Source organism: Pseudocitrobacter sp. CD920760 (genome assembly GCF_057782505.1).
On the sequence record NZ_CM173490.1, the window covers coordinates 1,842,920 to 1,900,590 of the forward strand.

Annotated in this window: 48 protein-coding genes and 1 pseudogene (1 of these 49 cut by a window edge); 30 read left to right on the top strand and 19 right to left on the bottom strand. The window is 53.6% G+C overall.

Going from position 1 to position 57,671, the window contains the following annotated elements; translation table 11 throughout:
- Together kdsB and AC1MKH_RS08385 are read left to right on the top strand one after the other, a co-directional pair.
- A protein-coding gene (gene kdsB, locus AC1MKH_RS08380) for a 3-deoxy-manno-octulosonate cytidylyltransferase (RefSeq protein ID WP_113857358.1) crosses the window boundary here: on the top strand, positions 1-393 show its 3' portion. It extends 354 nt beyond the left edge of the window; 393 of the gene's 747 nt are visible here — the last part of the coding sequence; its start codon lies off the left edge, out of view; its stop codon occupies positions 391-393.
- A 140-nt stretch (positions 394-533) separates the two neighbouring features.
- Complete coding sequence (locus tag AC1MKH_RS08385; RefSeq protein ID WP_276217959.1) at positions 534-1,427, top strand: YcbJ family phosphotransferase; 894 nt, start codon at positions 534-536, stop codon at positions 1,425-1,427.
- On the opposite strand, the gene elyC is transcribed toward AC1MKH_RS08385, so the two are convergent.
- A complete protein-coding gene (gene elyC, locus AC1MKH_RS08390; protein ID WP_276217956.1) occupies positions 1,404-2,183 on the bottom strand; it encodes an envelope biogenesis factor ElyC in 780 nt (259 codons plus the stop codon). The two genes, AC1MKH_RS08385 and elyC, sit on opposite strands and share 24 nt — an antisense overlap.
- Before the next feature lie 122 nt (positions 2,184-2,305).
- Here elyC and cmoM point away from each other — a divergent pair.
- The 7 genes and pseudogenes from cmoM (at position 2,306) to AC1MKH_RS08425 (ending at position 12,942) form a co-directional block, all read left to right on the top strand.
- Positions 2,306-3,092: pseudogene (gene cmoM, locus AC1MKH_RS08395) on the top strand (tRNA uridine 5-oxyacetic acid(34) methyltransferase CmoM).
- Positions 3,089-4,411: a chromosome partition protein MukF gene (gene mukF, locus AC1MKH_RS08400; RefSeq protein ID WP_276217953.1), complete on the top strand. Its 1,323-nt coding sequence runs from the start codon at positions 3,089-3,091 to the stop codon at positions 4,409-4,411. Before cmoM ends, mukF begins: the two are co-directional and overlap by 4 nt.
- Positions 4,392-5,096 carry a chromosome partition protein MukE gene (gene mukE / locus AC1MKH_RS08405; RefSeq protein ID WP_015965083.1) on the top strand — a complete coding sequence of 235 codons (705 nt, stop codon included), beginning with the start codon at positions 4,392-4,394 and terminating at the stop codon, positions 5,094-5,096. Before mukF ends, mukE begins: the two co-directional genes overlap by 20 nt.
- Complete coding sequence (gene mukB, locus AC1MKH_RS08410; RefSeq protein ID WP_276217950.1) at positions 5,096-9,544, top strand: chromosome partition protein MukB; 4,449 nt, start codon at positions 5,096-5,098, stop codon at positions 9,542-9,544. The genes mukE and mukB overlap by 1 nt, the downstream gene beginning before the upstream one ends.
- Positions 9,545-9,745: 201 nt before the next feature.
- Complete coding sequence (ldtD, locus tag AC1MKH_RS08415) at positions 9,746-11,545, top strand: L,D-transpeptidase (RefSeq protein ID WP_276217948.1); 1,800 nt, start codon at positions 9,746-9,748, stop codon at positions 11,543-11,545.
- 182 nt (positions 11,546-11,727) lie between these two features.
- The gene (gene mepK / locus AC1MKH_RS08420; protein WP_015965080.1) at positions 11,728-12,279 is read left to right on the top strand and encodes a peptidoglycan L,D-endopeptidase MepK; all 552 of its coding nucleotides are present in this window, start codon (positions 11,728-11,730) and stop codon (positions 12,277-12,279) included.
- Between the two features lie 15 nt (positions 12,280-12,294).
- The gene (locus AC1MKH_RS08425; protein WP_231827821.1) at positions 12,295-12,942 is read left to right on the top strand and encodes an MBL fold metallo-hydrolase; all 648 of its coding nucleotides are present in this window, start codon (positions 12,295-12,297) and stop codon (positions 12,940-12,942) included.
- A 49-nt stretch (positions 12,943-12,991) separates the two neighbouring features.
- On the opposite strand, the gene AC1MKH_RS08430 is transcribed toward AC1MKH_RS08425, so the two are convergent.
- The 4 genes from AC1MKH_RS08430 to pncB form a co-directional block, all read right to left on the bottom strand.
- The gene (locus AC1MKH_RS08430; protein ID WP_276217945.1) at positions 12,992-14,182 is read right to left on the bottom strand and encodes an amino acid aminotransferase; all 1,191 of its coding nucleotides are present in this window, start codon (positions 14,180-14,182) and stop codon (positions 12,992-12,994) included.
- 186 nt (positions 14,183-14,368) lie between these two features.
- Positions 14,369-15,451, bottom strand: a complete 1,083-nt coding sequence (locus tag AC1MKH_RS08435) for a porin (RefSeq protein ID WP_276217943.1) — start codon at positions 15,449-15,451, stop codon at positions 14,369-14,371.
- A 598-nt stretch (positions 15,452-16,049) separates the two neighbouring features.
- Positions 16,050-17,450, bottom strand: a complete 1,401-nt coding sequence (asnS, locus tag AC1MKH_RS08440) for an asparagine--tRNA ligase (protein WP_149461526.1) — start codon at positions 17,448-17,450, stop codon at positions 16,050-16,052.
- Between the two features lie 165 nt (positions 17,451-17,615).
- Positions 17,616-18,818 carry a nicotinate phosphoribosyltransferase gene (gene pncB / locus AC1MKH_RS08445; protein ID WP_231827820.1) on the bottom strand — a complete coding sequence of 401 codons (1,203 nt, stop codon included), beginning with the start codon at positions 18,816-18,818 and terminating at the stop codon, positions 17,616-17,618.
- A gap of 265 nt (positions 18,819-19,083) precedes the next feature.
- On the opposite strand from pncB, the gene pepN reads away from it, so the two are divergent.
- Positions 19,084-21,696, top strand: coding sequence for an aminopeptidase N (pepN, locus tag AC1MKH_RS08450; RefSeq protein ID WP_276217940.1), 2,613 nt, complete (start codon positions 19,084-19,086; stop codon positions 21,694-21,696).
- Between the two features lie 88 nt (positions 21,697-21,784).
- On the opposite strand, the gene ssuE is transcribed toward pepN, so the two are convergent.
- A complete protein-coding gene (gene ssuE / locus AC1MKH_RS08455; RefSeq protein ID WP_276217937.1) occupies positions 21,785-22,354 on the bottom strand; it encodes an NADPH-dependent FMN reductase in 570 nt (189 codons plus the stop codon).
- 349 nt (positions 22,355-22,703) lie between these two features.
- On the opposite strand from ssuE, the gene AC1MKH_RS08460 reads away from it, so the two are divergent.
- From AC1MKH_RS08460 to zapC, 9 genes are all read left to right on the top strand, one after another.
- Positions 22,704-23,255, top strand: a complete 552-nt coding sequence (locus tag AC1MKH_RS08460; RefSeq protein WP_276217935.1) for a fimbrial protein — start codon at positions 22,704-22,706, stop codon at positions 23,253-23,255.
- 73 nt (positions 23,256-23,328) lie between these two features.
- Positions 23,329-24,006, top strand: coding sequence for a fimbrial biogenesis chaperone (locus AC1MKH_RS08465; RefSeq protein WP_276217934.1), 678 nt, complete (start codon positions 23,329-23,331; stop codon positions 24,004-24,006).
- A 24-nt stretch (positions 24,007-24,030) separates the two neighbouring features.
- Complete coding sequence (locus tag AC1MKH_RS08470) at positions 24,031-26,625, top strand: fimbrial biogenesis usher protein (RefSeq protein WP_276217932.1); 2,595 nt, start codon at positions 24,031-24,033, stop codon at positions 26,623-26,625.
- Positions 26,616-27,689, top strand: a complete 1,074-nt coding sequence (locus tag AC1MKH_RS08475; RefSeq protein WP_276217930.1) for a fimbrial protein — start codon at positions 26,616-26,618, stop codon at positions 27,687-27,689. Before AC1MKH_RS08470 ends, AC1MKH_RS08475 begins: the two co-directional genes overlap by 10 nt.
- A gap of 42 nt (positions 27,690-27,731) precedes the next feature.
- On the top strand, positions 27,732-28,244 hold the full coding sequence (locus tag AC1MKH_RS08480; protein WP_327621807.1) for a fimbrial protein: 513 nt from the start codon (positions 27,732-27,734) through the stop codon (positions 28,242-28,244).
- Positions 28,245-28,254: 10 nt separating this feature from the next.
- Positions 28,255-28,764, top strand: coding sequence for a fimbrial protein (locus AC1MKH_RS08485; RefSeq protein WP_276217928.1), 510 nt, complete (start codon positions 28,255-28,257; stop codon positions 28,762-28,764).
- On the top strand, positions 28,730-29,443 hold the full coding sequence (locus AC1MKH_RS08490; protein ID WP_276217926.1) for a fimbria/pilus periplasmic chaperone: 714 nt from the start codon (positions 28,730-28,732) through the stop codon (positions 29,441-29,443). Before AC1MKH_RS08485 ends, AC1MKH_RS08490 begins: the two co-directional genes overlap by 35 nt.
- A 110-nt stretch (positions 29,444-29,553) precedes the next feature.
- Complete coding sequence (gene pyrD / locus AC1MKH_RS08495; RefSeq protein WP_276217925.1) at positions 29,554-30,564, top strand: quinone-dependent dihydroorotate dehydrogenase; 1,011 nt, start codon at positions 29,554-29,556, stop codon at positions 30,562-30,564.
- 165 nt (positions 30,565-30,729) lie between these two features.
- Positions 30,730-31,272, top strand: a complete 543-nt coding sequence (gene zapC / locus AC1MKH_RS08500; RefSeq protein ID WP_276217923.1) for a cell division protein ZapC — start codon at positions 30,730-30,732, stop codon at positions 31,270-31,272.
- On the opposite strand, the gene AC1MKH_RS08505 is transcribed toward zapC, so the two are convergent.
- Complete coding sequence (locus tag AC1MKH_RS08505; RefSeq protein ID WP_276217921.1) at positions 31,269-32,378, bottom strand: YcbX family protein; 1,110 nt, start codon at positions 32,376-32,378, stop codon at positions 31,269-31,271. The genes zapC and AC1MKH_RS08505 overlap by 4 nt on opposite strands.
- A 98-nt stretch (positions 32,379-32,476) precedes the next feature.
- On the opposite strand from AC1MKH_RS08505, the gene rlmKL reads away from it, so the two are divergent.
- From rlmKL to rmf, 6 genes are all read left to right on the top strand, one after another.
- Entirely contained in the window at positions 32,477-34,582 is a 2,106-nt protein-coding gene (rlmKL, locus tag AC1MKH_RS08510; RefSeq protein ID WP_276217919.1) for a bifunctional 23S rRNA (guanine(2069)-N(7))-methyltransferase RlmK/23S rRNA (guanine(2445)-N(2))-methyltransferase RlmL, read from the top strand.
- Positions 34,583-34,594: 12 nt separating this feature from the next.
- Complete coding sequence (locus tag AC1MKH_RS08515) at positions 34,595-36,502, top strand: ABC transporter ATP-binding protein (RefSeq protein ID WP_231827809.1); 1,908 nt, start codon at positions 34,595-34,597, stop codon at positions 36,500-36,502.
- 15 nt (positions 36,503-36,517) lie between these two features.
- Complete coding sequence (gene pqiA / locus AC1MKH_RS08520) at positions 36,518-37,771, top strand: membrane integrity-associated transporter subunit PqiA (RefSeq protein ID WP_276217916.1); 1,254 nt, start codon at positions 36,518-36,520, stop codon at positions 37,769-37,771.
- A gap of 4 nt (positions 37,772-37,775) precedes the next feature.
- Positions 37,776-39,416: an intermembrane transport protein PqiB gene (gene pqiB / locus AC1MKH_RS08525; protein WP_276217913.1), complete on the top strand. Its 1,641-nt coding sequence runs from the start codon at positions 37,776-37,778 to the stop codon at positions 39,414-39,416.
- Positions 39,413-39,976 (top strand): membrane integrity-associated transporter subunit PqiC, encoded by a 564-nt coding sequence (gene pqiC, locus AC1MKH_RS08530; protein WP_276217910.1) that lies wholly within the window; start codon positions 39,413-39,415, stop codon positions 39,974-39,976. Before pqiB ends, pqiC begins: the two co-directional genes overlap by 4 nt.
- A gap of 256 nt (positions 39,977-40,232) precedes the next feature.
- Entirely contained in the window at positions 40,233-40,400 is a 168-nt protein-coding gene (gene rmf, locus AC1MKH_RS08535) for a ribosome modulation factor (protein WP_015965056.1), read from the top strand.
- Between the two features lie 57 nt (positions 40,401-40,457).
- Here rmf and fabA read toward each other — a convergent pair whose 3' ends face one another.
- Complete coding sequence (fabA, locus tag AC1MKH_RS08540) at positions 40,458-40,976, bottom strand: bifunctional 3-hydroxydecanoyl-ACP dehydratase/trans-2-decenoyl-ACP isomerase (RefSeq protein ID WP_010429339.1); 519 nt, start codon at positions 40,974-40,976, stop codon at positions 40,458-40,460.
- A 69-nt stretch (positions 40,977-41,045) separates the two neighbouring features.
- Positions 41,046-42,809, bottom strand: coding sequence for a Lon protease family protein (locus AC1MKH_RS08545; RefSeq protein ID WP_276217906.1), 1,764 nt, complete (start codon positions 42,807-42,809; stop codon positions 41,046-41,048).
- A 183-nt stretch (positions 42,810-42,992) separates the two neighbouring features.
- Here AC1MKH_RS08545 and matP point away from each other — a divergent pair, with 183 nt between their 5' ends.
- On the top strand, positions 42,993-43,445 hold the full coding sequence (matP, locus tag AC1MKH_RS08550; RefSeq protein ID WP_015965054.1) for a macrodomain Ter protein MatP: 453 nt from the start codon (positions 42,993-42,995) through the stop codon (positions 43,443-43,445).
- A gap of 67 nt (positions 43,446-43,512) precedes the next feature.
- Here matP and ompA read toward each other — a convergent pair whose 3' ends face one another.
- Both ompA and sulA read right to left on the bottom strand, forming a co-directional pair.
- Positions 43,513-44,562, bottom strand: coding sequence for a porin OmpA (gene ompA / locus AC1MKH_RS08555; RefSeq protein ID WP_276217902.1), 1,050 nt, complete (start codon positions 44,560-44,562; stop codon positions 43,513-43,515).
- Between the two features lie 351 nt (positions 44,563-44,913).
- A complete protein-coding gene (gene sulA / locus AC1MKH_RS08560) occupies positions 44,914-45,423 on the bottom strand; it encodes an SOS-induced cell division inhibitor SulA (protein WP_276217900.1) in 510 nt (169 codons plus the stop codon).
- Between the two features lie 208 nt (positions 45,424-45,631).
- Here sulA and AC1MKH_RS08565 point away from each other — a divergent pair, with 208 nt between their 5' ends.
- On the top strand, positions 45,632-46,255 hold the full coding sequence (locus tag AC1MKH_RS08565; RefSeq protein ID WP_276217897.1) for a TfoX/Sxy family DNA transformation protein: 624 nt from the start codon (positions 45,632-45,634) through the stop codon (positions 46,253-46,255).
- On the opposite strand, the gene yccS is transcribed toward AC1MKH_RS08565, so the two are convergent.
- Both yccS and AC1MKH_RS08575 read right to left on the bottom strand, forming a co-directional pair.
- Positions 46,252-48,378: a YccS family putative transporter gene (yccS, locus tag AC1MKH_RS08570; RefSeq protein ID WP_327621796.1), complete on the bottom strand. Its 2,127-nt coding sequence runs from the start codon at positions 48,376-48,378 to the stop codon at positions 46,252-46,254. The genes AC1MKH_RS08565 and yccS overlap by 4 nt on opposite strands.
- An 18-nt stretch (positions 48,379-48,396) precedes the next feature.
- On the bottom strand, positions 48,397-48,843 hold the full coding sequence (locus AC1MKH_RS08575; RefSeq protein ID WP_276217893.1) for a YccF domain-containing protein: 447 nt from the start codon (positions 48,841-48,843) through the stop codon (positions 48,397-48,399).
- A gap of 120 nt (positions 48,844-48,963) precedes the next feature.
- On the opposite strand from AC1MKH_RS08575, the gene helD reads away from it, so the two are divergent.
- Positions 48,964-51,018, top strand: a complete 2,055-nt coding sequence (gene helD, locus AC1MKH_RS08580; protein ID WP_276217891.1) for a DNA helicase IV — start codon at positions 48,964-48,966, stop codon at positions 51,016-51,018.
- A gap of 34 nt (positions 51,019-51,052) precedes the next feature.
- Here the strand turns inward: helD and mgsA are convergent, their stop codons facing one another.
- Positions 51,053-51,511 (bottom strand): methylglyoxal synthase, encoded by a 459-nt coding sequence (gene mgsA, locus AC1MKH_RS08585; protein ID WP_253896788.1) that lies wholly within the window; start codon positions 51,509-51,511, stop codon positions 51,053-51,055.
- A 168-nt stretch (positions 51,512-51,679) separates the two neighbouring features.
- Between mgsA and AC1MKH_RS08590 the strand changes: the two genes are divergently transcribed.
- The gene (locus tag AC1MKH_RS08590; RefSeq protein ID WP_015965046.1) at positions 51,680-52,093 is read left to right on the top strand and encodes a CoA-binding protein; all 414 of its coding nucleotides are present in this window, start codon (positions 51,680-51,682) and stop codon (positions 52,091-52,093) included.
- A 59-nt stretch (positions 52,094-52,152) separates the two neighbouring features.
- On the opposite strand, the gene AC1MKH_RS08595 is transcribed toward AC1MKH_RS08590, so the two are convergent.
- Positions 52,153-53,130 carry an NAD(P)H-dependent flavin oxidoreductase gene (locus AC1MKH_RS08595; protein ID WP_276217888.1) on the bottom strand — a complete coding sequence of 326 codons (978 nt, stop codon included), beginning with the start codon at positions 53,128-53,130 and terminating at the stop codon, positions 52,153-52,155.
- A gap of 137 nt (positions 53,131-53,267) precedes the next feature.
- Between AC1MKH_RS08595 and AC1MKH_RS08600 the strand changes: the two genes are divergently transcribed.
- Positions 53,268-54,161 carry a LysR family transcriptional regulator gene (locus tag AC1MKH_RS08600; RefSeq protein WP_276217886.1) on the top strand — a complete coding sequence of 298 codons (894 nt, stop codon included), beginning with the start codon at positions 53,268-53,270 and terminating at the stop codon, positions 54,159-54,161.
- A gap of 66 nt (positions 54,162-54,227) precedes the next feature.
- Here AC1MKH_RS08600 and hspQ read toward each other — a convergent pair whose 3' ends face one another.
- Genes hspQ through AC1MKH_RS08620 form a run of 4 tightly spaced genes read right to left on the bottom strand, consistent with a single transcriptional unit; the run spans position 54,228 to position 57,427 of the window.
- Positions 54,228-54,545, bottom strand: a complete 318-nt coding sequence (hspQ, locus tag AC1MKH_RS08605) for a heat shock protein HspQ (protein WP_108474540.1) — start codon at positions 54,543-54,545, stop codon at positions 54,228-54,230.
- A 60-nt stretch (positions 54,546-54,605) separates the two neighbouring features.
- Positions 54,606-55,796 carry a 23S rRNA (cytosine(1962)-C(5))-methyltransferase RlmI gene (rlmI, locus tag AC1MKH_RS08610; protein WP_276217882.1) on the bottom strand — a complete coding sequence of 397 codons (1,191 nt, stop codon included), beginning with the start codon at positions 55,794-55,796 and terminating at the stop codon, positions 54,606-54,608.
- Between the two features lie 49 nt (positions 55,797-55,845).
- Complete coding sequence (locus AC1MKH_RS08615; RefSeq protein WP_327621795.1) at positions 55,846-57,135, bottom strand: tyrosine-type recombinase/integrase; 1,290 nt, start codon at positions 57,133-57,135, stop codon at positions 55,846-55,848.
- 55 nt (positions 57,136-57,190) lie between these two features.
- Positions 57,191-57,427, bottom strand: coding sequence for an excisionase family protein (locus AC1MKH_RS08620; protein WP_276217877.1), 237 nt, complete (start codon positions 57,425-57,427; stop codon positions 57,191-57,193).
- Positions 57,428-57,671 lie beyond the last annotated feature (244 nt).

Here is a 57,671-nt window from a genome sequence, read left to right on the forward strand (position 1 = left end):
AGCAAAGCCGGAATGGCCACGCTTGCAGTGCCTATCGACAATGCGGAAGAAGCGTTTAACCCGAATGCGGTAAAAGTGGTGATGGATAAAGAGGGTTATGCGCTCTATTTCTCCCGCGCCACCATTCCGTGGGATCGCGACCGCTTTGCCAAAAGCCGTGAGACGGTGGGAGATTCCCTGCTGCGCCACATTGGTATTTACGGCTATCGCGCCGGATTCATTCGCCGCTACGTTGGCTGGGCACCGAGCCCGCTTGAGCAGATTGAAATGCTCGAGCAGCTGCGCGTGCTGTGGTACGGCGAAAAAATTCACGTTGCCGTTGCCGAGGAAGTGCCAGGTACGGGCGTCGATACGCCAGAAGATCTGGAACGCGTTCGCGCCGAAATGAAGTAATCCTCTCGCCCCTGCATCCGTGGGGGCCGTTTACCGCTGCGTATTCTGCTGTTTTCTGTAACAGTTTTGATCTTATTCGGTGACATCTGCCTTGCATATGCTCATTATAAAAGCAGTAGCTTTTATGGGGGCAACCTGAAATGGAACAACTGCGCGCCGAACTAAGCCACCTTCTGGGGGAAAAACTCAGTCGGGTGGAATGTATCAATGAGAAGGCTGATACCGCGCTGTGGTCACTGTATGACGCCCACGGCAATCCGCTACCTTTACTCGCCCGAAGCTTCACTACGCCCGGCCTTGCCCGTCAGCTGGCATGGAAAATCTCGATGCTTGCCCGCAGCGGCACGGTGCGAATACCTGTCGTTTACGGCGTCATGACCCACGAAGAACATCCCGGCCCGGATGTCCTGCTGCTGGAACGCCTGCGCGGCGTACCGGTCGAAGCACCTGCGCGTACTCCGGAACGCTGGGAACAGCTTAAAGACCAGATTGTTGAAGGCTTGCTGGCCTGGCATCGTCAGGATAGCGGCGGATTGGTCGGGTTTGTCGACAGCACTCAGGAAAACCTGTGGCCGCACTGGTATCGCCAGCGTGTCGAAGTGCTGTGGGGAACGCTCAATCTTTATCAAAATACCGGCTTAACGATGCAGGATAAGCGTATTCTGTTTCGTACCCGCGAGTGCTTGCCCGCGCTGTTCGAGGGTTTTAACGACAACTGCGTGCTGATTCACGGTAACTTTACGCTACGCAGCATGTTGAAAGATGCGCGTAGTGACCAGCTGCTGGCGATGGTGGGGCCAGGGGCCATGCTGTGGGCGCCACGGGAGTTTGAACTGTTTCGCCTGACCGAAAGCGGCCATGCGGAAGGCCTGCTGTGGCGCTATCTTCAGCGTGCGCCGGTGGCGGAATCGTTCCTCTGGCGACGCTGGCTATACCTGCTGTGGGATGAAGTCGCCCGGCTGGTGAATACCGGGCGTTTTAACCGCGAGAATTTTGATCTGGCAGCAAAATCACTCTTGCCCTGGATCTCCTGAAATGCCTTTCAGCCACTGCCAGACTCGCCCGAGCGTCTCATAGCCAACGCGATCGCTGTGCATCAGCCAGACCGGGGACGGGATCGCTTTCTCCCACGGGTTCAGCGGCGATTCGATCGCCAACTGGTTGGCGGGGGCTGGCAGCGGATTCAGCCCTGCATGCTGGAAGAAGATCATCGCGCGCGGCAGATGCGACGCAGAGGTTACCAGCAGGAACGGTGCATCGCCGATCGCTGCTTTCACTGCGGCGGCTTCTTCCTCGGTATCTTTCGGTGTGTCGAGGACGATAATCTCGCTTCGCGGAACGCCGAGGCTTTTCGCCACCCGCGCGCCGGCTTCACCGGTGCTGACCGGGTTGGTCAACGCGCGTGCGCCGGTAAAGATCATTTTTGATCCCGGATTCGCCTGCCACAGTCGAATCCCTTCATTCAGGCGCGGCAGGCTGTTGTTAATGAGATTTGAGCTGGGCGCCCACGCCGGATTCCAGGTGTATCCGCCGCCCAGAACCACGATATATTCAGCGTGTTGCTCGCCGCGCCAGGTGGGATATTTACCCTCAATAGGTTTCAGTAACCCATCGGCAACAGGCTGTAGGCTTAACAGCAGGATCAGGAGCCAGCCAAGGGTGATCGCCGTTTTGCCCGTCTTCTGAAAACGCGTAAACCAAACCAGGAATAATCCTAGCCCCGTCAGTAAAAGCAGCAGCGGCAGCGGCAACATCATCCCGCCAATATACTTTTTCAGCATAAAAAGCATCTGAATGGGTCCTTTTTTAACCATCTAAGTGGATCAACGCAGGGATATTACACCAGATAGCTTCATTATCGCCGCGGGTGTGACAAAATAGCCGCCTTGTTGTTGGCGAGTGAGGTCGTCCTGTGCAGGATCGCAATTTTGATGACATCGCGGAAAAATTTTCGCGCAATATCTATGGCACAACGAAAGGGCAGTTGCGTCAGGCCATTTTGTGGCAGGATCTCGACCGGCTGCTGGAAACCTTTGACTCTCGCCCACTGCGCGTCCTGGACGCCGGTGGCGGAGAAGGGCAGACGGCGATTAAAATGGCCGAGCGCGGCCACGAGGTGATTCTGTGCGATCTTTCCGCAGAAATGATCGCCCGCGCAAAACAGGCTGCCAGCGACAAAGGTGTGAGCGACAACATGCATTTTATACAATGCGCGGTCCAGGATGTGGCTCACCATTTGGAAACCCCGGTTGATCTGATATTGTTTCATGCTGTGCTGGAGTGGGTGGCGGAACCGAAAGACGCGCTGAATGCGTTATGGTCCGTCCTGCGTCCGGGCGGCGCATTATCGTTAATGTTCTACAATGCAAACGGCTTGTTGATGCATAACATGGTGGCCGGTAATTTTGACTATGTCATGATCGGTATGCCGAAAAAGAAAAAGCGGACGTTATCGCCGAACTATCCGCGCGATCCGCAACAGGTCTATGGCTGGCTGGAAGAGGCTGGCTGGCAGGTCACCGGGAAAACCGGCGTGCGAGTGTTTCATGACTATCTGCGCGAAAAACATCGGCAGCATGACTGCTATGAGATGTTACTGGAATTAGAGACGCGCTATTGCCGTCAGGAGCCTTACATTAGCCTGGGGCGCTATATTCATGTCACCGCGCTGAAGCCGCAGAAGCAAGGATAAACTATGAGTGAATTTTCCCAGACAGTCCCCGAACTGGTTGCCTGGGCCAGAAAAAATGATTTTGCCATCTCGCTTCCGGTCGACAGGCTCTCATTTTTACTGGCTGTTGCAACGCTGAACGGCGAGCGACTGGAGGGTGAAATGACGGAAGGCGAGCTGGTGGACGCGTTTCGTCATGTGAGTGATGCGTTTGAGCAAACCAGTGAAACCATCAGTACGCGTGCCAACAACGCGATTAACGATTTGGTTCGCCAACGTCTGCTGAACCGCTTTACCAGCGAAGTGACCGAAGGCAATTCTATTTATCGCCTGACGCCGCTTGGGATCGGTATTACCGATTACTATATCCGCCAGCGCGAATTCTCGACCCTGCGCCTCTCAATGCAGCTGTCGATCGTGGCCGGCGAACTGAAACGCGCCGCCGATGCGGCAGCGGAAGGTGGCGATGAATTCCACTGGCACCGTAATGTCTATGCGCCGCTGAAATACTCGGTGGCCGAGATTTTCGACAGCATCGACCTGACGCAGCGCATTATGGATGAGCAGCAGCAGTCGGTAAAAGATGATATCGCCCAGTTGCTGAATAAAGACTGGCGTGCGGCGATCTCCAGCTGCGAAATGCTGCTGTCTGAAACGTCTGGCACACTGCGTGAATTACAGGATACCCTGGACGCGGCAGGCGATAAGCTACAGGCTAACCTGTTGCGTATTCAGGATGCGACGCTCAGCCTTGATAATCTGCACTTTGTCGACCACCTGGTGTTCGATTTGCAGAATAAACTCGACCGCATCGTGAGCTGGGGCCAGCAGGCGATTGACCTGTGGATTGGCTACGATCGTCACGTGCATAAATTTATCCGTACCGCCATCGATATGGATAAAAACCGCGTCTTTGCCCAGCGTTTACGTCAGTCGGTACAGAATTACTTCGATGCGCCATGGGCGCTCACCTACGCCAGCGCCGATCGTCTGCTGGATATGCGTGACGAAGAGATGACGCTGCGCGATGAAGAGGTGATGGGTGAACTTCCGCCTGATTTAGAGTACGAAGAGTTTAACGAAATCCGTGAACAGCTGGCGGCGCTGATTGAAGAGCAGCTCGCTATCTATAAAACCAAAGCGCTCCCGCTGGATCTGGGGCTGGTGGTAAAAGAGTATCTGCTCCAGTACCCGCGCGCACGACACTTCGACGTGGCGCGTATTGTAGTCGATCAGGCGGTTCGTTTAGGTTTTGCACAAGCAGATTTCACCGGGTTGCCAGCAAAATGGCAGCCAATTAATGATTACGGAGCCAAGGTACAGGCGCATGTCATCGACAAATATTGAACAAGTGATGCCAGTTAAACTGGCGCAGGCCCTGGCCAATCCTATTTTTCCGGCGCTGGATAGCGCGTTGCGTGCGGGTCGGCATATCGGTCTGGATGAGCTGGATAATCACGCCTTTTTGATGGATTTCCAGGAATATCTGGAAGAGTTTTACGCGCGTTATAACGTTGAGCTGATTCGTGCGCCGGAAGGGTTTTTCTACCTGCGCCCGCGTTCCACCACGCTGATTCCGCGCTCGGTATTGTCCGAGCTGGATATGATGGTCGGAAAGATCCTCTGCTACCTCTATCTGAGCCCGGAGCGCCTGGCAAACGAGGGGATTTTCACCCAGCAGGAGCTCTACGACGAGCTACTGGCGCTGGCGGATGAAGCCAAGCTGCTGAAGCTGGTGAACAACCGTTCTACCGGTTCTGATCTTGACCGTCAGAAGCTACAGGAAAAAGTCCGTTCATCCCTGAACCGTCTGCGCCGTCTGGGTATGGTGTGGTTCATGGGCCATGACAGCAGTAAATTCCGCATCACCGAATCCGTGTTCCGCTTCGGCGCTGACGTGCGTTCGGGCGACGATGCGCGTGAAGCGCAACTGCGTATGATCCGCGACGGCGAAGCGATGGCGATTGAAAACCATCTGCAACTCAATGATGAGAATGAAGACAATCAGCCGGATAGCGGGGAGGAAGAGTAATGATCGATCGCGGTAAATTTCGTTCGCTAACGCTGATTAACTGGAACGGGTTCTTTGCCCGTACCTTTGACCTTGATGAATTAGTCACCACCCTGTCGGGCGGTAACGGGGCAGGGAAATCCACCACCATGGCGGCCTTCGTCACGGCGCTGATCCCTGATTTAACCCTGCTGCACTTCCGTAACACCACCGAAGCGGGCGCGACCAGCGGCTCGCGCGATAAAGGTCTGCACGGTAAGCTGAAAGCGGGTGTCTGTTACTCGGTGCTGGACGTCATGAACTCGCGCCATCAGCGCGTGGTCGTGGGTGTACGTTTGCAACAGGTCGCCGGGCGCGACCGTAAAGTTGACATCAAACCGTTCGCCATTCAGGGGCTGCCAACCTCTATGCAGCCGACGTCGTTGCTTACCGAAACGCTCAACGAGCGTCAGGCGCGCGTACTGACCCTGCAAGAGCTGAAAGACAAGCTCGAAGCTATTGAAGGCGTGCAGTTCAAGCAGTTTAACTCAATCACCGATTACCACTCGCTGATGTTCGATCTGGGCATCGTGGCGCGTCGTCTGCGTTCTGCGTCTGACCGTAGCAAGTTCTATCGCCTGATTGAAGCCTCGCTGTACGGCGGGATCTCCAGCGCCATCACCCGTTCTCTGCGTGACTACCTGCTGCCAGAAAACAGCGGCGTGCGCAAAGCATTCCAGGACATGGAAGCCGCGCTGCGCGAAAACCGCATGACGCTGGAAGCGATTCGCGTCACTCAGTCAGACCGCGACCTGTTCAAGCATTTGATTTCCGAAGCGACAGATTATGTGGCGGCGGACTACATGCGTCACGCCAACGAACGTCGTATCCACCTCGATAAAGCGCTGGAGTATCGTCGCGAACTGTTTACCTCTCGTCAGCAGCTGGCAGCGGAGCAGTACAAGCACGTCGATATGGCCCGTGAGCTGCAGGAGCATAACGGCGCGGAAGGCGATCTTGAAGCCGATCACCAGGCTGCAAGCGATCACCTGAATCTGGTGCAGACCGCGTTGCGTCAGCAGGAAAAAATTGAGCGCTACGAAGCGGATCTGGAAGAGTTACAGGTCCGCCTTGAAGAGCAGAACGAAGTGGTTGCCGAGGCGGCAGAGCAGCAGGAAGAGAACGAAGCCCGCGCCGAAGCCGCTGAACTGGAAGTGGATGAGCTGAAAAGCCAGCTCGCCGACTACCAGCAGGCGCTGGACGTACAGCAAACTCGCGCCATTCAGTACAACCAGGCGCAACAGGCTCTGGCCCGCGCGAAAGAGCTGTGCCATCTGCCCGATCTGACGCCTGACAGCGCCGATGAATGGCTGGAAACGTTCCAGGCCAAAGAGCAGGAAGCCACTGAAAAACTGCTTTCCCTCGAACAGAAGATGAGCGTGGCGCAAACCGCCCACAGCCAGTTCGAGCAGGCCTATCAGATTGTGGTTGCCATTAACGGCCCGGTCGCCCGCGATGAAGCGTGGAACGTGGCGCGTGAATTACTGCGTGACGGCGTCAATCAGCGTCATCTCGCCGAGCAGGCGCAGTCTCTGCGTGGCCGACTGAACGAGCTGGAACAGCGTCTGCGTGAGCAGCAGGAAGCCGAACGTTTACTGGCGGAATTCTGCAAACGTCAGGGCAAACACTACGATATTGAAGACCTGGAAACGCTGCATCAGGAACTGGAAGCACGTATCTCCGCGCTCTCCGACAGCGTTTCAAGCGCCAGCGAACAGCGTATGTCGCTGCGCCAGGAACTGGAAACGCTGCAATCGCGCATCTCTGCGCTGATGCACCGCGCGCCAGTATGGCTGGCAGCGCAGAACAGCCTGAACCAGCTGTGCGAACAGAGTGGCGAACAGTTTGAGTCCAGCTCGGATGTCACTGAATATCTACAACAGTTGCTTGAGCGCGAGCGTGAAGCGATTGTTGAGCGTGATGAAGTTGGCGCGCGTAAACGTGAAATCGATGAAGAGATTGAACGTTTAAGCCAGCCGGGCGGCTCGGAAGATCAGCGCCTTAACGCGCTGGCCGAGCGTTTTGGCGGCGTGCTGCTGTCTGAAATTTATGACGATGTCAGCCTGGATGATGCGCCGTACTTCTCTGCGTTGTATGGCCCATCTCGTCACGCGATCGTGGTCCCGGATCTTTCGCAGATCGCTGAACAGCTGGAAGGTCTGGAAGATTGCCCGGAAGATCTCTATCTGATCGAGGGTGACCCGCAGTCGTTCGATGACAGCGTCTTCAGCGTCGATGAGCTGGAAAAAGCGGTGGTGGTGAAAATCGCCGATCGCCAGTGGCGTTATTCTCGCTTCCCAAGCCTGCCGCTGTTTGGCCGCGCGGCGCGCGAAAACCGCATCGAGACCCTGCACGCCGAGCGCGAAGTGCTCTCCGAGCGTTTTGCCACGCTCTCCTTTGACGTGCAGAAAACCCAGCGTCTGCATCAGGCGTTCAGCCGCTTTATCGGCAGCCATCTGTCGGTGGCGTTTGACGATGACCCGGAAGCCGAGATTCGCAAACTGAATACCCGTCGCGGTGAGCTGGAACGTGCGTTGAATACGCACGAAAGCGACAACCAGCAGCAGCGTACCCAGTTTGAACAGGCGAAAGAGGGCGTAGCCCAGCTCAACCGCCTGCTGCCGCGTCTGAGTCTGCTGGCCGATGAAACGCTGGCAGACCGCGTCGATGAAATTCAGGAACGTCTGGATGAAGCGCAGGAAGCCGCGCGCTTTATTCAGCAGCACGGTAACCAACTGGCGAAACTGGAGCCGGTGGTGTCGGTTCTGCAAAGTGACCCGGAACAGTTTGAACAGCTGAAAGAAGATTATGCCTGGTCGCAGCAGGTGCAGCGCGAAGCCCGTCAGCAGGCGTTTGCCCTGACGGAAGTGGTGCAGCGTCGTGCACACTTCAGCTACTCTGATTCTGCTGAGATGCTCAGCGGCAACAGCGATCTCAATGAAAAACTGCGTCAGCGTCTGGAGCAGGCAGAAGGTGAACGTACGCGTGCCCGTGAAGCGATGCGTACCCATGCCGCGCAGCTGAGTCAGTACAGCCAGGTCCTGGCGTCGCTGAAAAGTTCTTACGACACCAAGAAAGAGCTGCTTAACGATCTCTACAAAGAGTTGCAGGATATTGGTGTACGCGCCGACAGCGGGGCGGAAGAACGTGCGCGTATTCGCCGCGATGAACTGCACGCGCAGTTAAGCAACAACCGCGCGCGTCGTAATCAGCTGGAAAAAGCGCTGACCTTCTGCGAAGCAGAAATGGATAACCTGACCCGTAAGCTGCGTAAGCTGGAACGTGATTACCTGGAAATGCGCGAGCAGGTGGTGAGCGCGAAAGCCGGCTGGTGCGCGGTGATGCGTCTGGTGAAAGACAATGGCGTAGAACGTCGTCTGCACCGCCGCGAGCTGGCGTATCTTTCTGCCGATGACCTGCGTTCGATGTCGGATAAAGCGTTGGGTGCGCTGCGTCTGGCGGTGGCTGACAACGAACACCTGCGCGATGTGCTGCGCATGTCGGAAGATCCGAAACGTCCGGAACGTAAAATTCAGTTCTTCGTGGCGGTGTACCAGCATCTGCGCGAACGTATCCGTCAGGATATTATTCGTACCGATGATCCGGTCGAAGCTATCGAACAGATGGAAATCGAACTGAGTCGTCTGACCGAAGAGCTGACCGGGCGTGAACAGAAACTGGCGATTAGCTCCCGCAGCGTGGCGAACATTATTCGCAAAACCATTCAACGCGAACAGAACCGTATTCGCCAGTTGAACCAGGGGCTGCAAAGCGTGTCGTTTGGTCAGGTTAACAGCGTGCGTCTGAACGTTAACGTTCGTGAAACGCACTCGACGCTGCTGAATGTGCTTTCCGAGCAGCATGAACAGCATCAGGATCTGTTTAACAGCAACCGTCTGACCTTCTCAGAAGCGCTGGCGAAGCTCTATTCCCGCCTCAATCCGCAAATCGATATGGGGCAGCGCACGCCGCAAACCATCGGTGAAGAACTGCTGGATTATCGTAGCTATCTGGAGATGGAAGTCGAAGTTAACCGTGGTTCCGATGGCTGGCTGCGTGCGGAATCCGGCGCGCTCTCTACCGGTGAAGCGATCGGTACCGGGATGTCGATTCTGGTGATGGTGGTACAGAGCTGGGAAGATGAAGCGCGTCGTCTGCGCGGAAAAGACCTCTCGCCGTGCCGTCTGCTGTTCCTCGATGAAGCGGCCCGTCTGGATGCCCGTTCCATCGCCACGCTGTTCGAGCTGTGCGAGCGTCTGGAGATGCAGCTGATTATCGCCGCGCCAGAAAATATCAGCCCGGAAAAAGGCACCACCTATAAACTGGTGCGTAAAGTGGTTGGTACCCATGAGCACGTTCACGTGGTCGGTCTGCGCGGTTTTGCCGCACAGCTGCCAGAGACGCTGCCGGGAACGGCCGACGCTTCATGATGTAAAAAGTCGTAAAGGACAAACCCGGTTCGCGAAAGCAACCGGGTTTTGTCTTATTAATCGTTTAGGTATCTGCTTTTGCTGGCGGAAGAGGTATCATCTTTAGACTTCTTTACATTTGGTCAGGCAGAATTTTTTTGTCTTTATATACTGAGAGTAAGCCCGTTTTACGAGCATTAATGCAATAACAGGGGGCAAGGGATGTTGCTTAATAAAAAGAATGGTCGTCGATTGTCGGTCGTGAGTATGTGTCTGGCAATGACGTTTGCTCCACTGTTTAACGCGCTGGCCGATGAGCCAGAAGTCGTGCCTTCAGACAGTTCCGCCACGGTTGCGGAAACGGCGCCTGCGCTGGCGGTACCGGGAAGCCAGGCATCCGCGATGGCGAATCTGTTGGGAACGCAGCCGCTCCCGGATGGGGCTGCGGCGAAGAGCCGTGCCGATATTCAGTCATGGCTGCCGGCAGGCTATACGCCGGTTTATCTGAATCCGCTGGTCATGCTTTATGCCGCTCACGATATGAAACCGATGTGGGAAAATCGTGATGCCGTACGCGCGTTCCAGCAGCAACTGGCCGAAGTCGCTATCGCCGGTTTTCAGCCGCAGTTTACCAAATGGGTTGAGCTGTTAACCGACCCGAACGTCAGCGGGATGGCGCGGGATGTCGTGCTGTCTGATGCGTTGATGGGCTATCTGCACTTTATCAGCGGTATCCCGGTTCAGGGTAATCGCTGGCTCTACAGCGCGAAACCGTACACCCTGGCGACGCCGCCGCTGTCGGTGATTAACCAGTGGCAACTGGCGCTCTCCGAGGGCACGTTACCGCAGTTTATCGCCGGGCTGGCCCCGCAGCATCCGCAGTATGAAACTATGCACCAGACGCTGCTGTCGCTGCTCTCCGATACCAAACCCTGGCCAACACTCAAGGCTGGCGCGTCGCTGCGTCCGGGGCAATGGAGTAGCGATGTGCCTGCGCTACGTGAAATTTTACAGCGCCATGGCATGCTTGATGGCGGGCCCAATATAACGTTGCCAGGCGATGAGCCCGCAGTCAGCCCATCAGCGAATACCCGGAAAACGGTGAAGCCCGGGCCTCAGGCGTATGACCGTACATTGTCCGATGCCGTCAAACGCTTCCAGACTTCCCAGGGGCTGGGCAGCGATGGCGTCATTGGCGGTGCCACGCGCGATGCGCTCAATCTTTCCAACGCCGAACGTGCAGGTGTGGTAGCGCTGAATATTCAGCGTTTGCGTCTGCTGCCAGGGAAACTCTCCACGGGCATTATGGTCAATATCCCGGCGTATTCGCTGGTCTATTATCAGGACGGAAATCAGGTGCTGGCGTCCCGCGTTATCGTGGGCCGCCCGGATCGTAAAACGCCGATGATGAGCAGCGCGCTGAATAACGTGGTGGTCAATCCGCCGTGGAACGTGCCGCCAACGCTGGCACGCAACGATATTCTGCCGAAACTGCGCAATGACCCTGGCTATCTTGAGCGTCATAACTACACGGTAATGCGCGGCTGGAGCAGCAGCGAAACCATTGACCCATGGCGCGTAGACTGGTCAACGATTACGCCGTCGAACCTGCCGTTCCGCTTCCAGCAGGCTCCGGGACCGCGCAATTCGCTCGGGCGGTATAAGTTTAATATGCCGAGTTCGGACGCCATCTATTTGCACGATACGCCGAACCATAATTTATTCCAGAAAGATGCCCGCGCGTTAAGTTCTGGTTGTGTGCGTGTGAATAAAGCATCTGAACTTGCCGGTATGTTATTGGGTGATGCCGGATGGAATGATACGAGAATTTCCGATGCGCTGAAGCAGGGGAATACCCGTTATGTGAATATCCGACAGAATATCCCGGTCAATCTTTATTACCTCACCGCCTTTGTGGATGCTGATGGAAAGACACAATATCGCACAGATATTTACAATTATGATGTAACAGCGCGATCTGGCGCACAAATTCTGCCAAAAGCGGAACAATTAATCAGATAAATGAAGTAGTTCAGGTAATTTAGTGGTCCTATCTATGTCGCAACCTTCGCCCCGGAAAGCCCTGGTGGCGCGGGTTGCGCTGGGATGGTCGCCTTGACGTTGGCAGAAATGCCCGGTAAGGTGCCCTACGTGCGCCAGAAGTGCATAAATTTCGATCACATTTACTTGTAGACCTGATTATCATGGACAAATTTGACGCTAATCGCCGCAAACTGCTGGCGCTGGGTGGGGCTGCGCTGGGCGCTGCTGCCATCTTGCCGACGCCCGCACTTGCTACCCTCTCGACCCCACGTCCGCGGATCCTGACGCTGAACAATCTTCATACGGGTGAGTTGATAAAAGCCGAGTTTTTCGACGGCAGAGGCTATATTCAGGATGAATTAGCAAAACTCAATCATTTCTTCCGTGATTTTCGCGCGAATAAAATAACTTCTATCGACCCCTCATTATTCGACCAGCTTTATCGGTTGCAGGGCTTATTAGGCTCTAACCGTCCGGTACAGCTAATCTCTGGCTATCGTGCCATTGACACGAATAATGAATTACGTGCCCATAGCCGTGGTGTAGCGAAAAACAGCTACCACACGAAAGGACGGGCGATGGATTTCCATATTGAAGGTGTTTCGTTAAGCAATATTCGCAAAGCCGCGTTATCTATGCGCGCAGGTGGTGTAGGATACTACCCACGTAGCAACTTTGTGCATATTGATACCGGGCCGGTGCGGCACTGGTAACGAAACAGGAGCCTTATGAACTATCGTATTATTCCGGTCACCGCGTTCGCGCAGAACTGTTCATTGATTTGGTGCGAGCAAACGAAACTTGCTGCGCTGGTCGATCCAGGCGGCGACGCAGAGAAAATCAAAGAACAGGTTGAGGCCGCTGGCGTTACTCTGGTTCAGATTTTACTCACTCACGGGCATCTTGATCACGTAGGCGCGGCGGCGGAGCTGGCTGCGCATTACGGTATTCCCGTGATTGGGCCGGAAAAAGAAGATGAGTTCTGGCTGCAGGGATTACCGCAACAGAGCCGGATGTTTGGCCTCGAAGAGTGCCAGCCACTGACGCCAGACCGTTGGCTGAATGAAGGCGAAACGGTGAGCGTGGGTAACGTGAAGTTGCAGGTTCTTCATTGTCCGGGCCACACGCCGGGCCACATCGTCTTTTTCGATGATGCCTCGCGCTTGCTGATTTCCGGGGATGTTATCTTTAAGGGCGGGGTGGGGCGCAGCGATTTTCCACGCGGTGACCACGGCCAACTGATCGACGCGATTAAACGCAAGCTGTTGCCGCTGGGCGATGACGTGACGTTTATTCCAGGTCATGGGCCGCTGTCAACGCTCGGCTATGAGCGGCTGCACAACCCGTTCCTGCAGGATGAAATGCCTGTCTGGTAAGAGCAAAAAAGGCCGCGAAAGCGGCCTTTTTTATGTCGTCTGACCCGTCTTACAGCACAGCGACAATGGCTTCGCACAGCGGCGCCATGTTGTCCGGCGTCATACCGGCGACGTTGATACGGCCAGACGCCACCGCATACACGCCAAACTCTTCACGCAGACGCAGCACCTGATCTTTGGTCAGGCCGCTGAACGAGAACATCCCGTTTTGTTTAGTGATAAAGGTGAAGTCGCGATTCGCGCCTTTCTCCTGCAGCGTGTTCACGAACAGCAGACGCATGCGCTGAATGCGTTGACGCATGTCGGTCAGTTCCTGTTCCCAGATAGCGCGCAGAGCGTCATTGCTGAGAATGGTGGCGACAACGGACGCACCGTGAGCTGGCGGGTTGGAATAGTTAGCACGAATGACCGACTTCATCTGGCTGAAGGCGCGATCGGCGTTGTCCGCATCGCGGGTGACCAGGGTGCAGGCGCCAACACGTTCGTTATACAGACCGAAGTTTTTAGAGTAAGAGCTGGCAACAATCAGCTCATCATGCAGCGCGGCGAACGCGCGCAGACCTTCTGCATCTTCTTCCAGACCACGGGCGAAGCCCTGGTAGGCGAAATCGAACAGCGGCAGCCAGCCTTTCTCAGCGGAGATCTTCGCCAGCTGTTGCCACTGCTCCAGCGTCGGATCGATACCGGTCGGGTTATGACAGCAGCCGTGGAACAGCACCACATCGCCGGCCTGTGCATTGTTCAGGCTGGCAACAAGGCCATCAAAATTGAGCGCATGGTTCTGTGCGTCATAGTAGTCATATTCGCAAACTTCGAGACCCGCAGCGTTGAAGACGCCTTTATGGTTCGGCCAGCTCGGGTTGCTAACCCAGATGCGTTTCGCACTGGTGTTTTTGGCGAGGAAATCTGCCGCGACGCGCAGTGCGCCAGTACCGCCAGGCGTTTGCGCCGTGCGGGCGCGTTTAGCGTTGACGATTTCACTTCCTTTACCGAACAGCAGCTCCTGCGTGCAACGACCAAACTCCGGGATACCATCAATACCGAGGTAATTTTTGGTCGTTTCATTTTCCAGCAGATAAAGCTCCGCTTTTTTAACGCTGGTCAGAACCGGGGTTTTACCGGTCTCATCTTTGTAAACTCCAATCCCGAGGTTGATTTTGCTCGGGCGGTCGTCGGCACGAAACAGATCGGCCAGGCCCAGAATTGGGTCGGCAGGGGCGGCTGTAATGTTCTCAAACATGACGGGGTTCCATTTATGAGTGACTTGGAGAAATCCGCTATCAGGTTAACGGCAGATTTACAAAATGCCAACCGTTTGCAATGAAAAGCGCGAGCCTTTTCAAAAGTCGCGATTTTTAACTGGCTGAAATATAAAAAACAGGGCCGAAGCCCTGTTTCCTGTGCATATAACAAAGTGGCGTACTGATTAGAACTGGTACACGATACCCACGGCTGCCTGGTCGTCGGTGGACAGGCCAGTGGCTGCGGTGTAGTCGTTTTCGTCCAGCAGGTTGAATTTATACGCTGCATAGACGTTCATGTTTTTGTTGAAGTAGTACCAGGTACCCACTTCGATATATTTCAGCAGGTCAGCAGTGCCGCCGTCGAAGCCAGGGCGGGAAGCCAGGTTTTTACCTTTAGACTGGACGTAGCCAACGGAGGGACGCAGGCCGAAGTCGAACTGGTACTGAACCACTGCTTCAATGTTCTGGGTTTTGTTGGCAAAGCCAGCGTCTTCCGGGGTCATGTTGTAGGTCTGAGAGTACATGACCGCAGCATAGACGTTGTTGGCATCGTACTTAGCAGAGGTCGCCCACGCTTCAGCTTTGTCGCCGCTGGCGCTGAAGGCCTGATTTTTCTGATCGGTAGTACGGTTGGAGTTCGCATAGCCTGCGGAAATCGCGAAGCCTTCACCAAAGGCATAAGTTGCAGAGGTACTGACGCCGTCGCCATTCTGCTTCTGAATGTTACGTTCTTCGTTTTTACCCTGATACTGAACCGCGAAGCTCAGACCATCGACCAGGCCGAAGAAGTCAGAGTTACGGTAGGTGGCTACGCCATTGGTACGCGCAGTCATGAAGTTATCAGTGTAGTTCCAGCCGTCGCCGCCCCACTCAACCAGCATATCGGTTGCGGATTCAACGTCGTAGATAGCGCCGTAGTTACGACCGTAGTCGAAAGAGCCGAATTCACCGGCTTTCAGGCCTGCGAAGGCCAGACGGGTTTTGCTGGTTTGAGAACCTTCAACATTGGACGCATCCATGTTGTATTCCCACTGACCATAACCGGTCAGCTGTTCGTTAATTTGAGTTTCCCCTTTCACACCAATACGGGCATAGGTGGTATCAGAGTTGCTGGTGTCACCATTGGTGGTCCACACATGCTCACCGACCATTTTGCCGTAAAAGTCCAGTTTGTTGCCGTTTTTGTTGTAGATTTCTGCAGCGTTAGCTGCACCGGCTACCAGCAGGGCAGGGATCACCACTGCCAGGATATTGCGCTTCATCATTATTTATTACCCTCATTAGGTTTTTTTTATATCGACACTCGCCACTGCCGCCAATAACTTCTGTCAATAAAAATTTACAGAAACATTGATGATAGTTTGGTGTCTTTTTGTGTCTGAGAGGCATATTTCCATTCAAACCACCGTTTCGCTAGCCTGAAAGTGCTACAAATATCCTAATTAAGTAACAAGAGGAAATTATGTGTAACAAAAAGTTAAAAATAAGGAACTTTGTGAGACAACTCAAAGTTCTGTTGGGGTTAGGGAAGTATTAAGTGAAATAGTGGATATCTATATGAATTTCTTATCTTTAATCTCTAATGTGGTTGTTTGTTGAGCATGTTGATGTAAATATGAGCTGCCAGAAATGTTAAATTTAAGTATCGAGGTGACGGTGGTTTCGCTTAAAAATAATGCTATCGGCTCAGGTATTTCTAAAATCCATAAGCAATTGCACATTTTTTGTGCATAAACGTTAACGGAAATGGGATGTAACAAACTACGCGATGCAGGGGGTTGATCCTTAAGGTAATTGACGAAGATTTACGTTAAGGGCACAAAAAAGGCCAGCATATGCTGGCCTTGTTGAGAGTGCGGAGATTTAGAAGCTGGCGTTACGCGGCGTTCTTGGGAATGCAATCACGTCACGGACGTTTTGTACGCCAGTTACATAGGCAATCAGACGTTCGAAGCCCAGACCGAAACCGGAGTGCGGTACGGTGCCGTAACGACGCAGATCGCGGTACCACCAGTAATCTTCTTTGTTCAGACCCATCTCTGCCATGCGGGCATCCAGCACGTCCAGACGCTCTTCACGCTGTGAACCACCGATGATTTCGCCGATACCCGGGGCCAGCACGTCCATTGCCGCAACGGTTTTACCGTCGTCGTTGAGACGCATGTAGAATGCCTTGATCTCTTTCGGATAGTTTTTCACCACCACCGGCGCTTTGAAGTGTTTCTCAGCAAGATAGCGTTCATGTTCGGAAGAGAGGTCAACGCCCCAGTAAACCGGGTTTTCGAAGGTCTGGCCGCAGTTTTCGAGGATGGTGACCGCGTCGGTGTAATCCACCTGCGCGAAATCCGCCTCGATAAAGCGTTGCAGACGTTCAATGGCTTCTTTATCCACGCGTTCAGCGAAGAATTTCATGTCGTCCATACGTTCTTCAAGGACCGCTTTGAAGACATATTTCAACATGGCTTCCGCCAGCGCGGCGTTATCTTCCAGATCAGCAAAAGCGACTTCCGGCTCCAGCATCCAGAACTCGGCCAGGTGGCGGCTGGTGTTGGAGTTTTCAGCGCGGAAGGTCGGGCCGAAGGTGTAGATTTTTGACAGCGCGCAGGCGTAGGTTTCGCCGTTCAGCTGGCCGGAAACGGTCAGGAAAGACTCTTTACCGAAGAAGTCTTTATCGAAATCGACTTTCCCCTGGTCGTTACGCGGCAGGTTTTCCATATCCAGCGTGGAGACGCGGAACATTTCGCCAGCACCTTCGGTATCGGATGCGGTAATCAGCGGGGTGGACACCCAGAAGAAACCCTGCTCATCGAAGAAGCGGTGCAGCGCCTGTGCCAGCGTATGGCGAACACGTGCCACCGCGCCAATCAGGTTGGTGCGCGGACGCAGGTGCGCCACTTCACGCAGGTATTCGATGCTGTGACGTTTAGCCGCCATCGGGTAGGTATCAGGATCTTCCACCCAACCGGTCACTTCCACGCTTGTCGCCTGGATTTCGAAGCTCTGGCCCTGGCCCTGAGACGCCACGACTTTACCGGTGACGACCACGGAGCAACCGGTGGTCAGACGCAGGATTTCCTGATTGTAATTGGGCAGAGAATTATTAATAACGGCCTGTACAGGATCAAAGCAGGAACCGTCATAGACGGCGAGGAAGGAAAAGCCAGCTTTTGAATCTCGGCGAGTACGTACCCATCCGCGCACGGTGACTTCGCTGTCAACGGCGGCACGGCCCTGGAGTACGTCGGCTACAGGCACAACGCTCATAATAGTCTCTCTGTTAAGTTGTCCAATAAAGAATAAGTTGCTCCCTAAAAAGGGAGATATCTATGTTACCTGTCATCCGCCATCAGACAAGCAGATTTCGCACTGTGAAGGGGAGAATTCAGAAATTAATAAAGAAGAAGGGAGCCGAATGGCTCCCTTTGGTGATTAACTCGCCTTTTTGACCTGTGGCAGGTCGAAGGCTTTACGCAATGCGCGAACGAACGCCTTGTCGTGACAGATGGTTTTCCCTGGGCTGTCAGAGAGTTTCGCCACCGGCTTACCGTTACATTCCACCAGTTTAATAACAATATTCAGTGGTTTTACCTGGGGGATGTCGCAGGTAAGACGGGTACCAATACCGAAGCTCAGGTTCACGCGCGAAGAGAAGTGACGATAGAGGTCGACCGCTTTGGGCAAATCGAGATTATCGGAGAACACCAGCACTTTGCTGTGCGGGTCGATTCCCAGTTTCTCATAGTGGGCAATCGCTTTTTCGCCCCATTCAACCGGGTCACCCGAATCGTGGCGTAGCCCCTGATAACGGGTCGCAAATTCCGGCCCGAAATCGCGCAGGAAGGCGTCCATGGTGATGCAGTCGGTGAGCGCGATCCCCAGTTGGTCTGGATACTCGGCAAGCCAGGCCGCCAGTGCCGCACGCTGGCTCGTCGCCAGGTCGGGGCTGATTTGCTGATGCGCCTGGAACCACTCGTGCGCCTGTGTACCCATTGGGGTAAGGTCGAGACGACGCGCGAGATCGTAGTTGCTGGTACCGGTGAACCACGGCTCCTGCTGGAGACGTTTGACGATCGCTTCCTGCACCTCTCGGGAGAAACGACGACGGGTACCGAAATCCATCAGACGGAACGCGGACATATCAAGGTCTGCGGTCATGCGCGTGAAATCAGTGAGTTTATGCTCAAGCATTTCAAGCGCCTGCGGTACACCTTCTTCCGGGGAACGGTAGCGATGAACCAGCTCGCTTATCACCGCCAGTAGCGGCACTTCCCACATAATGACTTCACGCCACGGGCCATCGAGCCGAATGTTCAGCTTGCCGTTATCGTTGGTGACGGTCACCTGTTGCGGGTCGTAGCGAAAATCGCGCAGCCAGGTCAGGTAATCTTCTTTAAAGAAGGGCAGCCCGGAAAGCCAGTGATATTCCTCATCACTGAGCCTCAGCGAGCGCATAGCGTCTACCTGTTCCCGAATGGCATCAGCATAAATGCCCAGCAGATCGTCACCACGGCAGCGGAATTCCGCCGCGACGTTTACGTCGTAGTAGTGGTGAAACACCGCCTGCTGCATGTGCAGTTTGTAGGCATCCGTATCAAGCAACGAATGCAGAACAGGAGTCACGAATTGAGTCATGGTGCGCAATAGCATCCTCTCACAGGAGCGTTTAGTAAAATAAACAACAGGGAGATTAGCAGGAGTATACCTTGTTTATTCATTTATTGAACCCCGATCACATCATAAGGCCTGCTAAGGGGCTAGGGCATTTCGTGCCAATGTGTTATCCAAATGTAGCAATTTTTGGTATTTGTCTGGAAAAGATGAAGATTCTGCGTAGCGCGATTTAAACAACAGGAATAGACTGGATACGACATTTTACAAACGACGCTAAAGGTTTTTTATGACACAACAGCCCCAAGCCAAGTACCGCCACGACTACCGTGCGCCGGACTACCTGATCAGTGATATCGACCTGGCCTTTGACCTGGATGCCGCAAAAACCGTCGTGACGGCCCAAAGCCAGGTTTCCCGTCATGCAGCGTCCGATGTGCCGCTACGTCTGGATGGCGAAGATTTAACGCTTATTTCCGTACACGTGAACGGCGAGCAGTGGACGAACTATAAAGAAGAAGAGAAGCAGCTGGTTATCAGCGGTTTGCCAGAGCGTTTTACGCTGCTAATTGTGAACGAAATCAGCCCAGCGTCGAACACCGCGCTGGAAGGGCTTTACCAGTCTGGCGAAGCGCTGTGTACGCAATGCGAGGCGGAAGGTTTCCGTCACATCACTTATTATCTCGATCGCCCGGACGTTCTGGCGCGTTTCACCACCAAAATTACCGCCGATAAAGCGAAGTATCCGTTCCTGCTGTCTAACGGCAACCGCGTAGCGCAAGGCGAGCTGGATAATGGCCGTCACTGGGTGCAGTGGCAGGATCCGTTCCCGAAACCATGCTACCTGTTTGCGCTGGTGGCGGGCGACTTCGATGTTCTGCGCGATACTTTTACCACCCGTTCCGGTCGTCAGGTGGCGCTGGAGCTGTTTGTCGATCGCGGCAACCTTGACCGCGCGCCGTGGGCGATGACTTCGCTGCAAAATTCCATGAAGTGGGATGAGGAGCGTTTCGGCCTCGAATATGACCTCGACATCTATATGATTGTCGCCGTTGACTTCTTTAATATGGGCGCGATGGAGAATAAAGGTCTCAACATCTTTAACTCCAAATATGTGCTGGCGCGTACCGACACCGCGACGGATAAAGATTATCTCGATATCGAGCGCGTGATTGGCCACGAATATTTCCATAACTGGACCGGGAACCGCGTCACCTGCCGCGACTGGTTCCAGCTCAGCCTGAAAGAAGGCTTAACCGTTTTCCGCGACCAGGAGTTCAGCTCCGACCTCGGTTCGCGCGCGGTGAATCGCATCAATAACGTGCGTACTATGCGCGGGTTGCAGTTTGCAGAAGATGCCAGCCCAATGGCGCATCCGATTCGCCCGGATAGTGTTATTGAGATGAACAACTTCTATACCCTGACCGTGTATGAGAAGGGCGCGGAAGTGATTCGCATGCTGCATACCCTGCTGGGGGAAGCGAATTTCCAGAAAGGGATGCAGCTCTACTTCGAACGTCACGATGGTAGTGCCGCGACCTGTGATGATTTTGTGCAGGCGATGGAAGATGCCTCCAACGTTGACCTGTCGCATTTCCGTCGCTGGTACAGCCAGTCTGGTACGCCAATCGTCAGCGTGCATGATGATTACAACCCGGAAACCGAGCAGTACACGCTGACCATTAGCCAGCGTACGCCGGCGACGGCAGAGCAGCAGGAAAAACAGCCGCTGCATATTCCATTCGATATCGAACTGTATGATAACGAAGGGAAGGTGATCCCGTTGCAGAAAGACGGGCATCCGGTCCATAACGTGCTGAACGTCACTCAGGCAGAGCAGACCTTTGTCTTCGATAACGTTTACTTCCAGCCGGTGCCGTCGCTGCTGCGCGAGTTTTCAGCACCCGTTAAGCTGGAATATAAATGGAGCGATCAGCAGTTAACCTTCCTGATGCGCCATGCCCGTAACGACTTCTCTCGTTGGGATGCGGCGCAAAGCCTGCTGGCCAACTACATCAAGATTAACGTCAACCGTCACCAGCAGAATCAGCCGCTGTCGCTGCCGGTTCACGTGGCTGATGCGTTCCGCGCCATCCTGCTGGATGAGAAAATCGACCCGGCGCTGGCGGCTGAAATTCTGACGCTGCCGTCCGCCAATGAAATTGCGGAACTGTTCGATGTTATCGACCCAATCGCCATCGCTGCCGTTCGCGAAGCGCTGACCCGCACGCTGGCTAATGAGCTGGCGGATGAGTTCCTGGTTATCTATAACGCCAACAAATTGCCGAGCTATCGCGTTGAGCATGAAGATATCGGCAAGCGTTCACTGCGTAATACTTGCCTGCGCTATCTGGCGTTTGGCGAGCGCGAACTGGCGGATAAACTGGTGCGCCAGCAATATCATCAGGCCGACAATATGACTGATGCGCTGGCGGCGTTAGCGGCATCCGTAGCGGCAGAGCTGCCGTGCCGCGATGCGCTGATGCAGGAGTTCGATGACAAATGGCATCAGGATGGCCTGGTGATGGACAAATGGTTCATTCTGCAAGCCACCAGCCCGGCGGATAACGTGCTGGAAACGGTGCGCAAGCTGTTGAATCACCGCTCATTCACCATGAACAACCCGAACCGTCTGCGTTCGTTGATTGGCGCGTTTGCCAGCAGCAACCCGGCCGCGTTCCACGCGCTGGACGGTAGCGGCTATCAGTTCCTGGTTGAGATGCTGACAGAACTCAACAGCCGTAACCCGCAGGTGGCGTCACGTCTGATTGAGCCGCTGATCCGCCTGAAACGCTATGATGCAAAACGTCAGGCGATGATGCGTGCGGCGCTGGAACAGCTGAAAGGGCTGGAGAATCTTTCCGGGGATCTGTACGAGAAGATTACCAAAGCGTTAGCGTAACAACAGTGCCGGATGGCGCTTCGCTTATTCGGCCTGGAATGACATTCTCTGGTAGGCCGGGTAAGGCGTAGCCGCCACCCGGCTTTTTTTACGCATGTTCAAACTGCTCATGAAACGCCGGAACACGAATATCACGGCGGTGAAGGGCTTGCCAGAATGTCTCCAGCGCACTGTCCAGACGGCCCTGCAAATTTGGGCTGAACTGAGGCTTATGCTGGTAATCCGTAACCTGACTGTCGTCGGCAAACACGCCATGCAGGATCTCCTGCGCTTTCAACGCGCTCAGTACCGGTTTCAGCGCGTAATCCACCGCCAGCATATGAGCAACCGTACCGCCTGTCGCTAATGGCAGCACCACTTTCCCTTCCAGCGCACGTTCGGGCAGCAGATCCAGCAGCGTTTTTAACGCACCGGAAAATGATGCTTTATAAATCGGCGTGGCAACGATTAAGCCATCGGCCAGGGCCAGTTGCTCGGTCAACGTTTTCAGCGCCGGGCTGTCAAAACGTGCATAAAGCAGATCTTCTGGCTCGAAATTTTGCAAATGCCAGTGGCAAACCTCAACATCCACCGCCGCCAGTTTTTCACGGGCGTACTCCAGCAATGCGCTGGAACGTGAAGGAAAACGCGGGCTTCCCGCCAGGGTGATGACGCGCATACAACCTCCTTACAACCTTAAAGTGTTTTTTATTTAACATTTCGAAAGGCAGTTTCGCAGACGATGCCGAGATCTCTAAATACTTTTTCAGCTAAACGAATTCTGATAAATGGATATACGCAACATGCTCTTTTTCCATTAAATATCAGAAGGTGTTCAGAATGTTTTTAGTTTGTTGTGTTATTGTGATGATGAATTCGCTCGTTAAATACATTGTTTAGCATTAATCAATTAATTTTTTCTAAAAAATCGATTCAGTTGCATACGGATGAGAATATCTGTTTATATGCATCGATGTTTTATTTTAATCAGTTGACACATGTATTTTATTTATTAAATGGAGATATGCATGCGGAAAAGTATATTAATACTATTAATGGGTGCGATTCTGGGATGTGGTAGCGCCCTGGCGGCCGATGATAACGCCGTAACAGACGGTAGCCTGACGATCACCGGCGAAGTTGTTGCACCAGCCTGCACCATTGCACCTGAAAGTCAGTCTGGAACAATCGCGATGGAGAAGGTGAGTGAGACGAAACTAGAAACACTGGGCCAGGAGTCCGGTGTGAAAAAAGATATTCCGATTAACCTGAAGGACTGCGACAACACGGTGACCCGCAATGCGGCATTCACGTTCACCGCAGAAGCCGATCCGGCAGTTGCCAGCGCGTTTAAGAATCAGAATTCTGGTGCCGGCGCGGCGACGAATGTCGCGATACAGATGTATATGCCTGATGGTACAACGAAAATTTTGCCTAATACTGAAACGGCACAAAACGGAATTCCGCTCGCTGCGACATCTGATCAAACTATCACCTTCAAAGCAGATTACGTTGCGACGGGTAAAGCAACGGCAGGTACGGTTCAGGTTGCGACCACATTCCATATTAACTACTACTGATTTTCCCCCTTTATCCTGAAGGGGCGGGAAAGGCTAAAGGTACCTTCAAGTGAATACCCGTAGAGCAATAAGCATGGCTGCCGTAAGTTTTATCGGCGCGTTAACACTCAGTGCTTCCTCCTGGGCTGCCGATAGCGGCGGCGTGGGGTTGGGCGCGACGCGGGTTATTTACAACGAAGGTGATGCACAGGTTGCGCTGAGTGTTAAAAATACCAGTAAAACTGTGCCGTATTTAATTCAGGCATGGGTAATGATGCCCGATAATAAAAAGGCGCAGGACTTTATTACGACGCCACCGCTATTTGTGCTTAACCCCGCTAGTGAAAATTTACTGCGTATTATGTACGTCGGACCAGCGTTGCCTAAAGATCGTGAGTCGTTATTTTACGCAAGCGTACGCGCGGTGCCATCAACGACAAAGAAAGAAGAGGGCAGCGTGTTAAAAATCGCCACCCAGAGCGTCATTAAGTTGTTCTGGCGACCGAAAGGACTCTCAATTTCCGTTAACCAGGCGGCAGAAAAACTGCGTTGCGATTGGTCAGGGCAGAGCGTTACTGTTCATAATCCCACGCCCTATTATATTACGCTGACCGGGCTGACGCTTGGCGGTAAGAGTGTAAAGAACCAAATGGTATCGCCGCTTGACAGCTTCCGTTTTGACGTGCCAAAAGGCGCTACTAATCAGAAAGTGAGCTACCGAACCATCAATGATTATGGCGCTGAGACGCCGTCTATGATGTGCAAATCCTGACGGATTGACACTTCCGGACGCGAAATGCCGAGTACCCCACGCCAGCGCTGTTATCTGCTTATCAGTACGATTCCCTCCTTTTTAGGCGGGCTAGCGGTATTTGCCTCAACTTCACTAAACGCGCTGGCCAACACCTGGTTTGATCCGGCTTTCTTTAAAGACGATCCGTCACTGGTTGCCGACCTTTCACGTTTTGAACAAGGGCAGGAAATTGCGCCGGGCAAATATAGGGTGGATGTTATTTTCAACCAAAGCTTTAGTGCCACCCGTGATATTGAATTTGTTGCTAATGACGAAAATCATCAGGTTGAGCCCTGCCTGAATAAAGCCAATCTCAGCCAGATTGGCGTGAATATCGCCGCTTTTCCGGCTATTAACGCGCTGGATGACGCAGCGTGCATACCGCTTGCTAAGATGATTCCCGCCGCCAGCGTCACATTTGATGCACGACAACTTCGGCTGGAGATTTCCGTGCCGCAAATTGCGGTCAAAAACGATGTCCGTGGCTATGTTCCGCCAGAACGATGGGATCGTGGAATCAATGCATTGCTCTTAGGGTATTCCTTCAGCGGGGCGGATGGTGTGGAGAGCTTCAACCAAAACGATGCTGATACTAACTATTTCCTTAACCTAAACAGTGGGCTGAACCTTGCTGGCTGGCGATTGCGCAATAACTCCACCTGGAGCTATAGCCAGGATGAGCCGGGCCAATGGCAGAATATCAGCAGCTATATGCAGTACGCGCTCATTCCCGTTAAAGGCGAATTAACGGTTGGAGACAGTTACACCGGGGGCGATTTTTTCGATAGCGTCGGTTTTCGCGGCGTGCAGTTAGCTTCGGACGACAACATGCTGCCCGATAGCCTGCGCGGTTTCGCCCCCACCGTGCGCGGTATTGCCAAAAGCAACGCCCAGGTGACCATTAAACAGAATGGCTATACGGTGTATCAGACGTATGTGCCTCCCGGCGCATTTGAAATTAACGACCTGTTTTCCAGCGCCTCCAGCGGCGACCTGCAGGTTGAAATAAAAGAATCTGACGGCACCCTCAACCGCTACACCATTCCTTACTCCAGCGTACCGCTTCTCCAGCGACAGGGGCGATTAAAATATGCACTGACGGCGGCGCACTATCGTAGTAACAGCAACGATCAGGAGGAAAAAGCATTTACTCAGGCGACACTGCAATGGGGGGGCCCCTGGGGCATCACCTGGTACGGCGGCGGTCAATTCTCTGAAGATTATCACGCTGGCATGCTGGGGATGGGATTTAACCTCGGTGAACTTGGTGCCATTTCGCTTGATGGAACATGGGCAAGCAGTACGCTGGCGAATAATCAGGATTCTCAGGGGCAATCCTGGCGTTTTTTGTATGCCAAAACGCTAAATCCCTACGGCACCAACTTTCAGTTGATGGGATACCGCTATTCGACGTCCGGGTTTTATACCCTTGCCGATACCATGTATGAACGCATGGAAGGGTATACGGAGAGTGAGGACGATGAAACGCCGCTGTGGGCGCGTTACTACAATCTTGATTACAGCAAGCGCGGAAAGCTGCAAATCAATATTTCTCAACAGCTTGGCGAGTATGGCTCGTTTTACTTGAGCGGTAGCGAGCAAACGTACTGGAATACGGATGACCGGGATCGTTTATTGCAGTTTGGCTACAACACACAGATTAAGGATATCACGCTGGGATTCTCGTGGAACTACAGCCAGTCTCGCGGCCAGCCCTCTGCCGATCAGGTCTTTGCGCTTAACATCTCACTGCCGCTGGGCCAGTGGCTGTCTGCATCCGACGGTGATATAAACAGTCGAGGTCACAATGCATGGATGACCTCCAATACCAGCGCCGACAACGGCGGTAATGTGACGCAAAACGTAGGCGTCTCCGGTTCGTTACTAGAGGACGGCAATCTCAGTTACAGCGTGCAACAAGGCTACGTGAGCCAGGGCGAGAGCGCCAGCGGGAACGCAAGCCTGGATTACAAGGGCTCCTGGGGCGAATCAAAAATGGGTTACAACTACAGCGATAACGGCAATCAGCAGCAGGTGAACTATGGGGTATCCGGCAGCGTGATTGTGCATTCAGGCGGGATCACGCTCGGCCAGGCTCTGGGGGAAACGAATGTTCTGATTTCGGCACCCGGCGCGGAAAATACCAAAATCGCCAACTACACCGGCATCAGCACGGACTGGCAAGGCAACTCGCTGCTTCCTTACGCTACACCGTACCGCGAAAACCGTATTGCGCTTGATACCGCATCTTTAAAACAAAATGTCGATATAGAGAACGCCGTCGTTAACGTGGTCCCCACCAAAGGCGCGCTGGTACGCGCAACGTTCAGCGCGCATGTGGGCGCGCGGGTGCTTTTCAGCCCACTCATGAAAGGAAAGCCATTACGCTTTGGTGCAATGGCTACCCTCGACAACGGCGAAAAGATTAGCGGCATTATTGATGACGACGGCTCGCTTTATATGTCCGGGCTGCCTGAAAAGGGCAGCATTACAGTGCGCTGGGGTGATGCGCAAGAACAACAGTGTCGCCTGATGTTTGAACTCACGGCCCAGCAGATGGCCGCACCGATTACGCGCAAAAACGCGCTATGCGAATAATCAGAGGAAACGGTTGCATGCAACGAATCATTAATATGCTGCTGGTGGGGGTTCTCATGTTACTGAGCGCGAAAGTCATGGCTTACACCGGGCAGTGTCATACAGCCAGTGGGAATCCCTATATTGGGGTGAATTTTGGCACAAGCACGATCTCTGAGGAAGAAAACCAGGCAGGGGTTGTTAAGGATGAGTTTTATTCGTGGAATGAAGCCAATGATTATTACGTCTCATGTGACTGTGATAAAGATGCGGTAAGAGATGGGCGATGGGCGTTTGCGTCGGATTCCCCGCTGCCCGCACTGGGCGATAGCTGGTATAAAATAAACGACTATCTGGCAGCGCAGATATTGTTAAGAGTGAAAGGCAACTCGGCGAGCAAAGTGCCGTTCGAAAATGTGGGGACGAGCGGAGATACTCGCTGGCACATTTGTGATCCCGGCGGTCAGCGACTGGGTGGTTCGGGTGCCAGTGGTAATGCCGGAAGTTTCTCGCTCAAAATTCTGGAACCTTTTGTCGGAGCGGTCACTATCCCGCAAATGGTACTGGCCAGACTCTATGAGTGCTACAACATTCCTGCCAGCGATACCTGTTCATCCACGGGAGCACCGGTGCTGACGTATTACCTCTCAGGCACCATCAACTCGCTACAATCCTGCTCGGTTAACGCCGGTGAGACGATTGAGGTCGATCTTGGTGATGTCTTCGCGGCCAATTTTAAAGTGCAGGGGCAGAAACCGATGGGCGCGAAAATGGTAGCGCTCTCGATTCCGGTGAGATGTAACACCGGCAATAGTGGGCTGGTGAATGTCAATCTTAGCCTGACAGCCACGCGTGATAGCGATTATCCGCAAGCAATTAAAACATCAAGGCCCGGTGTTGGAGTGCTGGTGTCGGATGCACAGGGAAATGTGGTCTCACCCGATGGTGGTGCTATCTCGCTGGCTATCCCGGATAACCAGGATGCCTATGCGCAGATGAATGTGTTTCCAGTCAGCACAACAGGCGTGCCGCCGGAAATCGGTAGCTTCGAGGCGACGGCCTCTATCCGTATCAATTTTGATTGAGGCGTGATGCAGATGGCTAAACGGTTGTGTTTCCTTCCCGGCATGCTCGCATTCTGTGCCTTTTCCGCGTTTGGCAATCTGAAAGGGGCCGATCAGGTGAACATGCACATCCATGGCAACGTTATCGATCAGGGTTGCGATGTGGCAACCAGTAGTGCTATGCAGAATATTTTTATTGGCAATTTTAATATCAGTGATTTTCAGGCAGCAAATGCTGTCAGCGCGTCAGCAGACTTAACGATTGATATTAATGGTTGTGCGGCAGGTATACAGGGGGCAAAAGTCTATTTTAGCGGCGAATCCGATCCCCTTGCGCCAACGTTGCTGAAGCTGACCGATACCGGTGGGAGCGGCAATATGGCTAGCGGGATCGCCGTACAAATTATTGATGCGCAAACCCAGGAAGAGATCCCACTGAACCGTTTGACTGCGCGTAATCCACTGAAGGCCGGGGATAATGAACTGAACTACAAGCTGCGTTATAAATCGACAAAAGAGGGGGCCACGGGCGGAAATGCCACCGCGGTGCTCTATTTTGATCTGGTTTATGAGTAAGGCGCTACCAATGAAAAGTACGCAATTTTTCATTTTCGCCCTGATGACGTGCAGCAGTTTTGCCTTTGCGCACGATGGCACCGTCAATATCAGCGGAATGTTTCGTAGCAATACCTGTATTCTTGCTCAGGACAGCAGAGCGATTCAGGTCTCTCTTGGCACGCTGTCCATTAGTCAGTTTGCCCAGGGGCACGCGTCGGCAGAAAAAGCGTTTGTGATTAATCTTGAACAGTGCGGTGCAGATGTTAGCGCCGCGAATGTTACCTTTTCTGGCGAGTCGGACAGCGCAATGGCGGAATTGCTGGCAATAGAGACCGGGAGCGGTGCCGCAACCGGGTTGGCGGTCGCATTGCTTGATGACCATCAGGCGCTAATCCCTCTGAAGCAGGAGAGTAAACCTTATCCATTAAAACAGGGTAAGGTCGCGCTGACGTTTTATGCGCAACTGCGCTCTACAGTCGGTGATGTGACATCAGGGGCTGTGAATGCCAGCGCGACCTTTGTGGTGCGCTATGACTAGATATGCATTGCTGTTGCTGTGCGCAGTATCCGGCATCAGCCACGCCGGTGTGGTCGTTGGGGGAACACGCTTTGTTTTCCCATCTTCAAGCGAGACCCGAACGATATCCGTGACCAATACCAGTCACCAATCCTGGCTTATCAACAGCAAAATTAACGCCCCAACATTGTGGCAGGGCGCGGTTACTTTCAGCGGGAAGCCGCCAATATTGGCAACGCCGCCGCTGTTTTTACTGCAGCCAGGTGCTACAGGAACGATTCGGTTAGTGAAAATGGATAACCCGATCCCTAACGATCGCGAAACGCTGTTTGCGCTCAGTATCGCGTCGATCCCCTCGGGGCGGGTAGAAGATCGAAGTGTTAAAGTGGCGCTGCGCTCCTCTTTCAAACTCTTCTGGCGTCCTGCCTCATTGACGAGCAGCCCTGACAAGGCCTGGCAACAGGTCTCGTGGCTGCGTGATGCACAAGGTGTGACGGCCAGCAACCCAACGCCTTTTTACATCAATCTTGCGCAGGTGAAGGTGAACGGTAGCCCGGTGGATGATGCAGGCGTGATTCCACCATTAACACAACGACACTTTACATGGTGTACCGCGAAAACACTCTGTACATTACGCTGGCAAACCCTGAACGACCTTGGGGGGTTAACGCCAGTGACGGAACAACGTTTTCCTGATTAAAACGTGTGATGAAAACGTTTGCGTTTTTTTTGTTCCTGGTCAATTCCCTTTTTGTGCGCAATCGCACATAATACGCCCCCGGTTTGCACACCGGGAATCCAGGAGAGTTCATGTACTACCCCTTCGTTCGTAAAGCCCTTTTCCAGCTCGATCCTGAGCGCGCTCATGAATTTACTTTTCAATCATTACGCCGGGTAACCGGAACGCCGTTTGAAGCGCTGGTTCGCCAGAAAGTGCCTTCAAAACCGGTGAGCTGTATGGGATTGACCTTCAAAAATCCGCTGGGTCTGGCGGCAGGTCTGGACAAAAATGGCGAGTGCATTGATGCGCTCGGTGCGATGGGTTTTGGTTCGATCGAAATCGGCACCGTCACACCGCGCCCACAGCCGGGGAACGATAAGCCGAGGATCTTCCGTCTGGTTGATGCCGAAGGTTTGATCAACCGTATGGGCTTTAATAATCTGGGTGTTGATAACCTGGTTGAGAACGTTAAAAAAGCACATTTCGACGGCGTGCTGGGTATTAATATCGGTAAAAATAAAGATACGCCGGTTGAGCAGGGTAAAGATGACTATCTGATTTGTATGGAAAAAATCTATGCCTACGCCGGATATATTGCCATCAATATCTCGTCGCCAAATACCCCAGGGCTGCGTACGCTGCAATATGGTGATGCGCTGGACGATCTGCTTTCCAGTATTAAAAATAAGCAGACTGAGCTTCAGGCGAAACACCATAAATATGTTCCTGTGGCGGTGAAGATCGCGCCGGATCTTTCTGTTGAAGAGTTGATCCAGGTTGCCGATAGTTTAGTTCGCCATAATATTGATGGGGTGATCGCCACCAATACCACATTGGATCGTTCTCTGGTTCAGGGGATGAAAAATTGCGATGAAATCGGTGGTCTGAGTGGTCGTCCATTGCAATTAAAAAGCACCGAAATTATCCGTATGCTCTCCGGCGAATTAAACGGGCGCTTGCCTATTATTGGCGTAGGCGGAATTGACTCCGTTATCGCCGCCCGCGAGAAGGTGGCAGCCGGGGCGACGCTGGTGCAGATCTATTCCGGGTTTATTTTTAAAGGCCCGCCGCTGATTAAAGAAATCGTTACCCACATCTAATCTTTTATCTCATTATGTGAACCAGGGCTTTATTTTAAGCCCTGGTTGCTTTATATTTCCTCATTGTTGCTTATTTAAACATTTTAGTCTTTTATTATTTAGGCAGTAAAAACGACGCGGGAAAGATTACACAGCAAACGGATGCTGAAATGAGGGGAGCGGACAATGCGAATTAAACCAGACGATAACTGGCGTTGGTATTATGATGAAGAGCACGATCGTATGATGCTCGATTTAGCCAATGGCATGTTGTTCCGTTCGCGTTTTGCTCGCCGGATGTTAACTCCCGATGCCTTCGACCCTACCGGATTCTGCGTTGACGACGCGGCGCTCTATTTCTCCTTTGAAGAAAAATGCCGCGACCTCGAACTCTCTAAAGAACATCGCGCTGAACTCATTCTTAATGCGCTGGTGGCGATTCGCTTCCTGAAGCCGCAAATGCCGAAAAGCTGGCATTTCCGCGCCCATGGCGATTGCTGGTCTCCGGTGACGGGTGATGCGGCGAGCGTTTGGCTGAGCGATACCGATCAACAGGTCAATCTGCTGGTGGTGGAGCCGGGTGATAACGCCGCGCTGTGTCTGCTGGCGCAGCCAGGGCTGGTGCTGGCCGGGCGAACGATGCAGTTGGGCGATGCTATCAAAGTGATGAATGACAGGCTGCAACCCCAGCCAGGCCTGGCGGGTTACAGCCTGGAGCAGGCGGTTTAACTTCGCAATTTCAACGCGGTTTTTGGCACACAGCTACAGCACAGTATGGTGCCATCGTTGCCAATCGCGCTCTTCTTGAGCGGGCTCACTTCACCTTCTTCCAGCGTAATGCGGCAGCTTCCGCAAATTCCGGCGCGGCAGGAGTAGGGAATACGAATTCCCTGCTGTTCGAGTTGTTCCAGTAACACCTGCTGGTTATTCCCGTTAAAGGTTTGTCCCTGCCAACTGATATCGACTTTGGTGGCCGCGTTATCTTCAACGGCTAACGTGTCGTCATCCGCGCCCGCGCCGTACAGTTTGCCAGGCCCGGTGGCGAGGACTTCCACTTCATCGCCCACACGAACCACGCCGCTGTTGCGCGGGATCAGGTTCTGGCCGAAATCGACGTCGCCGTTATCCTGCGCGGTGCGGAAAGACTGCAGCGTGTGCAGCGGTTCGCCGGCCGGATGTTTCTGCCCTTTTTCCGGGCTAATGGTGGTAAAAATGCAGCGGCTGCACGGCTTCACCACGTCAAAGACCACCTCGCCAATGCGCAGGGTTTTCCAGCTGTCTTCTTCCCACGCCTGTGCGCCGGTTACCACCAGATTCGGACGGAACTGTTCCATCCTGACGCTGGCAGGGCAGCGCTGCTGTAAATCGCGCAGCGAGGCTTCGTTGGTCAGCAGGTAGGGGAAACCATCGGCAAAGGAGAGCGGCACCGCGTCGTGACGTTTTACCCGACGCGTGAGCGTGTCGCCAAGCCAGCGCAGCTGCACATCGCGTTTAAAGAACGGTGACAGCCATTGATTGATCGCATCCGGGGCGATATGGGCGGTAAAATGGTTGCCCCACACCTCCGTCGGCTCAGCCTGTGCAGTGAAATCGACAAAACGCACCAGCGCGCTACTGCCGTCAGGAGCCGTAAGATGCAGACCGTCGCGGAGAATAGCGGGGGTGAAGCGCACCATCGCCGGGTACTGTCGCGCGGTGATAAACGTGCCATCGGGTTCGGTCACCATAAAGATGCGGTCGAACGCCATTCCGCTGATATCCGCGAAGGCGTGAGTGAGCCCGATACCCCTCATGGATTTCACCGGGTGAATGAAAAGTCGCGATAACGTCAGCATGACGCATTCCCTGAGTCAGAAATAAGCCTTTAACTTTATGACATGGGGCCGAGATTGGCTATAATGCGCAACAATTTTCTGCAAGTAAAAGTGATGATATGAATTCTCTGTTTGCCAGTACGGCCCGTGGGCTGGAAGAGCTGTTAAAAACTGAACTGGAAGGTCTGGGCGCGCAAGAGTGCAAAGTAACCCAGGGTGGGGTCCATTTTCAGGGAGACACGCGCCTTCTTTATCAAAGCCTGATGTGGAGTCGCCTGGCGTCGCGCATCATGATGCCGCTGGGTGAGTGCAGTGTCTGGAGCGATCTGGACCTCTATCTCGGCGTGCAGGCGATCAACTGGACGGAGATCTTCACCCCGAACGCCACTTTTGCCGTGAGCTTTAACGGGCTGAACGATGAGATCCGTAACAGCCAGTACGGTGCGCTGAAGGTAAAAGACGCCATCGTCGATGCCTTTACGCGCAAGAATTTGCCGCGCCCGAATGTCGATCGTGAAAATCCGGACCTGCGCATCAACGTGCGGTTGAACAAAGAGAAGGCGTTTATCTCTCTCGATCTGAGCGGTGAGGGCCTGCATCTGCGCGGCTACCGCGATCGTACCGGTCTGGCGCCAATCAAAGAAAACCTCGCGGCGGCGATTGTCATGCGTTCTGGCTGGGTGCCGGGTACGCCAATGCTCGATCCGATGTGTGGTTCCGGTACGCTGCTGATTGAAGCGGCGATGTGGGCGACCGATCGCGCGCCGGGGCTGCATCGCGGCCACTGGGGCTTTGGCGGCTGGGCGCAGCACGACGACGCAATCTGGCAGGAAGTGAAAGCCGATGCGCAAACCCGCGCACGGGCAGGCCTTGCGGCTTATGAATCGCGTTTTTACGGCTCTGATACCGACCGTCGCGTAGTGGAAATTGCGCGCAGTAACGCCCGTCGCGCCGGTATTGGCGAGCTGATTACCTTCGAACAAAAGGATGTGGCGCAGCTGAGCAATCCGCTGCCGAAAGGCCCGTACGGTACCGTTATCAGCAACCCGCCATACGGCGAGCGTCTGGAGAGCGAACCGGCGCTGATTGCCCTGCACAGCCTGCTGGGCCGCATCATGAAAAACCAGTTTGGCGGCTGGAATCTGTCGCTGTTTAGCGCCTCGCCGGAACTGCTGAGCTGCGTTTCGCTGCGTGCTGAACGCCAGTTTAAAGCCAAAAACGGCCCGCTGGATTGTATCCAGAAGAACTATCACGTGTCGGAAAGCACCGGCGAAGTGAAGGCCACCGTCGCGGAAGACTATGCCAACCGTCTGCGCAAAAATCTCAAGAAACTTGAGAAGTGGGCGAAGCAGGAAGGTATTGAGTGCTATCGTCTATACGATGCCGATCTGCCGGAGTATAACGTGGCGGTGGATCGCTACGCCGACTGGGTCGTCGTGCAGGAATATGCGCCGCCGAAAACCGTTGATGCGCACAAAGCACGTCAGCGCCTGTTTGATATTATTGCCGCAACCATCGCCGTGCTGGGCATCGCGCCAAACAAGTTGGTGCTGAAAACCCGTGAGCGCCAGAAAGGCAAAAATCAGTACGAGAAAATGAACGAGAAGGGCGACTTCATGGAGGTGAGCGAATATAACGCCCGCCTGTGGGTTAACCTGACCGACTACCTCGATACTGGCCTGTTCCTCGACCACCGCATCGCCCGTCGCATGCTGGGTCAGATGAGTAAAGGCAAAGATTTCCTTAACCTCTTCTCCTACACCGGTAGCGCCAGCGTGCATGCGGGCCTGGGCGGCGCGCGTTCCACGACCACGGTCGATATGTCGCGCACCTACCTCGAGTGGGCCGAGCGCAACCTGCGTCTGAATGACCTGACCGGTCGTGCTCATCGCCTGATGCAGGCGGATGTGCTTGCCTGGCTGCGCGATACCGACGAACAGTTCGACGTGATCTTCATCGATCCGCCGACCTTCTCCAACTCAAAACGTATGGAAGATGCGTTTGATGTTCAGCGCGATCACCTGCGCCTGATGAAAGACCTGAAGCGTCTGCTGCGTAAGGGCGGCACCATCATGTTCTCGAACAACAAACGCGGTTTCCGTATGGATCACGACGGCCTGGCCGAACTGGGACTGAAAGCACAAGACATTACCCATAAAACACAGTCTCAGGATTTCGCCCGTAACCGTCAGATCCACAACTGCTGGCTGATTACCGCAGCCTGAAAGGAATAAAGAATGTCATTAATTAGTATGCATGGTGCGTGGCTGTCGTTCAGCGATGCGCCACTCCTCGACAATGCTGAACTGCATATCGAAGATAACGAACGTGTCTGTCTGGTTGGCCGTAACGGCGCGGGCAAATCGACGCTGATGAAGATCCTGAACCGCGAGCAGGGTCTGGACGACGGGCGCATCATTTACGAACAGGACCTGGTTGTGGCGCGTCTGCAACAGGACCCGCCGCGCAACGTGCAGGGCAGCGTGTATGATTTCGTCGCCGAAGGCATTGAAGAACAAGCGGTTTACCTGAAGCGTTATCACGATGTCTCGCATCTGGTCATGACCGACCCGAGCGATAAGAATTTACAGGAACTGGCGAAAATCCAGGAGCAGCTGGATCACCACGGCCTGTGGCAGCTTGAAAACCGCATTAACGAGGTGCTGGCGCAGTTAGGCCTCGAACCTGATATGGAGCTGGCATCGCTTTCTGGCGGCTGGCTGCGTAAGGCGGCGTTAGGCCGTGCGCTGGTCAGCGCGCCGCGCGTGCTGCTGCTTGACGAACCAACGAACCACCTCGATATCGAAACTATCGACTGGCTGGAAGGGTTCCTGAAGACATTTAAAGGCACCATTATTTTCATCTCGCACGACCGTTCGTTTATCCGCAATATGGCCACCCGTATTGTCGATCTCGATCGCGGTAAGCTGGTCACCTATCCGGGTAACTACGATCAGTACCTCATCGAAAAAGAAGAGGCACTGCGTGTTGAAGATCTGCAAAACGCCGAGTTCGACCGCAAACTGGCGCAGGAAGAAGTGTGGATCCGTCAGGGCATCAAAGCGCGTCGTACCCGTAACGAAGGCCGCGTTCGCGCACTGAAAGCGATGCGTAATGAACGTAGCGCACGCCGTGAAGTGATGGGCAGCGCCAAAATGCAGGTCGAAGAAGCATCTCGCTCCGGTAAAATTGTCTTTGAAATGGAAGATGTTAACTACCAGGTTGACGGCAAAGTGCTGGTGAAAGATTTCTCCGCTCAGGTGCAGCGTAGCGATAAAATCGCGCTGATTGGCCCGAACGGCTGCGGTAAAACCACGCTGCTGAAACTGATGCTGGGTCAGTTACAGGCCGACAGTGGTCGAATTCATGTCGGTACCAAGCTGGAAGTGGCTTACTTCGATCAGCACCGCGCAGAGCTGGACCCGGATAAAACGGTGATGGACAACCTGGCGGAAGGCAAACAGGAAGTGATGGTGAATGGTAAACCTCGCCACATCCTGGGTTATTTACAGGACTTCCTGTTCCATCCGAAACGCGCCATGACGCCGGTGCGTGCGCTTTCCGGTGGTGAGCGTAACCGTCTGTTGCTTGCTCGATTATTCCTAAAACCCAGCAACCTGTTGATTCTCGATGAACCGACCAACGACCTGGATGTCGAAACGCTCGAACTGCTGGAAGAGCTGATTGATGGTTATCAGGGCACCGTTTTGCTGGTCAGCCACGATCGTCAATTTGTTGATAACACCGTCACCGAATGCTGGATCTTTGAAGGCAACGGTAAAATTGGTCAGTATGTCGGCGGTTATCACGATGCGCGCGGACAACAGAGCCAATCACAGGCGCAAAAACAAGCTATTGTTAAGAAAACAGCCGAAGCGACGCAGTCGAAAGCAGAAACTGTTAAGCGAACCAGTACCAAACTAAGCTATAACCTGCAGCGCGAGCTGGAGCAGCTTCCGCAAAAGCTGGAAGAGCTGGAAGCGAATCTGGAATCGTTGCAGGCACAGGTTGCTGATGCCTCCTTCTTCAGCCAGCCGCACGACCATACGCAAAAAGTGTTGTCTGATTTGACGCAGGCCGAGCAGGCGTTAGAAGAGGCGTTCGAACGCTGGGAATATCTGGAAGCGTTAAAAAACGGTGCCTGATACCGAGGAGTTTTCATGTGCGATCAACATCATGCCGCGCGGCATATTCTGTGCCGTCAATGTGACATGCTGGTGGCGTTGCCGCACCTTGAACATCGACATAAAGCGGAGTGCCCACGCTGCGGCACGACGCTGACCACCGTATGGGACGAGCCGAGAACCCGTCCCACTGCTTATGCCATTGTCGCGCTTTTCATGCTGGTGCTGGCGAACCTCTTCCCCTTTATTTATATGAAGGTAGCTGGGGTTAACAGCGAGATTGAGCTGCTGGAAATTCCGCGCGTGCTGTTTACCGAGGACTACGCCAGCCTGGGCACCTTCTTTATGCTGTTTGTGCAGCTGGTGCCTGCCTTTTGCCTGGTCACCGTTTTATTGCTGGTGAATCGGGTAAAAATGTCGGTCAGTGTGAAGGCCTATCTCGCCAGAATCCTCTTTCAGCTGAAATCCTGGGGCATGGCAGAAATCTTTCTCGCGGGTGTGCTGGTCAGTTTCGTGAAGCTGATGGCCTATGGTGATATTGGAATTGGCAGCAGTTTCATTCCCTGGTGTCTTTTCTGCATCCTGCAATTGCGCACTTTCCAGTGCGTCGATCGCCGCTGGTTATGGGACGACATTGCCCCGATGCCGGTGCTTAAAACTGAACCCCAGCCCGGTGTGACGGGGATTCGCCAGGGGCTGCGTTCGTGCGCGTGTTGCACCGCCATTTTGCCTGCTGATGAACACGTTTGTCCGCGCTGTCACTCAAAAGGATACGTGCGCCGCAAAAACAGCCTGCAATGGACGATGGCGCTGCTGGTCACTTCTATCATTCTTTATCTTCCGGCGAATATTCTGCCGATCATGATTACCGATCTGCTGGGCGACAAAATGCCCTCGACGATCCTCGCCGGGGTGATTTTGCTGTGGAGCGAAGGTTCCTACCCGGTGGCGATGGTCATTTTTATTGCCAGTATTATGGTGCCGACGCTGAAGATGATTGCCATCGCGTGGCTGTGCTGGGATGCGAAAGGGCATGGCCGTCGCGACAGCGAGCGCATGCATCTGATTTATGAGGTGGTGGAATTCGTTGGCCGCTGGTCGATGATCGATGTGTTTGTAATAGCAGTGCTTTCTGCATTAGTAAGAATGGGCGGACTGATGAACATCTACCCGGCGATGGGCGCACTGATGTTTGCGCTGGTCGTGATAATGACCATGTTTTCCGCAATGACCTTTGACCCTCGACTGTCGTGGGATCGGGATCCGGAATCAAGCCATGAGGAATCGTAATAGCATGGAAACGAAGAGTGGGGAGGCCAAAGTGCAGAAGGTGAAGAACTGGTCTCCGGTCTGGATCTTCCCGATTGTCACTGCGCTGATTGGTGCATGGATCTTGTTTTACCACTACAGCCACCAGGGGCCGGAGGTGACGCTCATCACCACCAATGCCGAGGGAATTGAAGGCGGTAAAACCACGATTAAAAGTCGTAGCGTTGACGTGGGCGTGGTGGAAAGCACTACGCTGACGGACGATCTCACGCACGTGGAAATTAAAGCGCGCCTGAATGCCGGTATGGAAAAACTGTTGCACAAAGACTCCGTTTTCTGGGTCGTCAAACCGCAGGTTGGGCGTGAAGGGATCAGCGGCTTAGGCACACTGCTTTCGGGGGCCTATATTGAGCTGCAGCCGGGCAACAAAGGCGGGAGAGAGGAGGATTACCAACTCCTCGACCAGCCGCCGCTGGCACCGCCGGATGCGAAAGGCATTCGCGTGATCCTCGACAGCAAAAAAGCCGGGCAGCTGAATCCGGGCGATCCGGTTCTGTTCCGTGGTTACCGCGTCGGATCCGTCGAAACCAGTACCTTTGATGCGCAGAAACGCGCCATCAGTTACCAGCTGTTTATCACCGCGCCAAACGATCGTCTGGTGACCAGTAACGTTCGCTTCTGGAAAGACAGCGGCGTAGCGGTCGATCTGACCTCTGCCGGGATGCGCGTAGAGATGGGCTCGCTCACCACGCTGTTTAGCGGCGGTGTCAGTTTTGACGTGCCGGAAGGGCTGGATCTCGGTCAGCCGGTGACAGAAAAAAGCGCATTCCGCCTCTATGACGATCAAAAAAGTATTCAGGACTCTCTCTATACCGAGCACCTTGATTACCTGATGTTCTTCAAAGATTCCGTACGTGGCCTGCAACCCGGCGCGCCCGTTGAGTTCCGCGGTATTCGCCTGGGAACGGTCGGTCAGGTGCCATTTGATGTGAAAGGTCTGCGTCAGGCGCTGAACAACGACTATCGTATTCCGGTGCTGATCCGTATCGAACCAGAACGTCTGGCAAATCAGCTGGGCGAACACCCGGATCTGGGCAAACATCTTGAAGAGCTGATGAAACGTGGCCTGCGCGGCTCGCTTAAAACCGGTAACCTGGTGACCGGCGCGCTGTATGTTGACATGGACTTCTATCCGAAAGAGCCGCAGATGACCGGTATCCGTGAATTTAGCGGTTATCAGATTATCCCGACCGTGAGTGGCGGCCTGGCGCAGATCCAGCAGCGTCTGATGGATACGCTGGACAAATTCAACAACTTGCCGCTGAATCCGATGATCGAGCAGGCGACCAATACGTTGACCGAAAGCCAGCGCACCATGCGTCAGCTGCAAACGACGCTGGATAATCTGAATAAGATTACGGCCAGCCAGTCGATGCAGCAGCTGCCAGAAGACATGCAGAAAACGCTGCGCGAGCTGAATCGCAGTATGCAGGGCTTCCAGCCGGGCTCGGCTGCTTACAACAAAATGGTCGCGGATATGCAACGTCTGGATCAGGTGCTGCGTGAGCTGCAACCGGTTCTGAAAACGCTGAACGAGAAGAGTAACGCGCTGGTGTTTGAAGCGAAGGATAAAAAAGATCCAGAGCCTAAGAGGGCGAAACAATGAAAAAATGGATAGTGCTGGCGGCGGCCTGCCTGCTGGCAGCCTGTAGCAGCAGCAGTGAGAATAAAACCTACTATCAGCTGCCGGTGGACAAAGGCACGGTGCAAAACAGCGCCAGCTCCGGCAGCCGTCTGCTGTGGGTAGAGCAGGTCTCGGTTCCGGATTACCTCGCCGGGAGCGGCGTGGTGTATCAGACCAGCGACGTGCAGTATGTGATTGCCAGCAATAACCTGTGGGCCAGCCCGCTTGACCAACAGCTGCGTACCACGCTTATCGCCAACCTGAGCAACCAGTTGCCAGGTTGGGTGATTGCGTCGCAACCCCTGGGTCACGATCAGGACACGCTCAACGTGTCGGTGAATGGCTTCCACGGGCGCTATGATGGGAAAGTCATTGTCAGCGGCGAATGGCTGCTGAACCATCAGGGGCAGCTGATTAAGCGTCCGTTCCACATTGAACTGGCGCAGCAGAAAGATGGTTATGATGAGATGGTGAAAATGCTGGCGCAAGCCTGGAGTCAGGAAGCGGTCTCGATTGCTCGCTCTCTCAATCAGCAACTATAAGTAGAATTAATAGTACTTAATACCGCCGTGGGTGCGAAATCCACGGCGGTTTTTTTGTTTTTATGCTCAGCAGGTTAGTTGTCCCGCCTCACATTTTTTGTACAAATGAACTCTTGGGTAGCTCACAAATATGACACTGGCGTGAATTTTGCGCATTGACGATCGTGATGATTCAGGTTATTCGTAATGTGTGGTTGCACACTTTGTAATCACTGTTTTCATTTCCACCAGATAAAAGTAATGAGGGAAACGAGGCATGAAGAGACAAAAACGAGATCGCCTGGAACGGGCACATCAGCGTGGGTATCAGGCCGGTATTGCCGGTAAGTCGAAGGAGATTTGTCCTTACCAGACGTTAAATCAACGTTCACACTGGCTCGGAGGCTGGCGAGAAGCCATGGAGGACAGGACAGTTATCGCCTGACGCTGTCTCTTTAGAAGAAACCTCCGCTATGCGGAGGTTTCGCGTTAATACGAGGTCTTAGAACGCAGAAGTATCCTGGAACAACCCAACCTTCAGGTCGTTAGCGGTATAGATCAGACGACCATCAACCAGCACTTCGCCATCCGCCAGACCCATGATCAGACGACGGTTAACGATGCGTTTGAAGTGAATGCGGTAGGTCACTTTCTTCGCGGTCGGCAGAACCTGACCGGTGAATTTTACTTCACCCACGCCCAGCGCACGGCCTTTGCCTTCACCGCCAAGCCAGCCAAGATAGAAGCCTACCAGCTGCCACATGGCGTCCAGACCCAGACAGCCTGGCATCACCGGGTCGCCGATGAAGTGGCAACCGAAGAACCACAGATCCGGGTTGATATCGAGCTCTGCTTCAACATAGCCCTTATCAAAATTGCCGCCCGTTTCGGTCATTTTAACGACACGATCCATCATCAGCATGCTAGGGGCTGGCAACTGCGGGCCTTTCGCGCCAAACAGTTCACCGCGACCAGAGGCAAGAAGATCTTCTTTTGTATAAGATTCGCGTTTATCTACCATGTTTTCAGTAAGCCTTATTTTGAGTTCGGGACGCAGGATAGCTAACACGTGTACGCTGAACAAGTCCGATCAGTTCGAATTGAACCAGCCCAGCCAGCGCAACGGCCACGGATAACGATGCCGCGCGTCGGGCTGTGAGGCCTGCGCGATACGTTCCTGAATCGTTTGCAACAAATTCGTCTGCCCTTCAGCATCCCAGTTCAACTGGGTGAGAAGCGGCAGGGCCTCGGTCACATCATCGACCGCCCAGATAGAAAATTGTCCGGCTTCAACCGCTTCCTGAACATCCATTGACAAACTCAAATGGCGCACGTTGGCGTTGGGAATAATCACGCCCTGTTTGCCGTTCAAGCCACGCTGTTGACAGATAGTAAAGAAGCCTTCGATTTTTTCATTTAGACCGCCAACCGGCTGCGCACGTCCAAACTGATCGACGGAACCGGTGATGGCGATGCTTTGATTGATAGGTACGCCGGAAAGGGCGCTTATCAAGGCACACAGCTCAGCCATGGACGCGCTATCGCCATCCACTTCGCTGTAGGACTGTTCAAAGGTTAACGATGCAGAGAACGGGATTTGCTGATCGAGTTCGAGTTCTGACATCAGAAACGCCTGCATGATCATCATGCCTTTAGCGTGAATATTGCCGCCAAGCTCGGCTTTGCGTTCGATATCCGTGAATTCGCCGTCACCGATGTGCACGACGCAGCTGATGCGAGAAGGTTCACCAAAGGCGCGTGGGTGGCCAGGGAATTCAATCACCGACAGGGCGTTAATCTGCCCGACACACTCACCTTCGGTTTCAATCAGAATCTGCTCAAGCAGGATCTCGTCCTGCATCCGTTCGGCCAGATAACCTTCGCGCCACTGACGCTGTTCGAGCATGGTTTTGAGCTGCTCGTCGCCAATGGTTTCACCTTCGCAGAACGGCGCAGTTTCGCGCAACTGGCGGCTAATCCACAGCGGACAAAGCGGCAGCGTTTCCTGATCGCCGGTGTAGCGAGCGCCTTCCTGAATCAGACGCGGCCAGGCATCGGCCGCGAGCATCGGCAGGTTTGCATCACGCGCGACCTGCTGAACCCACTGACACCACTGTTTTATGGTCTCTTCATCGGTGAGCTGCAAATTGTCTTCATACTCGCAGTAGAGCGATTTTTCAGCCAGTTCAGGTTCCATTTCCTGGAAATCGGCCAGCGCATCACGATCGCCAACCAGCATCACTTTCAGCGACAGCGGCATGGAAGGAATCGTGACGGGTAACGGTCGTGACTCATCAAAGGATAGCCACTCAAAACGCTGCTGGGTCACCTGCGATTTTAGACGCATCCACAGCAGGGGCTGAGCCAGTAATGCGCGCAGAGAGAGAATGAGTACGCCACCGTTGGCTTTGTGCACCAGACCAGGCTGAAGCGAAATATCGCCATTAAACTGACGCACGCAGCCGAACAGTTGCTCGGCTTCCACCCAATCGGCAAAAATGACCGGGCCAGAGCTCGCGAAATTATCATCCGGCGATGTTGCCGGAGCGACGCTGACCTGGCCTGCGGCGATGGTATAGTTCACGCCGGTCAGGAGAGACGCTGAATCGCCACGCAAGGCGAAGGTCGTGTTGTTAAGCAGTTGCAGGTACGCTTTTTCTTCTGGCGCTTTCACCAGTAAAAAGTCGCTGACGCCCTGAGGGTGCAGAAACTGCTCCAGAGCATAGTGCAAACGAGCCTGCAGCTCGCTGAATAAGGATTCATTAACTGACGAGATTTCAGGCAGTGTAAATAGCGCCTGGTACGCATCAGTCGCAGGGGCAAGGTCGCGCCGGGAAAGAGTATTTATGGTCAAAGTCGCTATTTTTAGTCAGATGTAAAGCGCGAGATTATACCTTATGCCGCAGGGAAGCTCACGGAGAATAGGGCGGTTATTCTGATATCGCCGACATTGTCTTCACACTCACTGATTTCTTCTCAGCACATTGGCAAAAAACTGATATCCTGAAAAGAGTTACACGGTCACCTTGGGATCGCAATGAAATATCAACAACTGGAAAATCTTGAGAGCGGGTGGAAGTGGAAGTACCTGGTGAAGAAGCACCGGGAAGGCGAACCGATCACCCGTTACATTGAAACCAGCGCCGCGCAGGAAGCGGTTGATCTCCTGCTGAAACTTGAGCATGAGCCGGTACAGGTGAATGAGTGGATTGCACAGAATATCAATCCCGGCCTGGTGAACCGCATGAAGCAGACGATTCGCGCGCGCCGCAAACGTCATTTTAACGCCGAGCATCAGCATACGCGTAAGAAGTCGATAGATCTGGAATTCGCTGTCTGGCAGCGTCTGGCAGGCCTGGCTCAGCGCCGCGGCAAAACGCTGTCAGAAACCATTGTGCAGCTGATTGAAGACGCGGAAAACAAAGAGAAATATGCCTCGAAGATGAGCACCCTGAAGCAGGATTTACAGGCGCTATTAGGCAAAGAATAAGCGTTTAAACCTTTTCTTCAGGCCAAAAAAAACCCCGCATCGCGGGGTTTTTTCATAAGACGATAACTTAAGCCTGCGGCTGAGCTACAACGTCTTTGATGCCTTTAACTTCGATCTCTACGCGACGATCCGGGGCCAGGCAGTCGATCAGTGCAGCGCGAGCTTTCACGTTGTCACAGGTGTTGCCGGTAACCGGGTTGGATTCGCCCATGCCACGTGCAGAGATTTTGTCAGAAGGAATACCTTTAGAGATCAGGTAATCAACAACGGACTGAGCACGTTTCTCGGACAGACCCTGGTTGTAAGCGTCAGAACCGATGCGGTCAGTGAAGCCCAGAACAACTACGGAACCGTCTTTCGGATCCAGGTTGCTCAGCTGGCTGTACATCTGATCCAGAGCCTGCTGGCCTTCTGGTTTCAGAGTTGCTTTGTTGAAGTTGAACAGAACGTCAGACTTCAGAGTGAAGTGTTTGGTCTGTACTTCTGGAGCCGGAGCCGGAGCCGGTGCAACTACTGGAGCTGCATCTTCCTGCTGGCCGAAACGGTAGGAAACACCTACGCTCAGCAGGCCGTTGTCCGGACGACCACCAACGGTGTTCGCGTCACCGATGTTGTTAGTCCACTGGTATTCCAGACGGGTAGCGATGTCACGGGTAACCGCGTATTCAACGCCGCCAGCGAATACTGGGGATACGCCAGTGTCGTGGTCTTTGAAGCCGGTGTTGTTTTTAGCGTCTGCACGCCAAACCATACCACCCAGACGAGTGTAGATGTCCAGATCGTCAGTGATTGGGTAACCCAGTTTAGCGGTCAGCTGAACGCCCTGAGCTTTGAAAGCACCGTTCTGCTCGCTGCCTTTGTACGGCATACGGCCTAACCAGTCATAACCCATTTCGAAACCAACGTACGGGTTAACCTGATAACCACCGAAGGCACCAGCGCCCAGTTGGCTTTCATGGGTCGGACCGTTGTTGTTGATCTGGTTGTTGCCGACATCGTGGAACTGAGACCAGCCCAGTTTAGCACCAGTATACCAGGTGTTATCTTTCGGAGCGGCCTGCGCTACGGTAGCGAAACCAGCCAGTGCCACTGCAATCGCGATAGCTGTCTTTTTCATTTTTTGCGCCTCGTTATCATCCAAAATTTGCCATGAAAATCTAAAAGACTCACGGTTAAATCCTTCACCGGGGGCGTGACTTATTAATTACTCAGCAGATCTCTGCGGCGTAAGCTGATCACCCCTGGCGATGTAAAGTCTACAACGTAGTTGGAAACTTACAAGTGTGAACTCCGTCAGGCATATGAAAAAAAAGGGGTTGTATACACAATATTTAACATTTACGGCTAGAATTTATGCGAGATAAAATTCTGAGAACCGCATCACACCAGCGTTCACAGGATTTCCAGCTCCTGAAACATGCCTGTAACGAGACTGCAAAAAAAATTCCAGGAAAATTCCTAATTTCTTTTAATGATACAAATTTGAGTGAATTTTTAGCCCATTCAGTTGTCCTGCTGGATGAGAGGACGAGTTAACCGGGCGCATGATAAACGCCATGGCGTTTCCTTCCTCGGCCGCACTCATCAACCGGGCATGTTCCTGCTCCGACAATTCTTCCGCCACCCAGGCGATAACCACACTATAGTTTCCTGTACGTAATGCGCGCTCCATGGAGTCGAGCATGTTGTACGAGGACATCTGGCGAAGCTGCATGACCTTGGACAATGGCAGACCGGAAGACTGAACCCACTGGCGGCTCAACTTTTGTTGCGGCGTGAGCCACAGCTGCCAGCGAGATTGCTGACCCAGCTGTTGCAATAAAGGCAGCAGCAGTAACTGCGCCATCATGGGCTGATCTTCACGATAAACCACTTCGCTCACCAGGGCAGGGGAGGCCTGTACAGGAGACGCGAATGCGCGATGCGTCGCAGGCACTGCCGCGACGGAAGAACGATTTACAACACCAGATGTATACATAGCTAATCCAACCTTGTGGGTTACTGTATGAATATACAGTACTACCCCTGTCACGAAAGATCAACCTCATTTTCTGAAAGCGACTCGCAAAATCGCACATCAAATTCACGCAATCCTTGCCGTGCTGGCGGAAGTTTCTTATGTTGCTCATTACTGGATCTATTAACGACTTTAATGCTCATAATTACATGATTAGTAAGGGATAATCATGAAAAAAATATCTTATAAACGGATTTATCAATCCCAGGAATACCTCGCACCGCTGGGCGTCGTGCGCTCCCGTTCGCTGTTTGGCGGTTATAGTCTTTCGGTTAACAACACCGTTTTCGCCATGGTCTCAGAAGGGGAACTTTATCTTCGGGCCTGTGAAGATACAGCGGTGTATCAACGCAAAGTGAAAACGCCACTTCTGACGCTTAAAAAGCGAGGCGGCCCGCTTCAACTTAACTATTTCCGCGTCGATGAGGCGCTATGGCAGAACCAAAAAATGTTGCTGCGATTAAGTAAGTATTCGTTAAAAGATGCGCAACGGGAGAAAAAAGGGCGTCTGGTATCGCAACGATTAAAGGATCTGCCAAATCTTTCCTTTCATATGGAACTGCTTATGGCGGAGGCCGGGATATGTAATGTGGCGGATTTGCAACGACTGGGCGCAAAAGACGCGTGGGCGAAATTACGCCGTCTGCGCGAGAATCTGAGCGTGGGGTTTATTTTATCGCTCGAAGGGGCGTTGACGGGCGTTCATGCCGCAGCTGTTCCGCTGCGGCGGCGCGATGAGTTGATTGACTGGGCAAGCGCGCTGAACATTCACACGCCCGCCCAGGTCGATTAGGCAAGAACGCGTTGCTGCAAACGGCAAATTTCCGGCAGCAGGGCAACGAGCAAGCCAATTTGTTGCAGAACCAACGGCTCTTTACTGTCCGGGCGTGGTTCAAGGTGGCGGATGCGTTCCGCCAGCCCGGTCAGCGCTTCCTGAACACGCTCTTCATCCGTTGGCAGGTGATGGAAAGCGTCATCGACATAGCACACGGCATCGTCCAGCAGCGCCAGAATATCCGGGTTAGTCAGCTTTTCACGGTGTGCGCCCAGTGCGGAGATATAGCTGGTGAGCGTATGGTTCAGGCACAGCAAACGGAATGCCGTTTCCCGCATCTCACTGGTGACCTTGGGTTCCGTCGACATGTTCGATACCACCGACGCCAGCTCAGCATCGCGGTTATGCGCGTCGCGGCGGGCGATGCGATAGGCAAGACGGTTATCGCGGCCCTGATGATACTGCTCAAGGATGGCATCCAGATAGCGGCAGTTGGCATCCACCGCGCGCGCCAGCACCCGTGGGAGGTTACGGAACTTCCAGTCCGGCCAGATGAAGCTGACGGCGAACCAGGCGATACCACAACCGATCAGCGTGTCGATAACGCGCGGCAGCGCCACCTCAAAGCCTTCGCCCAGCAGGTTGAAGCACAACAACACCAGCAGGGTAATGAACATGGTGGCGTGGGCGTACTGCACGTTACGGAAGGCGAAGAACAGCACCCCGGTTATCACAATCAGTGCCAGTTGCCCTTCCAGCGACGGCACCAGCAACAGAACCGGAATACCTAACGCCACGCCGACCAATGTACCGATAATACGCAATGCCAGACGGTGGCGCGTGGCGTTGTAGTTGGGCTGGCAAACAAACAGGCTGGTGAGCAAAATCCAGTAACCGTGGTTCAGGCCGGTAAACTGAATAAACGCATACCCTGCGCAAAGCACCAGCGACATTCTGACCGCATGACGGAACAGGGCGGAATCGGGAGACATATTCATGCTCAAACGCAGGCGAATATCGCTAAAGCCGTGCAGGCCGTCATCGGCGAGCAGGGTTTCCGTTTCGCTTTTCGCCTGAGCTTCCGCCTGTTCGGATTCGATGGTGGCCAGTTGCGCGTCAATCGCCCGCAGATTATTGAGCAGAAAACCCAACGCTTTCATCTGTTCTGGCGACGCGCCGCTCGCCCGAACGCGATCTAACGCGGCATCCAGATGGGTAAATGCCCGCTCAAAGCGGCTGTCATGCTGGTAAGGCGTACGTAGCAGAATCGCTTTCGACAGCTGCTGGCAAGCCTGCGCCTGCATAGACAGCAGACGCTGGAAGCGGAACATCACGTCGCTGTAGCGGAAGTTATCGCGCAACGTCTGATACTGGATATGCGAGGAACTGGCCCGCTCGTGGATATCCTGCGCCACAAAATAGTAGTGCAGCGTGCGACGCGTCCCGCGCTGGCCACGGTCGCCGCGCAGACGCGTCAGCAATGAGGTTTTGGTCTGGTTGAGCGTCGCCATTAGCTTGCCGTTTGCCAGCGCCAGTTCATACAGCGGAGCCTGGTTTTCGTCTTCAATATCCGGGTCGAACAGGCGTGATTTCAGTTCCAGATAATGTGCCAGCTGTTCATAGCTGCGCGCGATATTATCCTGCAACGGGCGGATCGGGAAAATCAGATGCCCGGTGAGAGTCAGCAGGTTATACCAGACGGCGCCGGCAATCAGCAGCATCGGTTGCTGATACCACTGGGAATAGAGGGAAACGCCCAGCATGGTATAGATGGCAATCAGCAACGCGCCAAAGGCTATTGTGGCGTAGCGTTGCCCCAGGCAACCTAACAGAATAAACCCGGTGGTCGATACCGTCAGCCCCAGCGCAAACAGCCACGGCCAGGGGAAGAGCAACTCGACGGAAGCGGAAGCAATAAAGAAGCAGATAAGCGTAATCACCAGATTACGCAGGCGTCCGGCTAAACGATCGTCAAGGTCGGTCAGCGCCGCCGCAACGACGCCGAGGGTTAACGGAATGGTCAGTTTTGAATCGCCTAGCCACCACGGCAGCGCCGTGGTGCCACACAGGGCGATAAAAATCCTGACGTTATAAAGCCATGCGCTGTTCCATGTATAGCGGCGTAGCAGGGGACTTAACATAAAGAGAATCAGCCCCGATTACTGGAAGCGACGACGCGCATTGGCTTCGCGCGCGGCGCGAGCCACTTCAACCGGTACTACGCGACGGCCAACCGGCCACAGCGCAATCGCCGCGATTTTAAAGTTGGCGATGCCCACCGGAATCCCGATGATGCTGATGCATTGCGCAATACCTACTGCGATATGCGACAAGCACAGCCACCAGCCAAACAGCACCAGCCAGACGATATTGAGCACGGTGCCTCCCGCATTCAGCACGCTGTTTTTCGACTGCGGCTCCAGTTCATCAACATGCACCGCTTCGTTGCCGTAAGGGATCAGCGACAGTTTGGTTATCTCCCAGCAGGAACGGGTGAGCGGCAGAGTGATAATAAAAATGATGCTGAAGAACGTTGCTACCAGCCAACCCAGGGTTGTGGCAAAACCACCTAATACAAAATTTAAAATATTCAGAACGGTACGCATAAATCCTCTGTGCGGCCTGTGAATAATAAGTCCGGGTAATTGTAACGTTTTTTTGCGCTGGAGCACCTATTCTCTGGCGGTTACACTGTGTGATATCGAAAAAGTCAGGATTCGGCGAAGATGGAATTAAGAGCGACAACGTTGGGCAAGCGCATGGCGCAGCATCCTTACGATCGGGTTGAGCTTCTCAACGCGGGGGTTAAGGTATCGGGCGAACAGCATGAATATCTCATTCCTTTCAATCAGTTGTTGTCGATTAACTGCAAGCGCGGGCTGGTATGGGGCGAGCTGGAATTTGTCCTGCCCGAAGATAAAGTTGTCCGTCTGCACGGTACAGAGTGGGGCGAAACCCAACGTTTTCATCGTCACTTAATCACCCGCTGGCAGGCATGGAGCCAGGAGATGAGCGACATTTCCGCCGATGTGTTACAGCAACTGCTGGCGGAAATTGCTGACAATAACGACGCCGGGAAATGGCTTACCCGCCAGCAGACTGCGACTATCCGTCAGCGGATTTTGCATGCGCTGGAAGGTTTGCCGGTGCCGGTGAGTCGCCTGGATAGCTTCGACAACTGTCGCGAGGCGTGGCATCAGTGCCAGGCCTGGCTCAACGATGTGGAAGCCAGCCGTCAGGCGCATAATCAGCGCTATACCGACTCGATGCTGGAACAGTACGCCGATTTCTTCGAACAGGTTGAATCCTCACCGCTTAACGATTCTCAGGCGCGCGCGGTGGTGAACGGTGAACGTTCGCTGCTGGTGCTGGCGGGCGCAGGGAGCGGTAAAACGTCGGTGCTGGTGGCACGCGCAGGCTGGCTGATGACACGCGGCGAAGCGGCAGCTGAGCAAATCTTACTGCTGGCATTTGGACGCAAAGCGGCGCAGGAGATGGATGAGCGTATACAGGAGCGTCTGCATACGGATGCGATATCCGCGCGAACCTTCCATTCCCTGGCGTTGCACATCATTCAGCAGGGCAGTAAAAAAGTGCCGGTGGTCAGCAAACTGGAAAATGACACCGCCGCCCGCTACAAACTTTTCACCGACTGCTGGCAGCAGCAGTGCAAAGAGAAAAAAGCCCAGGCCAAGGGCTGGCGCTTATGGTTGCAGGAAGAGATGGGCTGGGAGGTTGGCGAAGACAATTTCTGGAATGATGCGAAGATCCTCAAACGGATGGGCAGCCGACTGGATCGCTGGGTTAGCCTGATGCGCATGCATGGCGGTACGCAGGCCGAGATGATCGACAACGCGCCGGAAGAGGTTCGTGAACTGTTCGGCAAGCGCGTTAAGCTGATGGCCCCGCTGCTGAAAGCGTGGAAAACCGCGCTAAAAGAAGAGAACGCGGTGGACTTCTCCGGGCTGATTCACCAGGCGATTAACGTGCTGGAAAAAGGGCGCTTTGTCAGCCCCTGGAAACACATTCTGGTCGATGAGTTTCAGGATATCTCCCCACAGCGCGCGGCCTTGCTGGCAGCGCTGCGTAAGCAGAATTCACAAACTACGCTATTTGCCGTGGGGGATGACTGGCAGGCAATTTATCGTTTCAGCGGCGCACAGTTGTCGCTTACGACTGCCTTTACGCACTATTTCGGCGAGGGCGATAACTGCGCGCTGGATACCACCTATCGCTTCAACGGTCGCATCGGTCAGATAGCCAACCGTTTTATTCAACAAAACCCGCACCAGCTGCATAAGCCATTAAACAGCCTGACGGCCGGGGATAAAAAGGCGGTTACCCTGTTGCCGGACGATCAGCTTGATGCGCTGTTTGACAAGCTAAGCGGTTACGTCACGGCGGAGCAGCGTATTCTGGTGCTGGCGCGTTATCACCATCTGAAACCGGCCGCACTGGAAAAAGCCGCCACCCGTTGGCCGAAGCTGAATATCGATTTTATGACCGTGCATGCCAGTAAAGGTCAGCAGGCGGATTACGTGATTGTGCTGGGGTTGCAGGAAGGGCAGGATGGTTTCCCGGCACCCGCGCGGGAATCAATCATGGAACAAGCGTTGCTGCCGGAGCCGGAGGATTTTATCGACGCGGAAGAACGCCGTTTGCTGTATGTGGCGATGACTCGCGCCCGACACCGCGTGTGGTTGATGTTCAACAAAGAGAATCCATCGCCGTTTGTCGAAACGCTTAAACAGCTGGATGTACCGGTGGCGCGTAAACCCTGAAAAAGAAACCCGGCGTGATAGCCGGGTTGATGAATTACTTCAGACGATCGGCAAGATAACGCTGATAATCCGGAATCAAAATATCCACCGGGTCGCTGAAATGCGGCGACTGAATAATGAGATCTGCCGTTGAGGCGTTGGTGGCGACCGGAATGTTCCAGACGGTCGCCAGACGCAGCAGCGCTTTGACGTCCGGATCGTGCGGCACGGCGTTCAGCGGGTCCCAGAAGAAAATCAGCACATCAATTTTCCCTTCCGAGATCAGCGCGCCAACCTGCTGATCGCCGCCCATCGGGCCGCTCAACAGCGCATTCACTTCCAGACCCGTGGCGCGCGCCACCAGGTTTCCGGTAGTGCCGGTCGCCGATAACGCGTGCTGTGCCAGCACAGCTTTGTGGCGATCGACCCATTTCATAAGCATATCTTTGCAGTGGTCGTGGGCAACCAGCGCAATGTGTTTGCGCGCAGGCAGTGTGCGAGTGGTGAGTTCCATAGCGTAATATCCTGATCAATAAATGCAGACAGATTACTGGATGGGAATACTGCTGCAAGCTTTAAGGGTAAAAAATATGATGAGTGGTGAAATTGGCGGCAGTGCGCGCGTTTATGGCTGGCCTGGACGGATTGACGTACACTTAGCGCAAAGGCCAGGAGGATAATGATGACTGAAAGTGATATTGCAGACATTTTGAACACTACGCGCACCATTGCGCTGGTTGGCGCAAGTGACAAACCAGATCGCCCAAGCTATCGGGTGATGAAATATTTGCTGGATCAGGGTTACCACGTGATTCCTGTCTCGCCAAAAGTGGCGGGTAAAGAGTTGTTGGGTCAGAAGGGCTATGCAACGCTTGCGGACGTGCCGGAAAAAATCGATATGGTTGATGTTTTCCGTAACTCAGAAGCAGCCTGGGGCGTGGCGCAGGAAGCGGTAGCCATAGGGGCAAAAGTACTGTGGTTACAGCTGGGTGTGATTAACGAACAGGCGGCCGTGCTGGCGCGCAATGCAGGGCTGAGCGTGGTGATGGATCGCTGTCCGGCGATAGAAATCCCGCGTCTGGGGCTGGCGAAATAATCGATTCCGCCCGGTGGATCACACGGGCGGTCTCTGATTTTCCTGCGTACAGAACGCCGTTAAACGGTCAGGGCGTCCACGACATCGGCGACGCTGACAACGGCTTTAATGCCGCCAATTCCGGTTCCCAAAGAGATATAACCTTCATCCGTATTGCCTTCCAGCATGCCTAACCGCAAGCCACGAAGCCCGCCCATCGCCTGGCCAATTTCCTCTTTACTGGCCCCGGACTTGTCCATAGCGACCAGTTTCTCAGTCAGTTTCCCCGGCAGAGAACGGTAGTAGTCCGGCAGGGTACGGAACAGACTTAAATCCAGCCCGTTTGCCGCGACAATTTTTTCTTTAATCGATTGCGGTACGCGGTTTTCCAGCGTGCTGATAAACACTGAACCCGCGAAGACACCTTCCGCGCCCAATGCGTGGGCGGCTCTGGCCGTACGTTGATCAACAATCCCCCCGGCGGCGAGTACAGGCACGTTTTCTACAGCATCGACGATCATCGGGACGATGGAGAAGGTGCCAAACGCGGTGGCAGGCAGGGTTCCGCCTTCGTCAAAACCGGTCGCTACGATGATATCCGCGCCAGCGCGTTCGGCTTCACGGCTGTTGGCGGGCGTGGGGTTGATATCACGATAAATAATGGCAATGCCGGCGGCTTTTAGCTCCTCAAACAGCGCAGGAATAATCGCGCCTTCGCCGTAACCGGTATAGACCACGGCTTTCACCGCTTCGTCTTTGACAACCTGCAAGATGCCCGGCGTCCAGATGTCGTTTTGCGGCGAAGGGATAAGATTCACCGCAAACGGCTTTTCGGTTAATTGCTTGGTTTTGCGGATCTCTTCGCGCATTTTCTCGGCGGTTTCTTGCGGGGTAGAGACCGCCGTTTCAGCGGTAAGGCCTGCGTTTGGCCCCAAAACCCCCAGCCCACCGGCGTTGCTTACGGCGGCAACCAAACACGCATCGGTTAACCACGAGAGTGGGCCCTGAATAACCGGTTTTTCAATGCCTAAAATCTGGCAGATACGATTCGTTTTCATGATCTTATTTCCTCGTCACGAACTCATTTCTGGTGTGGGAGGGAGTGTATAGCGATTTATTGTTCATAAAAATAGTGAAAAAAGTTCTTCACTGTTATTAAATTAGTAACAATAGAAACTGGCGACGGTCACCGCACATGCAATTGAATCTGTTTGATAATATTAAGATATTCATGGAGATAGTCGACGCCGGAAGCTTTACACAAGCGGCGGAAAATCTGGAACTGCATCGCCCGGCGGTCACTAAAGCGGTGCAGCAGCTGGAAACGCAATGTGGCGTCCGCTTACTTCAACGCACCACGCGCCGCATCGCGTTAACTTCGGAAGGCGAAGAGTTTTACCGCCGTAGCAAACCTTTGTTGTATCAGGCCGATGAACTCCTGGCATCATTTGCGCCGGACCGCCCCTTACACGGGCAGCTGCGCGTCGATATGCCGGTTGCCTTTGCGCGTCAGTTGGTGGTTCCCCGGCTCGCTGAGTTTTATGCCGAACACCCTGACCTTGAGATTATCCTCACCGGTAGCGATGTACGGCGCGATATGCTGCGCGAGGGGCTGGACTGCATGCTGCGCGTCGGAAAGCTCGATGACGGTGACTATATGGCGCGCCCGATGGGTGAGGTGAGGAGAATGACCTGCGCCAGCCCCGGGTATCTTGCACAGTATGGCACGCCGCAGACGCTTGACGATCTGCGCCATCATCAGGCTGTTAACTGGATTGTCAGCAATAATCGCGAGATCGTGCCCTGGCACTTTACGACGTCTCAGGGCGTCGAAGAACGCGTTCTGCCGGGGCGATTGATTCTGGATAATGCCGAGGTCTATATTTCGGCGGGTCTTTCCGGGCTTGGATTGTTGCAGGGGATGAATTTCTTCTTACAGCCCTATATCGATAGCGGGCAGTTGGTTGAGGTACTGCCGAATTTTCCCTGCCCATCGCGTAAGTTATCGCTTATCTACCCGCATCGGCATCTGCCGCAGAAGGTGAGAGTATTTGCGCAGTGGCTGGAAACCGTGTTGCAGGCGTTATGATCGAAATAATGTAAAAAAACACCGCTCACGCAAGTGAACGGTGTGATTACGGTGTAGAACGGGGGGTTAGTTACGTAGTCGCGGCGCCTGAAGCTGCTGGCGAATAGTACGCGCCAGCTCATCCATCGAAGGTTGTTCCGGATGATCTTCACGCACTTCACCGCTCAGTTGCGCTTCAGCCAGATAGGTATGAACCGGCTGGCCGTCTTCATCTTCCATGACCACGTGATACCACGGCAGCATACGCAGTTCATCGTTTGCCGCCAGTTCATCGGGCTCTGGTTCATCAAGTGAGTATTCCGGGTCGATATCGACAACCACGCCCAGATACCCTAATAAGGAATGACGGACCTGTTGGCCGATACCGAATTTGCTGGCAATCATAGTCACCTCCCGGGAAACATTAACTCCATACAATATGAGGTCGTTGTTTCGCTTTTCAAGTTACATGACGCGACAGGCAAACCCTTTCAGATACAGCCCTTCGGGATAAGTCGCGATCACCGGGTGATCGGCTGCCTGACGGAACTGCTCTATAAATTGTACATCACGACCGGCATCTATTGCGGCATCAGCGATGATTTTCTGGAATAAATCTGTTGTCATCAGCCCGGAGCAGGAGAATGTCAGCAGCACGCCACCCGGATTCAGCAGCTGGATAGCCAGCATGTTGATATCTTTATAGCCACGGCAGGCGCCCTGAAGCTGGCTTTTGTTCTCAACAAATTTCGGCGGATCCATCACGATAACGTCGAATTTCTCGCCCTGATCGCGGTATTTGCGCAGCAGTTTGAACACGTCGTCACGGACGAACTCCGCTTTGCTGAGATCCAGTTTGTTCAGCTCGACGTTCTGTTTTGCGATATCCAGCGCTTCCTGCGACGTATCGACGCTGGTGACCTGACGGCAACCGCCCATCAGCGCAGAGACAGCGAAACCGCCGGTGTAGGAGAAGCAGTTGAGGACGCGTTTGTCGGCCACATAGCGGCGTGTTGCCAGACGGCTGTCGCGCTGATCGAGGTAGTAACCGGTTTTGTGACCGTGCTGGATATCCACCAGCAGCTTCATACCGTGCTCCTGAATTGGCAGCAGGGCTGGCGGCAGTTCACCGGTAACCGGGCCTTGCGTCAGTTCCATACCTTCTTTCTTACGCACAGCAACGTCGCTACGATCGTAAATCGGGCATTCCGGGTACAGCGTTTGCAGCGCGCTGATTAACGCCGCGCGCTGATATTCCGCCCCGGCGCTCAACAGTTGCAGGACAAGGAAGTTGCCAAAGCGGTCAATCGTTACGCCCGGCAACCCGTCAGATTCACCGGCAATCAGACGATAGCTATCGAGCCCATCCTTCTGTGCCAGCCAGTCGCGCCACTGCTGCGCCTGCTGCAAGCGACGGACAAAAAAGGCGATATCAATGGTTTCATCGGCATCGAACGTCCAGACGCGCGCGCGGATTTGCGATTCCGGCGAGTAAGCCCCGCGGGCTAACCATTTCCCTTTGTGATCAACGATATCAATGGTTTCACCGAGGTTGGCTTTGCCTTCCATACGGGCAACGGCCCCGGAAAAGACCCAGGGATGGCGGCGGAGTAAGGATTTCTCACGCCCTTTGGCTAACACTAAACGTACGCTCATAGATAATATACTGCCCTAACCGATTAAATTATTGAATTTAAAAGCTATTTCATGCCGTGAATGCCCTTTGGGGCATGCTTGGGGCATAATCTGATAAATGCCTGTTCAGCATTTCAACCTGTACAGCATTATCATCCGGCATCCATGCCCCGTATACCTGGAACACCATTTTTGCATCAGTGTGTCCCATCTGACTTGCAATAAAGCTCGGGTTCGCACCTGCCGACAAAGACCAGCAAGCGTATGTGTGTCTTGATTGATATGCTTTGCGATGCCTAATTCCAGCCCGCTTTATTGCCGCATCCCATGTGTTATTGATAGAATTCACTGAGAAGCAGTCTCCAGCCTGATGGGTCCTGTCAGTGAGCTTGGGATTGAAGACAAATGTGCACGGGTGGATGGTACTTAATCCATATTCCCGGGTTATGACTTCAATCCGATGCTGCTTGCCAAGCCGGGTAAGTTCGGCTTGATTCTTCAAAACATCAATTGCTGGTTGAATCAGGTGAATCACCCTGTCTGTACTCGCCAAAGTTTTTGGCAGGGTGAATTCCTTCATCTTGGTGTAGTTCCTTCTCACCATTATCGTGCCTTTCTTCAGATCGATGTCTTCCCAAGACAGCGCACACAGTTCGCCATGACGCATACCGGTATATACTGCCAAAGCCCAGAAGTTCTTTGTTTGCTGGTGGTGACATGCTCCGATCATTCTCACGAACTCATCTTTGGTTAACGGGTCCGGGGGCTGGCGGGATTTCTTCAAAAGAGGAATCCCTGAAAACGGGTTTTGCTGGATGTACCCATTTTCCACGGCAAACTTAAAGACTGCTGACGTGATTAACATGTAATAATTTACTGTCGCAACGCGGCGGCCTTTTGCGATGGGTTTCTGTTTAACTGATGGAAGGTGGAAGCCCGTAAGCAATTCCTTCCTGATAAACAGCACATCTTCCTTTGTTACGGTTGATGCCAAGCGGCCATCGCCAAAACGAGGTAGCATATTTCGTAGCACAGATCCGTAACGGTCATACGTACTGTTGGCAATGTCCATTGCCTTAAGAGAAAGCCATTTTTTTGCCAAATCCGCGACAGTTATCTCCTTCTCCACAACACCAAACGAGTTGAGGTTAGACGACTCAGGGAATTGTTCTGCATAATCAAAATTCCCCGTCTTAATCGCAAAACAGACAGAAGTACGCAATTCACCAGCAATCTTTCTATTTTTAACGGTGTCAGGGACACCGAGGTTTTCCCTGACACGCTTGCCTTTATAGGTAAACCAGATGCGTAATGTGCCACCATGGTTTTCGACGCCTGTCGGATATGTGTTCTTATCCATATCATTCTCCAGACGCCCAAGAGCGGAGTGAGCTTACCTTTTTCATGGCTTCAAATCACCCTGGTTGTTTGTTTTTCATCGAAGCTACCCAGGCATCGACAGCTTTTCTGTTGTACATACACTCGCTTGATGGCTTAGGGTTTCCGTCAGGAGATACATGTAAATACTCGCGTCCTACCATCCAACATTCTTTTCTTGCACGGAGAATGGTACCGGGCTTGAGCCCGGTTACCACGATAAGAACACTTTCGCAGACCCAGTCGTTAGGGGCTAATTGAATAACGCTGCTCATGATATGGTTCTCCACTTAACCGGCTGCACCCGGCTATTTATTCCGATATGCGCAAGATGAGCACCCACAACGGAGTCCATCATTGCACGCTTTACACATTTTATTATCGAGCTGGTGGATGATGTCGGCTGGCACCATAACCGGCATTGGAATACGCAGAACCTGAGAACGGAGCAGGGCGATTTCATCTGCTTGTTCCATCACACGGATATAGAGGTCGTGCGATTCTGCTTTCCACCAGGCT

Bases quoted from the DNA above. Each gene is read 5' to 3' on its own strand.
- AC1MKH_RS08475 (WP_276217930.1), top strand. From the start codon at position 26,616: ATGCGAATAATCAGAGGAAACGGTTGCATGCAACGAATCATTAATATG.
- rmf (WP_015965056.1), top strand. From the start codon at position 40,233: ATGAAGAGACAAAAACGAGATCGCCTGGAACGGGCACATCAGCGTGGG.
- rlmI (WP_276217882.1), bottom strand. From the start codon at position 55,796: ATGAGCGTACGTTTAGTGTTAGCCAAAGGGCGTGAGAAATCCTTACTC.
- AC1MKH_RS08615 (WP_327621795.1), bottom strand. From the start codon at position 57,135: ATGGATAAGAACACATATCCGACAGGCGTCGAAAACCATGGTGGCACA.
- ssuE (WP_276217937.1), bottom strand. From the start codon at position 22,354: ATGCGCGTCATCACCCTGGCGGGAAGCCCGCGTTTTCCTTCACGTTCC.
- AC1MKH_RS08430 (WP_276217945.1), bottom strand. From the start codon at position 14,182: ATGTTTGAGAACATTACAGCCGCCCCTGCCGACCCAATTCTGGGCCTG.
- AC1MKH_RS08620 (WP_276217877.1), bottom strand. From the start codon at position 57,427: ATGAGCAGCGTTATTCAATTAGCCCCTAACGACTGGGTCTGCGAAAGT.
- mukE (WP_015965083.1), top strand. From the start codon at position 4,392: ATGTCATCGACAAATATTGAACAAGTGATGCCAGTTAAACTGGCGCAG.
- elyC (WP_276217956.1), bottom strand. From the start codon at position 2,183: ATGCTTTTTATGCTGAAAAAGTATATTGGCGGGATGATGTTGCCGCTG.
- AC1MKH_RS08460 (WP_276217935.1), top strand. From the start codon at position 22,704: ATGCGGAAAAGTATATTAATACTATTAATGGGTGCGATTCTGGGATGT.
- AC1MKH_RS08465 (WP_276217934.1), top strand. From the start codon at position 23,329: ATGGCTGCCGTAAGTTTTATCGGCGCGTTAACACTCAGTGCTTCCTCC.
- rlmKL (WP_276217919.1), top strand. From the start codon at position 32,477: ATGAATTCTCTGTTTGCCAGTACGGCCCGTGGGCTGGAAGAGCTGTTA.
- pncB (WP_231827820.1), bottom strand. From the start codon at position 18,818: ATGACTCAATTCGTGACTCCTGTTCTGCATTCGTTGCTTGATACGGAT.
- mepK (WP_015965080.1), top strand. From the start codon at position 11,728: ATGGACAAATTTGACGCTAATCGCCGCAAACTGCTGGCGCTGGGTGGG.
- asnS (WP_149461526.1), bottom strand. From the start codon at position 17,450: ATGAGCGTTGTGCCTGTAGCCGACGTACTCCAGGGCCGTGCCGCCGTT.
- AC1MKH_RS08435 (WP_276217943.1), bottom strand. From the start codon at position 15,451: ATGATGAAGCGCAATATCCTGGCAGTGGTGATCCCTGCCCTGCTGGTA.
- mgsA (WP_253896788.1), bottom strand. From the start codon at position 51,511: ATGGAACTCACCACTCGCACACTGCCTGCGCGCAAACACATTGCGCTG.
- fabA (WP_010429339.1), bottom strand. From the start codon at position 40,976: ATGGTAGATAAACGCGAATCTTATACAAAAGAAGATCTTCTTGCCTCT.
- pepN (WP_276217940.1), top strand. From the start codon at position 19,084: ATGACACAACAGCCCCAAGCCAAGTACCGCCACGACTACCGTGCGCCG.
- mukB (WP_276217950.1), top strand. From the start codon at position 5,096: ATGATCGATCGCGGTAAATTTCGTTCGCTAACGCTGATTAACTGGAAC.
- AC1MKH_RS08490 (WP_276217926.1), top strand. From the start codon at position 28,730: ATGCCAGCGCGACCTTTGTGGTGCGCTATGACTAGATATGCATTGCTG.
- zapC (WP_276217923.1), top strand. From the start codon at position 30,730: ATGCGAATTAAACCAGACGATAACTGGCGTTGGTATTATGATGAAGAG.
- mukF (WP_276217953.1), top strand. From the start codon at position 3,089: ATGAGTGAATTTTCCCAGACAGTCCCCGAACTGGTTGCCTGGGCCAGA.
- ldtD (WP_276217948.1), top strand. From the start codon at position 9,746: ATGTTGCTTAATAAAAAGAATGGTCGTCGATTGTCGGTCGTGAGTATG.
- AC1MKH_RS08565 (WP_276217897.1), top strand. From the start codon at position 45,632: ATGAAAAAAATATCTTATAAACGGATTTATCAATCCCAGGAATACCTC.
- pqiC (WP_276217910.1), top strand. From the start codon at position 39,413: ATGAAAAAATGGATAGTGCTGGCGGCGGCCTGCCTGCTGGCAGCCTGT.
- AC1MKH_RS08575 (WP_276217893.1), bottom strand. From the start codon at position 48,843: ATGCGTACCGTTCTGAATATTTTAAATTTTGTATTAGGTGGTTTTGCC.
- AC1MKH_RS08485 (WP_276217928.1), top strand. From the start codon at position 28,255: ATGAAAAGTACGCAATTTTTCATTTTCGCCCTGATGACGTGCAGCAGT.
- matP (WP_015965054.1), top strand. From the start codon at position 42,993: ATGAAATATCAACAACTGGAAAATCTTGAGAGCGGGTGGAAGTGGAAG.
- ompA (WP_276217902.1), bottom strand. From the start codon at position 44,562: ATGAAAAAGACAGCTATCGCGATTGCAGTGGCACTGGCTGGTTTCGCT.
- AC1MKH_RS08590 (WP_015965046.1), top strand. From the start codon at position 51,680: ATGACTGAAAGTGATATTGCAGACATTTTGAACACTACGCGCACCATT.
- AC1MKH_RS08600 (WP_276217886.1), top strand. From the start codon at position 53,268: ATGCAATTGAATCTGTTTGATAATATTAAGATATTCATGGAGATAGTC.
- hspQ (WP_108474540.1), bottom strand. From the start codon at position 54,545: ATGATTGCCAGCAAATTCGGTATCGGCCAACAGGTCCGTCATTCCTTA.
- pqiB (WP_276217913.1), top strand. From the start codon at position 37,776: ATGGAAACGAAGAGTGGGGAGGCCAAAGTGCAGAAGGTGAAGAACTGG.
- AC1MKH_RS08505 (WP_276217921.1), bottom strand. From the start codon at position 32,378: ATGCTGACGTTATCGCGACTTTTCATTCACCCGGTGAAATCCATGAGG.
- AC1MKH_RS08595 (WP_276217888.1), bottom strand. From the start codon at position 53,130: ATGAAAACGAATCGTATCTGCCAGATTTTAGGCATTGAAAAACCGGTT.
- AC1MKH_RS08425 (WP_231827821.1), top strand. From the start codon at position 12,295: ATGAACTATCGTATTATTCCGGTCACCGCGTTCGCGCAGAACTGTTCA.
- AC1MKH_RS08385 (WP_276217959.1), top strand. From the start codon at position 534: ATGGAACAACTGCGCGCCGAACTAAGCCACCTTCTGGGGGAAAAACTC.
- AC1MKH_RS08515 (WP_231827809.1), top strand. From the start codon at position 34,595: ATGTCATTAATTAGTATGCATGGTGCGTGGCTGTCGTTCAGCGATGCG.
- yccS (WP_327621796.1), bottom strand. From the start codon at position 48,378: ATGTTAAGTCCCCTGCTACGCCGCTATACATGGAACAGCGCATGGCTT.
- AC1MKH_RS08480 (WP_327621807.1), top strand. From the start codon at position 27,732: ATGCTCGCATTCTGTGCCTTTTCCGCGTTTGGCAATCTGAAAGGGGCC.
- pqiA (WP_276217916.1), top strand. From the start codon at position 36,518: ATGTGCGATCAACATCATGCCGCGCGGCATATTCTGTGCCGTCAATGT.
- AC1MKH_RS08470 (WP_276217932.1), top strand. From the start codon at position 24,031: ATGCCGAGTACCCCACGCCAGCGCTGTTATCTGCTTATCAGTACGATT.
- sulA (WP_276217900.1), bottom strand. From the start codon at position 45,423: ATGTATACATCTGGTGTTGTAAATCGTTCTTCCGTCGCGGCAGTGCCT.
- pyrD (WP_276217925.1), top strand. From the start codon at position 29,554: ATGTACTACCCCTTCGTTCGTAAAGCCCTTTTCCAGCTCGATCCTGAG.
- helD (WP_276217891.1), top strand. From the start codon at position 48,964: ATGGAATTAAGAGCGACAACGTTGGGCAAGCGCATGGCGCAGCATCCT.